Annotated in this window: 40 protein-coding genes and 1 pseudogene (1 of these 41 cut by a window edge); 17 read left to right on the top strand and 24 right to left on the bottom strand. The window is 75.3% G+C overall.

All coding sequences use genetic code 11. The features are described 5' to 3' along the window. Both GJV82_RS03710 and GJV82_RS03715 read left to right on the top strand, forming a co-directional pair. On the top strand, positions 1-599 hold the 3' portion of the coding sequence (locus GJV82_RS03710) for a histidine phosphatase family protein (RefSeq protein ID WP_155098285.1). Its footprint begins 76 nt before the window's first position; the window shows 599 of its 675 coding nt (coding positions 77-675); its start codon lies beyond the left edge, outside the window; its stop codon occupies positions 597-599. Between the two features lie 46 nt (positions 600-645). Next, positions 646-1,176, top strand: a complete 531-nt coding sequence (locus tag GJV82_RS03715; protein ID WP_034604879.1) for a GNAT family N-acetyltransferase — start codon at positions 646-648, stop codon at positions 1,174-1,176. A gap of 19 nt (positions 1,177-1,195) precedes the next feature. Here the strand turns inward: GJV82_RS03715 and GJV82_RS03720 are convergent, their stop codons facing one another. Further along, positions 1,196-1,666, bottom strand: a complete 471-nt coding sequence (locus GJV82_RS03720) for a DUF6194 family protein (RefSeq protein WP_155098286.1) — start codon at positions 1,664-1,666, stop codon at positions 1,196-1,198. Between the two features lie 41 nt (positions 1,667-1,707). Between GJV82_RS03720 and GJV82_RS20635 the strand changes: the two genes are divergently transcribed. Beyond that, a complete protein-coding gene (locus GJV82_RS20635; RefSeq protein WP_318657243.1) occupies positions 1,708-2,508 on the top strand; it encodes a MerR family transcriptional regulator in 801 nt (266 codons plus the stop codon). Here the strand turns inward: GJV82_RS20635 and GJV82_RS03730 are convergent. Then, positions 2,486-3,319, bottom strand: coding sequence for a VOC family protein (locus GJV82_RS03730; RefSeq protein ID WP_155098287.1), 834 nt, complete (start codon positions 3,317-3,319; stop codon positions 2,486-2,488). The genes GJV82_RS20635 and GJV82_RS03730 overlap by 23 nt on opposite strands. A 372-nt stretch (positions 3,320-3,691) precedes the next feature. Here GJV82_RS03730 and GJV82_RS03735 point away from each other — a divergent pair, with 372 nt between their 5' ends. Both GJV82_RS03735 and GJV82_RS03740 read left to right on the top strand, forming a co-directional pair. Then, positions 3,692-4,813, top strand: a complete 1,122-nt coding sequence (locus tag GJV82_RS03735) for an endonuclease/exonuclease/phosphatase family protein (RefSeq protein WP_225873070.1) — start codon at positions 3,692-3,694, stop codon at positions 4,811-4,813. Positions 4,814-5,102: 289 nt separating this feature from the next. Further along, complete coding sequence (locus tag GJV82_RS03740; protein ID WP_155098288.1) at positions 5,103-6,248, top strand: ScyD/ScyE family protein; 1,146 nt, start codon at positions 5,103-5,105, stop codon at positions 6,246-6,248. A 76-nt stretch (positions 6,249-6,324) separates the two neighbouring features. Here GJV82_RS03740 and GJV82_RS03745 read toward each other — a convergent pair whose 3' ends face one another. Both GJV82_RS03745 and GJV82_RS03750 read right to left on the bottom strand, forming a co-directional pair. Next, positions 6,325-6,864: a hypothetical protein gene (locus GJV82_RS03745; protein WP_155098289.1), complete on the bottom strand. Its 540-nt coding sequence runs from the start codon at positions 6,862-6,864 to the stop codon at positions 6,325-6,327. 18 nt (positions 6,865-6,882) lie between these two features. After that, positions 6,883-8,262, bottom strand: coding sequence for a pyridoxal phosphate-dependent decarboxylase family protein (locus GJV82_RS03750; RefSeq protein ID WP_155098290.1), 1,380 nt, complete (start codon positions 8,260-8,262; stop codon positions 6,883-6,885). 183 nt (positions 8,263-8,445) lie between these two features. Between GJV82_RS03750 and GJV82_RS03755 the strand changes: the two genes are divergently transcribed. Beyond that, positions 8,446-10,056 (top strand): asparaginase, encoded by a 1,611-nt coding sequence (locus tag GJV82_RS03755; RefSeq protein ID WP_318657244.1) that lies wholly within the window; start codon positions 8,446-8,448, stop codon positions 10,054-10,056. A 110-nt stretch (positions 10,057-10,166) separates the two neighbouring features. Here GJV82_RS03755 and GJV82_RS03760 read toward each other — a convergent pair whose 3' ends face one another. From GJV82_RS03760 to GJV82_RS03810, 11 genes are all read right to left on the bottom strand, one after another. Then, on the bottom strand, positions 10,167-12,662 hold the full coding sequence (locus GJV82_RS03760; protein ID WP_155098291.1) for an alpha/beta hydrolase-fold protein: 2,496 nt from the start codon (positions 12,660-12,662) through the stop codon (positions 10,167-10,169). A 61-nt stretch (positions 12,663-12,723) separates the two neighbouring features. Next, positions 12,724-13,587, bottom strand: coding sequence for an HpcH/HpaI aldolase/citrate lyase family protein (locus GJV82_RS03765; protein WP_318657245.1), 864 nt, complete (start codon positions 13,585-13,587; stop codon positions 12,724-12,726). After that, positions 13,584-14,804, bottom strand: a complete 1,221-nt coding sequence (locus GJV82_RS03770; protein ID WP_155098292.1) for a CaiB/BaiF CoA transferase family protein — start codon at positions 14,802-14,804, stop codon at positions 13,584-13,586. Before GJV82_RS03770 ends, GJV82_RS03765 begins: the two co-directional genes overlap by 4 nt. After that, positions 14,801-16,897 (bottom strand): SUMF1/EgtB/PvdO family nonheme iron enzyme, encoded by a 2,097-nt coding sequence (locus GJV82_RS03775; RefSeq protein ID WP_155098293.1) that lies wholly within the window; start codon positions 16,895-16,897, stop codon positions 14,801-14,803. The genes GJV82_RS03770 and GJV82_RS03775 overlap by 4 nt, the downstream gene beginning before the upstream one ends. A gap of 48 nt (positions 16,898-16,945) precedes the next feature. Beyond that, complete coding sequence (locus tag GJV82_RS03780; RefSeq protein WP_155098294.1) at positions 16,946-17,917, bottom strand: ribokinase; 972 nt, start codon at positions 17,915-17,917, stop codon at positions 16,946-16,948. Beyond that, positions 17,914-19,341: an ADP-ribosylglycohydrolase family protein gene (locus GJV82_RS03785; protein ID WP_318657246.1), complete on the bottom strand. Its 1,428-nt coding sequence runs from the start codon at positions 19,339-19,341 to the stop codon at positions 17,914-17,916. Before GJV82_RS03785 ends, GJV82_RS03780 begins: the two co-directional genes overlap by 4 nt. Next, a complete protein-coding gene (locus tag GJV82_RS03790) occupies positions 19,338-20,573 on the bottom strand; it encodes an ADP-ribosylglycohydrolase family protein (RefSeq protein WP_318657247.1) in 1,236 nt (411 codons plus the stop codon). Before GJV82_RS03790 ends, GJV82_RS03785 begins: the two co-directional genes overlap by 4 nt. Before the next feature lie 149 nt (positions 20,574-20,722). Further along, positions 20,723-22,009 carry an ABC transporter substrate-binding protein gene (locus GJV82_RS03795; protein ID WP_155098295.1) on the bottom strand — a complete coding sequence of 429 codons (1,287 nt, stop codon included), beginning with the start codon at positions 22,007-22,009 and terminating at the stop codon, positions 20,723-20,725. A gap of 69 nt (positions 22,010-22,078) precedes the next feature. Beyond that, positions 22,079-22,906 (bottom strand): carbohydrate ABC transporter permease, encoded by an 828-nt coding sequence (locus tag GJV82_RS03800; RefSeq protein WP_024841403.1) that lies wholly within the window; start codon positions 22,904-22,906, stop codon positions 22,079-22,081. 3 nt (positions 22,907-22,909) lie between these two features. Next, positions 22,910-23,872, bottom strand: a complete 963-nt coding sequence (locus tag GJV82_RS03805) for a carbohydrate ABC transporter permease (RefSeq protein ID WP_196217178.1) — start codon at positions 23,870-23,872, stop codon at positions 22,910-22,912. After that, complete coding sequence (locus tag GJV82_RS03810) at positions 23,869-24,945, bottom strand: LacI family DNA-binding transcriptional regulator (RefSeq protein ID WP_318657248.1); 1,077 nt, start codon at positions 24,943-24,945, stop codon at positions 23,869-23,871. Before GJV82_RS03810 ends, GJV82_RS03805 begins: the two co-directional genes overlap by 4 nt. Positions 24,946-25,230: 285 nt before the next feature. Between GJV82_RS03810 and GJV82_RS03815 the strand changes: the two genes are divergently transcribed. Then, positions 25,231-26,217 carry a glycoside hydrolase family 19 protein gene (locus GJV82_RS03815; protein ID WP_155098296.1) on the top strand — a complete coding sequence of 329 codons (987 nt, stop codon included), beginning with the start codon at positions 25,231-25,233 and terminating at the stop codon, positions 26,215-26,217. Between the two features lie 79 nt (positions 26,218-26,296). On the opposite strand, the gene GJV82_RS03820 is transcribed toward GJV82_RS03815, so the two are convergent. Beyond that, positions 26,297-27,019, bottom strand: coding sequence for a DUF305 domain-containing protein (locus tag GJV82_RS03820; RefSeq protein WP_155098297.1), 723 nt, complete (start codon positions 27,017-27,019; stop codon positions 26,297-26,299). Positions 27,020-27,193: 174 nt separating this feature from the next. On the opposite strand from GJV82_RS03820, the gene GJV82_RS03825 reads away from it, so the two are divergent. Beyond that, positions 27,194-28,936, top strand: coding sequence for a carbohydrate-binding protein (locus GJV82_RS03825; RefSeq protein WP_225873054.1), 1,743 nt, complete (start codon positions 27,194-27,196; stop codon positions 28,934-28,936). Between the two features lie 99 nt (positions 28,937-29,035). On the opposite strand, the gene GJV82_RS03830 is transcribed toward GJV82_RS03825, so the two are convergent. Next, complete coding sequence (locus GJV82_RS03830; RefSeq protein WP_155098299.1) at positions 29,036-29,623, bottom strand: NADPH-dependent FMN reductase; 588 nt, start codon at positions 29,621-29,623, stop codon at positions 29,036-29,038. A 98-nt stretch (positions 29,624-29,721) separates the two neighbouring features. On the opposite strand from GJV82_RS03830, the gene GJV82_RS03835 reads away from it, so the two are divergent. Then, positions 29,722-30,252, top strand: a complete 531-nt coding sequence (locus GJV82_RS03835) for a MarR family winged helix-turn-helix transcriptional regulator (protein ID WP_155098300.1) — start codon at positions 29,722-29,724, stop codon at positions 30,250-30,252. Beyond that, positions 30,249-30,686: a YchJ family protein gene (locus tag GJV82_RS03840; RefSeq protein ID WP_318657249.1), complete on the top strand. Its 438-nt coding sequence runs from the start codon at positions 30,249-30,251 to the stop codon at positions 30,684-30,686. The genes GJV82_RS03835 and GJV82_RS03840 overlap by 4 nt, the downstream gene beginning before the upstream one ends. Positions 30,687-30,695: 9 nt before the next feature. Here the strand turns inward: GJV82_RS03840 and GJV82_RS03845 are convergent, their stop codons facing one another. Next, complete coding sequence (locus GJV82_RS03845; protein ID WP_155098301.1) at positions 30,696-31,157, bottom strand: VanZ family protein; 462 nt, start codon at positions 31,155-31,157, stop codon at positions 30,696-30,698. Between the two features lie 118 nt (positions 31,158-31,275). Here GJV82_RS03845 and GJV82_RS03850 point away from each other — a divergent pair, with 118 nt between their 5' ends. Together GJV82_RS03850 and GJV82_RS03855 are read left to right on the top strand one after the other, a co-directional pair. Then, positions 31,276-32,262, top strand: a complete 987-nt coding sequence (locus tag GJV82_RS03850; protein ID WP_155098302.1) for a TIGR03885 family FMN-dependent LLM class oxidoreductase — start codon at positions 31,276-31,278, stop codon at positions 32,260-32,262. After that, on the top strand, positions 32,259-33,962 hold the full coding sequence (locus GJV82_RS03855) for an alpha-amylase family protein (RefSeq protein WP_155098303.1): 1,704 nt from the start codon (positions 32,259-32,261) through the stop codon (positions 33,960-33,962). The genes GJV82_RS03850 and GJV82_RS03855 overlap by 4 nt, the downstream gene beginning before the upstream one ends. Before the next feature lie 30 nt (positions 33,963-33,992). Here GJV82_RS03855 and GJV82_RS19360 read toward each other — a convergent pair whose 3' ends face one another. Continuing rightward, on the bottom strand, positions 33,993-34,256 hold the full coding sequence (locus GJV82_RS19360; protein WP_196217181.1) for a hypothetical protein: 264 nt from the start codon (positions 34,254-34,256) through the stop codon (positions 33,993-33,995). Between the two features lie 137 nt (positions 34,257-34,393). Between GJV82_RS19360 and GJV82_RS03860 the strand changes: the two genes are divergently transcribed. Then, positions 34,394-35,482, top strand: a complete 1,089-nt coding sequence (locus GJV82_RS03860; protein WP_318657250.1) for a threonine aldolase family protein — start codon at positions 34,394-34,396, stop codon at positions 35,480-35,482. Between the two features lie 18 nt (positions 35,483-35,500). After that, on the top strand, positions 35,501-35,995 hold the full coding sequence (locus tag GJV82_RS03865) for a nucleoside deaminase (RefSeq protein WP_155098304.1): 495 nt from the start codon (positions 35,501-35,503) through the stop codon (positions 35,993-35,995). Between the two features lie 42 nt (positions 35,996-36,037). Here GJV82_RS03865 and GJV82_RS03870 read toward each other — a convergent pair whose 3' ends face one another. Continuing rightward, positions 36,038-36,967 carry a hypothetical protein gene (locus GJV82_RS03870; RefSeq protein WP_155098305.1) on the bottom strand — a complete coding sequence of 310 codons (930 nt, stop codon included), beginning with the start codon at positions 36,965-36,967 and terminating at the stop codon, positions 36,038-36,040. 81 nt (positions 36,968-37,048) lie between these two features. Between GJV82_RS03870 and GJV82_RS03875 the strand changes: the two genes are divergently transcribed. Then, a complete protein-coding gene (locus GJV82_RS03875) occupies positions 37,049-37,477 on the top strand; it encodes an SRPBCC family protein (RefSeq protein ID WP_155098306.1) in 429 nt (142 codons plus the stop codon). 91 nt (positions 37,478-37,568) lie between these two features. Here GJV82_RS03875 and GJV82_RS03880 read toward each other — a convergent pair whose 3' ends face one another. Then, the gene (locus GJV82_RS03880; protein ID WP_155098307.1) at positions 37,569-41,738 is read right to left on the bottom strand and encodes a DUF5979 domain-containing protein; all 4,170 of its coding nucleotides are present in this window, start codon (positions 41,736-41,738) and stop codon (positions 37,569-37,571) included. Between the two features lie 149 nt (positions 41,739-41,887). Here GJV82_RS03880 and GJV82_RS03885 point away from each other — a divergent pair, with 149 nt between their 5' ends. Then, positions 41,888-43,102, top strand: coding sequence for a glycoside hydrolase family 3 N-terminal domain-containing protein (locus GJV82_RS03885; RefSeq protein WP_318657251.1), 1,215 nt, complete (start codon positions 41,888-41,890; stop codon positions 43,100-43,102). Positions 43,103-43,169: 67 nt separating this feature from the next. Then, positions 43,170-44,222: a LacI family DNA-binding transcriptional regulator gene (locus tag GJV82_RS03890; protein ID WP_155098309.1), complete on the top strand. Its 1,053-nt coding sequence runs from the start codon at positions 43,170-43,172 to the stop codon at positions 44,220-44,222. A gap of 10 nt (positions 44,223-44,232) precedes the next feature. Here GJV82_RS03890 and GJV82_RS03895 read toward each other — a convergent pair whose 3' ends face one another. The 3 genes and pseudogenes from GJV82_RS03895 to GJV82_RS19365 all read right to left on the bottom strand — a co-directional run. After that, on the bottom strand, positions 44,233-44,511 hold the full coding sequence (locus GJV82_RS03895; protein WP_024841291.1) for a hypothetical protein: 279 nt from the start codon (positions 44,509-44,511) through the stop codon (positions 44,233-44,235). A 23-nt stretch (positions 44,512-44,534) separates the two neighbouring features. Next, positions 44,535-45,851, bottom strand: a complete 1,317-nt coding sequence (locus tag GJV82_RS03900; RefSeq protein WP_155098310.1) for an inorganic phosphate transporter — start codon at positions 45,849-45,851, stop codon at positions 44,535-44,537. Positions 45,852-45,958: 107 nt separating this feature from the next. Then, positions 45,959-46,945 (bottom strand): annotated as a pseudogene (locus GJV82_RS19365) (hypothetical protein); the annotation flags it as partial.

Below are 46,945 nucleotides of genomic sequence, written 5' to 3' on the forward strand. Positions count from 1 at the left end.
ACTCGCCCCTCACGCGCACGGGGCGCGCGGGCGTGCGTGTCACGGCGCAGCACCTCGCGCGGCACGACCTCGCCGCCGCCTACTGCTCGCCGCAGGGCCGGGCCGTCCTCACGGCGATGGAGATCCTGCGGCACCACCCCGACCTGCCGCTCACGGTCGACCCCGACCTGCGCGAGCTGTCGTTCGGGTCGTTCGAGCGTCGCCCGGAGGCGGTCCTCGACGCGGTCGAGCCGTGGGCCGAGCTCGTGCCGCGCATGCTCGCCGGGACGCACCCCGGCGTCGGCGGCGGAGAGCGCGGCGCGGACTTCATGGCGCGCGTCCGCGCCGTGTCCGCACGGGTCGTCGCCGCGCACGACGACGCGTCCCGGCCGGGCGCCGCGTGCGACCGCCACGTGCTCGTGGTCGGTCACGGGCTCACGCTCGGCGCGTGGCTCGCGACGATCGACCCGTCGGGGCTCGTCGCGCTCCCGAACGCGTCGGTGTCGACGGTCGAGGTGACCGACGGCGTCGCGCGCGTCGTCGCGGCCGGCGTCGACGTCGCGGGGCACGGCCACGGCACCGCGCGCCCCGCCCCGGCGGGGGCCGCCGTCCCGGCGTGACGACGCAGCGGTGCGGCGACCGGCCGGCGTGCCGCACACTCGGGGCGTGACCGCAGCGACCCCGACACCCGACCACCCGTTCGTCGTCCGCGCGGGCGGCCCTGACGACGCGGACGCGCTCCTCGCGCTGTTCGACGAGCGCGTCGCGTGGCTCGCCGCACGCGGCTGGACCGGGCAGTGGGGCGCCGAGCCGTTCTCGACGAGCGGCCGGCGGGTCGAGCAGGTGCGGCGCTGGTGCGCGGAGAGCGAGGTCCGTGCGGCCGAGCGCGACGGCCGGGTGCAGGCGTTCGTCGTGCTGGGCGACCACCACGACTACGTGCCCGCGCCCGACGAGCCGGAGCTCTACGTCCAGGTGCTCGTCGCGGCGTCGGGGCCGGCGGCGCGGGGCGCGGGGGCCGTCCTCCTCGACGACGCCGCGCGCCTCGCCGCGGGGCGCGGCCTGGCGCGGCTGCGCGTCGACTGCTACGCGGGGAACGACGGCCGGCTGGTCGCCTACTACCGCGCGCAGGGCTTCGAGCCGACGGAGCCGTTCACCGTGCGGGACTGGCCGGGCCAGCTGCTCGTGCGCCGGGTCTGACGACGCCCGGCGCGGCCGGTCACGCCCCGGATCCGCCTGCGCGCCGCACGGTCCGCGCCCGTGCGTCGTCGTGCGCGGCGCGCAGCAGGTCGAGGACGACGCCGGTCGTGCGCTCGCCCGGGTTCACGACCGCCACCCAGCCGAGCGCGCCGTAGACGGGGTGCGGCACGACGACGTCGGCCTCCGCGACCTCCCCTGCCTCGCCGTCACGCGGGTCGGAGCCGACGAGCGCACGGAACCGCTCGCGTCCGACGTGCACGTTGACCCTCCAGCGGCCGTCCGGCCCGCCGAGGCGCGACGCCGTGTCGTCGGGGTAGTCCTTCGTGACGACCGTCCCGTACGGCTGCCCGTGCGGGATCTCGCCGTCCGGCGCGTAGTAGAAGAAGTGGTCGCCCCGTGCGACGTCGGGGAACGCGCTCCCGGGCCCGGGCGAGAGCACGAGGACGCCGTCGAACGACCGGACCGTGGCGAGGATCTGCTCCATACTCATGGTTCGAGTGTGTGCTTGAAGTGCTCGTGGAGGGTTCGGACGTGGGCGTGGGTCAGGAGCCGGTGACGGGAGCGGTGCGCGGGTCGCTCCGGACGTCCGACGTCGCGCGCGCGTCCGGCTGGTCCGTCCAGCAGGTGCGCGACCTCGAGGCCCTCGGGGTCCTGCCGCCCGCGCGCCGGTCCGCGAACGGCTACCGGGCCTTCGGCGACGAGCACGTGCTCGCGCTGCGCGCCTACCGGGGGCTCGCGGCCGCCGTCGGGCCGGTCGTCGCGCGCCGCGTCCTGCGCGACGCGCGCTCGTCGCCGCTCGACGAGGCGACCGCGCTCGTCTCCGCCCTCCACGTGACGCTCGCGCGCGAGCGCGACGAGGCGCTCGCGGCGCGGCGCGCGCTCCTCGCGATCCGCGCGGAGGGTGCGGCGACGGGCTCCGGCGACGCGACGCCGCGGTCGGTCCAGGACGACGGCGCGGTGCTGACGATCACGGAGCTCGCCGCGGCGCTCGGCGTGCGGGCGTCGACGCTGCGCTTCTGGGAGCGCGAGGGCCTCGTCGCGCCCGAGCGCGTGGCGACCCGGTCCGGCGCGGTGTCGGCGCGCCGGTACCCGCCCCCCGCCGTCCGCGAGGCCCGGGTCGTCGCCGCGCTGCGCAGCGCCGGGTACCGCGTCCCGGACGTGCGCCGCACGGTCGAGGCGCTGCGGCGGCTCGACGTCGCCGACCCGCTCGCCGCCCTCGACGCGCGCCTCGACGCGATCGCCGCACGCACCCTCGCGCTCCTGCGGGCGGGCGACGACGTCGCGCGTCTCCTGACCGGCGAGGCGGTGGTCAGAAACCCTCCGGCGGCGTGAACTGCGACAGCGTGAACGTCGCGCCCTGGGGGTCGCGGACCTCGGCGTCGTGCGTCCACTCCGTCACGGCCGTGGAGAGCACGACGCCGCCCGCCCGCTCGGCCGCCGCGGCGGAGGCGTCGCGGTCCGCGACGGCGAACGTCACGGTGTGGCGCGCCGGGCCCGGCTCCTCCAGCACGCCCGCGACGACGTCCCGGAACCCCGGCGGGGCCCCGGCCTGGAGCGTGTCGATCTCCGGGTTGACCGTGCGGGCCAGGTGGTCGCCGTACCCCTCGACGCGCGCCATGCCCGCGCCGAGGTCGGGGTCCACCTCCCACCCGAGCAGCGGGCCGTAGAAGTGCAGCGCCCGCGCGAGGTCGGGCGTGTGCAGCACGCTGAAGTTCCAGGTTCCCGGGTCGTTGGCGCGCTGCGCGCCGAGGCGCGTGCCGGGCTGCCACAGCCGGAACGTCGCGCCTTGCGGGTCGCGCACCGCCGCCATGCGCCCCGGCGGCCCGATCGTCGTCGGCTCGACGAGGACCTCGCCCCCGAGGTCCGGGACGCCGCGGGACGAGGCGTCCACGTCGTCGACCGCGACGTACGTGATCCACTCCGGCGCGCCCTGGCCGGACGCGACGGCCGCGACGTCCTGCCCCTCCAGGGACGCGACGACGTACCGCTCCCCCGCGCCGGGCGGCAGCTTCTCCTCGAAGTCCCACCCGAAGAGGGCGCCGTAGAACGCGAGGGCGGCATCGACGTCGGGCTGCTCGGTGTCCACCCAGCAGGGGACGCCGTGCGGGTAGGTGCGGACGGGTCGGGACGGCGTGGTGTCCATACCTCAGGCTCCCACCGGCCGCCCACGTCGGCAGGCCCGGTGGGCGTCCCGGGACCTTCCGTGCGCGGACGCACGTGCGTACGGTGGCCGGGAACCTCTCGACGCCCACCCGTCACCGACGACGAGGAGCCACCCGTGTCCACGAGACCTGCACCCCATTCCCTCCCCCGCGGCGCGCGGACCGTCCTGGTCCCTGCCCTGGCCGCGGCCCTCGCGCTGGGCGCCGGCGCCGCCGCGGCAGGCCCCGCCCTCGCGCACGGCGACGGTCCCGGCCACAGCCACGGGCCCGGCGGCGGTCCCGGCCACGGGCCCGGTCACGGCCACGGCCACGGGTCCGGTCACGGCCACGGGCCGGGACACGGTCACGGCACGCTGCGCGTCGCCACGTACAACGCGAGCCTCAACCGCGCTGCGGCGGGCGAGCTCGAGGCCGACCTGTCCACCCCCGACGACCCGCAGGCCGCGACGATCGCCGAGGTGCTCCAGCGCACGCGGCCCGACGTCGTGCTGCTCAACGAGTTCGACCACGTCCCCGACCACCGCGCCGTCGACCTGTTCCGCGACCACTACCTCGAGGTGCCCCAGGGCGGCGCGCAGCCGATCGACTACCCGTACGCCTACGTGGCGCCGTCGAACACGGGCGTGCCCAGCGGGTTCGACCTCAACGACGACGGCACGGTCGGCGGGGGTGACGACGCGTTCGGGTTCGGCGACTTCGAGGGCCAGTACGGCATGGTCGTGCTCTCGCGGTACCCGATCGACACGCGCGGCGTCCGCACGTTCCAGCACTTCCTGTGGAAGGACATGCCCGGCGCGCTCCTCCCCGACGACCCGGCGACCCCCGAGCCCGCGGACTGGTTCACGCCCGAGGAGCTCGAGGTCGTGCGGCTGTCGAGCAAGTCGCACTGGGACGTGCCGGTCCGCGTGGGCCGCCAGACCGTGCACGTGCTCGCGTCGCACCCGACGCCGCCCACGTTCGACGGCCCCGAGGACCGCAACGGTCGGCGCAACCACGACGAGATCCGGTTCTGGGCGGACTACGTCACCCCGGGCAAGGCGTCGCGCTACGTGTCCGACGACGCGGGCCGCCGCGGCGGGCTGCACCCGGGCGAGAGCTTCGTGGTCCTCGGCGACCAGAACGCCGACCCGCTCGACGGCGACTCCGTGGAGGCCGCGATCGACCAGCTCCTCGACCACCCGCGCGTCCAGGACCCCGCGCCCCGCTCGGCCGGCGCCGTCGAGGCCGCGGCGCTCCAGGGCGGCGCGAACGCGACCCACCGGGGCGACCCGGCGCTCGACACCGCCGACTTCGCGGACACCGCGCCGGGCAACCTGCGCGCCGACTACGTGCTGCCGTCGCGCGACCTGCGCGTGCGCGACGCCGGGGTGTTCTGGCCCGTCCAGGCGGACCCGCTGTCGCGGCTGACCGGCGTCTTCCCGTTCCCGAGCAGCGACCACCGACTCGTCTGGGTCGACCTCGCCGTGCGCGGCTGAGCCCCGCCGGCCGCCGCCCTCCACGGGGCGGCGGCCGGCCCACGTCGCTCGGGGCGACGGTCTCTTTACCGCCGCCCCGGTCGGGTGCACACTCGTCAGGTCTGTGCTCGCCGCCGACGCACAGCGCACTCCCGGTCGGCCCCGCCGACCGCACGGCACGCCTTGAGGACGCGCCACGTCGTCCGGCCCGACGACCACTCACCCACGTCCCCGGCACGACGCGCGCGCTGCCAGCAGCACGACGCCGCCACCCCTGCCGCGCCCGGGACCTGCCGGACCTGGAGCACCCATGAGAAGACTCCGCACCGCCCTGCCCGCGAGCGTCGCCGCCGCGGCCGCAGCCCTCGTCCTCGTCGCGAGCCCTGCCGTCGCGCACGGCGGCAAGCCGACCCCGCGCCCGCCGGTCGTCACCGACGTCGCGACCGGCCTCGTGACACCGCTCAGCCTCGCGGTCGGCCCGCACGGCACGACCTACGTGACCCAGAACTTCCCCGGCCTGCTCACGGCGGTCGGCCGGGACGGCACGCCGAGCGTGCTCTACGCGTCGCCCGACGGCGGCGAGGTCGGCGGCGTCTCCTACGCCGACCGCCGGATCACGTTCACCGAGACCCAGCTGGGCGAGGAGGGCCCCGTCGCGTCGCAGGTGTCCACGCTGCGCACGGACCGGTGGGGCAACCCCACGGGCGCACCGCGCGTCCTGGCCGACACGTTCGCCTACGAGCGCGCGAAGAACCCCGACGGGCGCACCACGTACGGCCTGCTGAGGACCGGCCGGGCGTGCCTCGCGCAGATCCCGGCCGGGCCGCTGCCCGCGCGCTACACCGGCATCGCCGACTCGCACCCGTACGCGACGACGACGGTCCGCGGCACGACCTACGTGGCCGACGCGGGCGCGAACGCGATCCTGTCGATCAGCGAGCGCGGGAAGATCCGCACGGTGGCCGTGCTGCCCCCGCAGCCGGCCGTCGTCACCGCCGAGTTCGCCGCGAGCCTCGGGTGGCCGGACTGCGCCGTCGGCCAGACGTACTGGTTCGAGGCCGTCCCCACGGACGTCGAGGTGGGCCCCCGGGGCGTGCTCTACGTGACGACGCTGCCCGGCGGCCCGGAGGACGACAGCCTCGGCGCGCGCGGCGCCGTCTACACGGTCGACCCGTGGAAGGGGAAGGTCCGCCAGGTCGCGTCCGGCTTCGTGGGCGCGACGAACCTCGCGGTGACGGACCAGGGCACGGTCTACGTGAGCGAGCTGTTGGGCGGCCGGATCTCCCAGGCCGGCAGGCGCGGCCCGAGCACCGTCGTCGAGGTCCCGCTCCCGGCGGGGCTCGAGTGGGACGGCAAGGGCCTGCTCGCGACGACGAACGTGCTGCCGGCGGACGACACGTCGCCGCCCGACGGTCACCTCGTGCGCGTCGACCTCGGGAAGCACCGCGGCCGCTGACACCTCGCGCGACCCGGGCGACCCGCAGCGCGCGGGCGCCCGGGCCGTGCCGCGCCGTCCCGCCGGTCGCTCGTGGTCAGCCGCTCCCGAGCACGAGGACCATGACCACGGCGCCGAGCGCGACCGCGACCCCGAAGGCCGCGGCGACGACCCCCACGACGACGCCCACGCGGGTCCCCGCCGAGGCGACGACGGTCATGCCCAGACCCTGGGCCGCCTCGGTGACGAGGCGCCGCCCGACGCTCGTGTCGTAGACGGCGGTCGTCCGTCGGCCGTCGGCGTCCGCGACGGCCGTGCGGTAGGTCGAGCGGATCGTCCCGCGCGCGACGGAGCGCACCCAGCCCTTCTGGGGCTCGACGAACCGCCCGTCGGCGTCGAGCGCCCAGCGCGTGTGCCAGACGACGTCGGTGAGCTCGACCCGCGCACCGTCGGGCAGGACGCGCACGAGGTGCGTGTCGAGCGTCGCGAGGCGGCGGCGCGAGAAGACGCTCCACCACGCCGCGTCGGGCCGGTCGAACCGCAGCTCGAACCCGTCGGGACGCTCGTCCACGATCCGGTAGGGCGTGCCCGCGGCGCGGGCGCGCACGGCGGCGGCGAGGTCCTCGGCGGTCGGCACCCCGCGAGTGTAGGGCCGTCAGGCCGGTGCGACCGCGCGCCGCAGCGCCTCGACGCTCACGTCCACGTCGGCGTCGGTCGTCGCCCACGAGCTCACGGAGACGCGCAGGACGGCGCGGTCGTGCCAGCGGGACCCGGACATCCACACGGTGCCGTCGGCGAGCACGCGGCGCACCACGTCCTGCGTGCGCGCGTCGTCGCCGAACGCCGCGCACACCTGGGTGAACACGACGTCGTGCAGCACCTCGGCGCCGTCGAGCGACCGCAGCGCGTCGGCGAACGCGGTCGCGTGCCGGCAGAACCCGTCCACGAGGTCCCTCACGCCCGAGCGCCCGAGCGCGCGCAGCACCGCCCACACGGCGAACGCGCGCCCGCGCCGCGACAGCTCGGGCACCTTGTCGAGCGGGTCGCCTGCGTCGCTCTGGATGAGGTAGTCGCCGTGCATGCCCATCGCGGCGCGCAGCGGTGCGGGGTCGGCGACGATCGCGAGCCCGCAGTCGTAGGGGACGTTGAGCGTCTTGTGGGCGTCCGTCGCCCACGAGTCCGCCGCCTCGTACCCGGCCACGAGGTGGCGGTGGGTGGGCGACGCGGCCGCGAAGAGCCCGAACGCGCCGTCGACGTGCACCCACGCGCCGTGCCGGTGGGCGATCTCGACCGCGGGGTCGAACGGGTCGAACGCGCCGGAGTGGACGTTGCCCGCCTGGAGCACGACGACGGTCGGCCCGCCCGGCGCGCCGTCGGGGGGATCGGCCAGCGCGTCCTCGAGCGCCGCGGCGGAGAGCCGACCCTGGTCGTCCGCGGCGACGATCTCGGGCGCACCGAGGCCGAGGTAGGACAGCGCGAGGTCGACCGACTCGTGCCGCTCGGCGCCCACGAGCACGCGGACGCGGGGCGCGCCGGTGAGGCCGTCGCGCCGCACGTCCCACCCCGCGCGTCGCAGCACCTCGCCGCGCGCGGCGGCGAGCGCCGTGAAGTTCGCGGTCGTCGCCCCCGTGACGAACCCGACCGCGCTCGACGCGGGCAACCCGAGGAGGTCGAGCAGCCACGCGCTCGCCACGTCCTCGACGGCCGTGTGCGCGGGGGTGAGGCCCCGCAGCGCGCAGTTCTGGTCCCACGCGCTCGTGAGCCAGTCGGCCGCGAGCGCCGCGGGGTGGCTGCCGCCGATGACCATGCCGAAGAAGCGGCCCGAGGGCATGGCGGTGAGGCCGGGCCCGCACGCGGTGGCGAGCAGGTCGACGACCTCGGGCGCCGGCGTCGGGGCGTCGGGCAGGTCGGTGCCGAGCGCGGCGACGACGTCCGCGACGCCGGTTCGCGGCGGGACGGGCCGTGTCGCGAGGGAGTCGAGCCACGCGGCGGCGTGCTCGTGCGCCCGCAGGAGGGCGGCGTCGCGATCGTCCATGACCGCTCCTGACCGGGCCGGACCGACGCCGGCCCCTCCCGCCAGGCTGGACCCGGCCCGGGCGCGGGTCAACCGCGGCGGCGATCCGGCACGCGCGTACTTCTTACGCCCAGGCAACGGCCAGGCAACACACGGTGCCTACCGTCGGGCGGGCCAGATGTTCCCCCGACGGAAGGCTTCCCCGTGAGAACGTTCACACTGACCCTGACCGGCCGCGCCGTCGCGGCCGTCGTCGCCCTCGTGCTCGCGCTCGCCGCTCTCGCCGCGGCTGTCGCGTACACCGTCGCCGACTCCCGCTCGACGGCCGCCGCGGCCCGCGCCGAGGGCGAGGCGCCGCCGGTGCTCGCGGCGGGCGCGACCAACCCGCTCGGCATCACGTCCGCGCGCTACGCGACCGCCACGGCGACCGCCGCGACCGGGAAGCCGAAGGTCGTCGTCGTCGCGACCGGCGGCACCATGGCCGGCAAGGCCACCGGCCGCGACACGTTCACGAGCTACCGCGCCGGCACGTACCTCATGGAGGACATGCTCGACACGCTGCGCCCGGAGCTCGACGCCGTCGCGGACGTCACCGCCGTCCAGTTCGGCAACGCGGGCTCGTCCGGCTACTCGATGGAGCAGTTCCACGCGCTCACGCTCGAGGTGGAGAAGCAGCTCGAGACGGCGGACGCCGTCGTGGTGACGACCGGCACCGACACGCAGGAGGAGTTCGCGTACTGGCTCGACCTCACGGTGCGCTCGCGCAAGCCCGTCGTGACGTCCGGGTCCATGCGTCCGTGGGGGGCGGGCGCCGGGCCGGACTCCGACCTCGTGTTCGGCACCGACGCGCCCGCGAACCTCTACAACGCGATCAAGGTGGCCGCGTCGCAGCAGACGTACTGCTTCGGCACCGTGCTCATGCTCAACGACGAGATCCAGGCGGCCCGCGAGGTCACCAAGACCAACTCCTACCGCACCGACACGTTCCAGACGCGCGAGTACGGCGTGCTCGGCTGGATCGACGGCAGCAACATCACGCTCGGCCGCGCCCCGGCGCGCGTCATGGCGTGCGACAGCGAGGAGTGGTTCACGCCGTTCGACCTCTCCCAGGTCGACCCGAAGGCGCTGCCCCGCGTCGAGATCCTCGTGTCCTACCAGCAGGCCGGCGGCGAGGCCGTGACGGCGTTCGCGAACGCGGGTGTCCAGGGCATCGTCACGGCGGGCACCGGCGCGGGCGGGATCTCGTCGGCCATGAGCCAGGCGCGTACCGCGGCGGTCCGCGAGGGCGTGTGGTTCGTCTCGACGACGCGCACCGGGTCGGGGTCGTCGTACGGCGGCGGGAACGGCATCATCGCGGGCGGCGACCTCACGGCCGTCAAGGCGCGGCTCCTGCTGCTGCTGTCGCGCGCCTTCACCGACGACTTCGCGACGGCGCAGGGCTGGTTCGCCACCTACGGCTCGCGGTCGTTCGACCAGTCCACCACGGCGGGCACGATCGGTGCCGAGCCGGGCTCGACCTCGGTGTCCTTCACCGCGACGGCGACGCCGGTCTGCAAGGCCGCGGGCAACAAGCTGTGGCTCACGGCGTCGGTGACGAACACGGACACCGTGCCGATCGACGTGCACGTGACGTCGTCGTCCGGCGAGCACACGTTCACCGCGGTCCCCGCGGGCGAGACGGCGGAGAAGACGTTCTCGGTGAAGGGCAAGACGCTCCCGGCGGGCGAGGTCGCGCTCGTCGCGACGAAGAACGTCGACGGCCGGACCGTCGAGACGGAGGCCGCCGCGGCCTACCCGGAGACGGCGTGCCGGTGACCTGACCCGCCGCCGCGCCGAACACGGGGTTGCTGTCGTTATCCGGGCGATCACGACAGCAACCCCGTGCTCGGCCGCGTGCAGGGTCGTTCTCGGCGGTGCGGCCGCCGTCAGCCGCAGGCGAGCGCGTCGTACGGGACGACGGCGGTGCGACCCTCGGCGGTCGCGGTCGCCTCGCCCGCGGGCACCTCGGCGGCCCGGACCGGGAACGCCTGGTAGGCGCTCGCGCCCGGCGCGACGCCCGTGACGACGCGCGTGCCGTACGGCGTCGCGAGCTCGACGTCGACGGGCGCGTCCGCGGTGCTCGTCGCGCGCACGGCGACGTAGGCGTTGCCCGCGAGGCACCGCGTCTCGGCGGTCACGGTCAGCGGCGGCTCGCCCGGACCGGAGGGCCCCGGCACGACGGCGTCCCACGGCACGCGCGCGACGAACACGTCCGCGGCGCCCGCGTTCGCCGTGCCGGCGGGCGCCCCGTAGGTCAGCCCGGTGAGCAGCGCCGCGCCCTCACGGCCGTCGGCGGCGGGCGCGGGGGCCGCGAACAGGTTCGCGTCGTCCCACTCGTCGGCGCCGTCGCGCTCGCGCGACCCGGTCTGCGTCGCCTCGCCCGGGGTCCCGTCGGCCGCGACGGGGACCGTCACGACGTCCACCCCGCCCACGGCCGAGCCCATCGCGCCGTACGTCGTCCCGACGACGAGCACGGCGTCGTCCGCGCCGAGCACGCCCGTGACGCCGCGGTCGTCGGTCGCCGTGCCGACCTGCGTCGTCCACAGGACCTCTCCCGTGGCGTCGAGGGCGCGCACGACGACGTCGTTGTCCCCGAGGGCGCCGCCCTCGCCGAGCGCACCGCGCGTGTGCCCGACGACGACGACCGACCCGTCCGACCGGACGACGAGGCCGCTGACCTGGTCGTTCTCGCCCGTCGCGACGGCGCGCAGCCACTCCTGCTCACCGTCCGCGTCGTACCGCGCGATCCAGCCGTCGTTCGCGCCCGCGTGCTCGACCCCGGGCATCCCGCCGCCCGACACCCCGCCCACGTACACCGCGCCGTCGGGCGACGCCGCGACCGCGAGCGCCTTGTCCTCGCCCGCGCCGCCGACCTGCCGCAGCCACAGCAGGTCGCCGTCGGCGGAGACCCGGCCGAGCAGCGCGTCCTTGTCCCCCGCGCTCGGGGTGTCGCCCACGGCGCCGCTCGTGTACCCGGCGACGTAGGCGCCGCCCGCGCCGTCGGGCGCGACGGCGTAGAAGCGGTCGGCGGCCTCGGGGTCGCCGGTCTGGAGCGTCCAGGCGCGCTCGCCGTCGGCGGTGACGGCCGCGACGAACCCGTCGTCGCGCGTCGTGCCCGCGTGGGCGCCGTCGAGGTCGCCCTTGGTGTACCCGGCGACGAGCACGCCGCCGTCGGCGCCCGGCACGACGCCGTACGCGCGGTCGTCCGCGGCCGTCGCGACCGCGTGCCGCCAGACCTCGGCGCCGTCGGCGTCGCGCCGCACGACGACCGTGTCGAGCCCGCCCGCGGGCTCGTACCCGTCCCACGCACCGGCGAGGCTCAGCGCGACGGCGGTGCCGCCGTCGGGCAGGGCCGCGACCCCGCCCGCGCGGTCGTCGCCCGCGGAGCCGACCAGCGCGGCGTCCCACGGCGCGGCGGGCTCGGTGCGCAGGCGCGCCGAGACGTCGACGATCCCCTCGCGGAACGCGGGCCGCCAGACCTCCCAGTCGTGGCCGCCGTCGAGCACGCGCAGCTCGGCCGTCACGCCTGGGACGCGGCGCGCCTGGTTGTAGAGGCGCGCGGACTCGAAGTCGAGGTCGTGCGTGGCGTCGGCCGGGTCGGGGTTGGCCCACTCGTCGTCGCCGACGGCGACGAACAGGTGCACCGGGAGCGCCGGGTCGAGCGCCGCAAGCGCCGCCGGGTAGGCCAGCTCCGTGTACCGGTCGGCGTCGAAGAGCGCGGTGCCGACGCCGTAGGCGCCGTAGTCGCGGGCCGAGGAGTCCGCGGGCGGCTGCGGCACGTAGACGGCGGGGCTCAGCACGATGCCCGCGGAGAACGTGTCCTGGTGCGCGAGCGTGAACCGCAGCGCGCCCGCGCCGCCCATGGAGTAGCCCCCGACGGCACGCGCCTCGCGGTCCTCGACCGTGCGGTACGTCGCGTCGACGTGCTCGACGAGGTCGCGCGTGAACGCGGTCTCGACGGCGGTCCCGGCACCGGCGCCCGTCGCGTCCCCGGTGTAGAGCGAGTCCGTGTACCAGGAGCCGCGGTCGTTCCACGGCGCGTCGGGCATGACGACGACTATCGGCTGGATCTCGCCCGCCCCGATGAGCTCGTCGAGATCGCCCGTGACCTGCTGCCACGCGGCCTGCGTGTCGCCGCGACCGTGCAGCAGGTAGAGCGTCGGGTACTCCTGCTCGGCGCCGTCGTAGCCGGGCGGCAGGTAGACCGTGTAGTCGATCGGTCCGGCCGCGGAGTCCGCGACCCGCCCCGCCTCGACCGTGCCCTGCTCCGCGGCGGTCGCGGGCAGCGCGAGCGCCGCCCCGCCGATCGTCGCGCTCACCGCGAGCGCCGTGAGCGCCGCCGTCGTGCGGGGCCGCCGGTGCGGCCGTCGTGCTGCGTCCATCGTGTCTCCTCGTCGAGATCGGGTGGTCGGTCTCCCGCCGAGCACGGTCGTGCTCGGCGGGTCACCCCGCCGGGCGGCGCGCGGCGAGCGCGAGCACGGTGCGCGCGCGCTCGACCATCGCGACGTCGAGGAACGTGCCGTCCGCCAGCGCGACGACGCCCGTGCCCGACGCCGCGGCGTCACCCACGCGCTCGACGACCTCGCGCGCGCGTGCCTCCTCGTCCGGCGTCGGGAGGAACGCGTCGCGGATCGTGTCGAGCTGTCCCGGGTGGATCGCGGTGCGGCCGCAGAAGCCGAGCGCGCGACCGGCGCGGCACGACGCCGCGAGCCCGTCGAGGTCGCGCACGTGCGTGTACGCGGACATCGCGGGCGACGGCAGTCCCGCCGCCCGCGCCGCGACGACGACGCGGCTGCGCGCCCACGCGAGCCCGGCCTCGTCGTCGACCCGTAGGTCGGAGCGCAGGTCGGCCTCGCCGAGCCCGAGCGACGCGACCTGCGGCGACGCCGTCGCGAGCTCGAACGCGCGCTCGACGCCGAGCGCCGACTCGACGAGCAGGTGCAGCGCCCGCCCGGGGAGCGCGGCGGCGAGCGCGCGCACGTCGTCGGCCGACTCGACCTTCGGCACGCGCGCACCGACCGCGAGCGGCAGGCCCGCGAGCGCCCCGACGTCGTCGGCGTGCCACGGCGTCGCGGGGTGGTTGACCCGCACCTGGACCCCGCGGGCGGCGGCCGCGTCGTCGAGCAGCTCGACGACGTATCCCCGCGCCTCGTCCTTGCGCGCCGGCGCGACGGCGTCCTCGAGGTCCACGAGCACGACGTCGGCCGCCGACCCGAGCGCCTTCGCCACCCGGTCCGGCCGGTCCGCGGGCACGTACAGCAGCGTCAGCGGCGGCGCGGCGCCCGGCCGGTCGCCCGGGCCCGTCACACCGCCCCCTCGGCCCGGAGCTCCGCGACGCGCTCGGGCGTGAACCCGAGCTCGCCGAGCACGGCGTCGGTGTCGGCGCCGTGGGGGCGGCCGGTGAAGCGGATGACGCCGTCGTTGTCGGAGAGCCGGAACAGCGGGCCCTGCATGAGCATCGGCCCGAGGTCGGGGTCCTCGATCTCGTGGATCGTGCCGAGCGCGCGGAACTGCGGGTCGTCGACGATGTCGTGCGCGTCGTAGATCGGCGCGACGGCGGCCTGCGCCTCCTCGAACGCGGCGACGACCTCGTCGCGCGTGCGCTGCGCGATCCAGCCGCCGACGGCCTCGTCGAGCAGGTCGGCGTGCTGCGCGCGCTCGACGCCGCTGGCGAACCACGGCTCGTCGACGATCTCGGGGCGCCCGACGAGGCGCATGACGCGCTCGGCGATGGACTGCGCCGACGTCGACACCGCGACCCACTGCCCGTCGCGCGTGCGATAGGTGTTGCGGGGCGCGTTGTTCGCGGACCGGTTGCCGGTGCGCGGCTGCACGGTGCGGAGCTGGTCCCAGCGCGTGATCTGCGGCCCGAGCATCGCGAGGATGGGCTCGATGATCGCCGTGTCGACGACCTGCCCGTGCCCGGTGCGCTCGCGCGTGGACAGCGCGACCATGACGGCGAACGCGGTCGCGAGCGACGCGACACCGTCGGCGAGCCCGAACGGCGGGAGGGTCGGCGGGCCGTCGGGCTCGCCGGTCATCGCGGCGAACCCGCTCATCGCCTCGGCGAGCGTCCCGAACCCGGGGCGGGTGCGGTACGGCCCCACCTGCCCGAACCCGCTGACGCGCGCGAGCACGAGCCGCGGGTTGCGCGCGGACAGCTCGTCGTAGCCGAGTCCCCAGCGCTCGAGCGTGCCCGGCCGGAAGTTCTCGATGACGACGTCGGCCTCGGCGACGAGCGCGAGGAACACCTCGCGGCCGCCGTCGCTGCCGAGGTTCGCGGTGACGGTGCGCTTGTTGCGCCCGAGCGTCTTCCACCACAGGTTGACGCCGTCCTTCGCGGCGCCGTGGGTGCGCGACGGGTCGGGCTTCGTGGGGTGCTCGACCTTGACGACGTCGGCGCCCAGGTCGCCGAGGTGCATCGCGGCCATGGGGCCGGCGAACAGCGTCGACGCGTCGATCACGCGCAGACCGGCGAGCGCGCCGGCGGCGGGGTCGCGCGAGACGCGGGGTGCGTCGGTCATGCCGTCACCTCCTCCGTGAGCAGGTCCCACGCGCAGCGGAACCCCACGGTCGCGCCGCGCGCGAGCCCCAGGCCGGGAACGAGGAGCTTGACCGCGTAGTCGGGGGCGTGTCGTCCGCCCTCGACGTACCAGTCGGAGCCCTCGGCGCGGTAGTCGCTGCCGCCCTTGAGCATGACGAACCGCGTGCGACCGTCGGAGTGCTCGGACGCCGTCCAGCTCCACACGGCGGGCTCGCCGCGCGTCCAGCCGGGCTGCCCGGCGGCGAGCTGCCACTCGTCCTCGGTGGGCAGGCGCCCGCCGCGCCACGCGCAGTACGCGCGCGCGTCGTCGAGGTCGACGAACGTCACGGGCTCGTCCTCGGTGCCGGGTGCGGGACGCCCGTCGACCCAGTGAGCGAGGAAGCGGTGCGCGACGGCGGGCGCGTACCCGGTCGCGGCGACGAACTCCGCGAACTGCGCGTTCGTCACGTCGGCCCCGACCGCGACCGGCGCGGCGAGCTCGCCGTCGCGCTGGAGGGTCCGTGCGTCGTGCAGGCGCGGCGGGAGCGGCTTCCACTCGTCCACGTACGGCGCGCCCTGGTACATGCCGGTTTCGCGCGCGCGGTACCGGACGGTCAGCACGTACGGCCCGGCGGGCACGACGACGGCGCCCGGCTCGGGCGCGCCCGTTACCTCCTCGGCCCCGCCCTGCCCGACGTCGGCGCCCCGCCCGGCCGGGTCCGTCACCCCGGTCGACCTGGAGGGAGAGGCGGACGCGTCGAGGCGGCGCGCGAGCCGGTGCGGGAACCGTGCGTCGGGGTCGTGGGGCACGGACGTGTCGAGCGAGGCGACCACGTCGCGCAGGTGCGGCAGCCACGCGGGCTCGTCGGCGCCGTCGGCCACGTGCAGCGCTGCGGCGATCCCCCGACCGGGCACGCGCACGTCCGCGCCGGCCGCGCCGGCTGCACCGCCCGCGCCAGCCGCGTCGTCCCCGCCGCGCGCGAGCAGCGGGCCCGCGTAGTCGGCGTCGCCCCGGTTGACGAGCGTCCACAGCGTCACGCCGTCGAGCTCCCAGCGCGACGCGTACACCCCCGCAGCCTCGGCCTCGGGCGCGAGCTCGGCGAGCGGCGTCCACGCGCCGTCGAGCAGCAGCGGCCGGGCCGCGCGCTGGACCGTGACCAGGCGCTTCACGGTCGCGGCGTCGCGCGGCGACCAGCCGACCCACACGCCGAACACGACCTCCCACACCATGACGCCCACGCCGTTGAGCCACGCGGACTGGAGCTCCTCGGAGTGGTCGCGGTGCCAGCGGCGCACGTGGTGCTGCATGTGCCGGCGCTCGTACCAGTGCGCGCGCAGCACGCCGGGCACGGGCGAGTCGGCGAAGAACTGCGCCCACGACGACGAGTGGTCCTCGATGCGCTCGACCGGGAGCTTCGACTCGCCCTCCAGGACGATGCCCGGGCGCGCGGCCTCGAGCCGCGCGACGAGCTCCGGCTCGGCCTTCTTCAGGGTGTCGAGGAAGACGCCGTCGGCGCCGAGGTCCCGCACGAGCGCGGCGAGCTCGGTGAGGTCGTCGTCGCCGCGGCGCGTGCCGACGTCCCACGGGTTGTAGTCGACGAACACGTGCAGGCCCGCGTCGTGGAAGGTCCGCACGAGGTCGACGATCCCCGGGACGTCGCGGTAGAAGTCCCACTGGTTGCGGTCGTCGATCCCGATGACGGGGTACGCGTGCCACAGCACGACGGCGTCGAGGCCGCCGAACCGCTCGCGCGCGTCCGCGAGGAACCGCTCGGGCGTGAACCGGTGCTCGGCGAACGAGTACAGCAGCTCGTCCCACAGCCAGACCTGCGCGACCGTCGAGCACCCCGCGGCCCACGCCGCGTCCGGGCGGTCGTACGCCGCGCCCGTGTACCCGTGGCGACGGCGCGCGTCGTCGCGCCACGCGGCGAGGCGCTCGCGCCAGGCCGGGCGGTCGGCGGGGTCGGCCGGGCCGACGAAGATCTTCGCCTCGTCGAGCGCGAGGGACTGCTCGGGCGTGAGCGGCCCGTCGAGCGCGACGTCGGTGGGCCGGTCGATGGGCCGCGGGACGAGCGGGTCGAACGTGTAGGTCATGGTGCCTTTCCCTCGGCGGGCGGGGCCCGCGCTCGGTCGTGCGGGTGGTCAGGCGCGGGGCGCCGGGTGCGCGGTCCGCTGTGCGAGGGCGACGACGTCGGCGGCGTCGGGCACCGCGTCCTGTGCCCCGGGCCGGGTCACCGCGAGCGCGCCCGCCGCGGCGGCGAGGCACGCGGCGTCCGGGAGGTCCGCGCCGCGCGCGAGCGCCGCGGCGAGCACGCCGCAGAACGTGTCGCCCGCGCCGGTCGTGTCGACGGCCTCGACCGGGGTCGCGGGGACGGTCGTGAGCTGCGGGCCGTCGGCACGACGCTCCGCCACGAGGCAGCCCTCTCGTCCGAGCGTCACGACGACGGCCGGCACGCGCTCCAGCAGCAGCGCCGCGAGCGTGCTCGGGTCGGCGTCACCCGTCGCGCCGGCCAGGTCCGCCGCCTCGTGCTCGTTGACGACGAGCACGTCGATCGCGTCCCAGACGTCGCGCGGCAGGTCGCGCGACGGCGCCGCGTTGAGCACCATGAGCGCCCCGGGACGGCGCGCTGCCGCGGCCGCGCGGACGACGTCGAGCGGGATCTCGAGCTGGGCGAGCACGACGTCCGCCGCCGCGATCCGCTCGGCCTGGGCCGCGCCCACGCTCACGTGCGAGTTGGCCCCGGGCGCGACGACGATCGCGTTCTCGCCGTCGGGCGAGACGGTGATGAGCGCGGTCCCGGTCGGGACGTCGACGCGCTCGACGAGGTCGGTCCGCACCCCCGCGCCGTCGAGCGACGCGAGCAGGAGGTCGGCGGCGTCGTCGTGCCCGAGGGCGCCGACGAACGTCGTCCCGGCACCGCCCGCGCGCGCCGCGCCGACGGCCTGGTTCGCGCCCTTGCCGCCGGGGTTGCGGCGCAGGTCGCCGCCGAGGATCGTCTCGCCGCCGCCGGGGTGCCGGGGCACGTCGACGACGAGGTCGACGTTCGCGGACCCCACGACGACGACCTGGCCCGTGCGCGGCACCGTGCCGCTCTGCGTCCCGTCCGTGCTCATGCGCGCGCCTCCGCTCCCTGCACCGTTCCCTGTGCGGCTCCCCCGGCGACCGTCGCGAGCGCGACCGTCCGCGCCGCGAGGTCCACGATCCTCTGCTCGCCGCCGGGCAGCGACGTGGCGATCCGGCCGTCCAGGGGGCCGGTCCAGCGTGCACCGATGCCGTCGACGCCCCGCAGCGCACCCACCACGCCGCCGACCGTCGCCCCCGCCGAGTCGGTGTCCCAGCCCGCGGTGACGGCGATCGCGACGCTCGCGCCGAAGTCGCCGCGCCCGTCCGGCCCGCGACCCGCGGTGAGCGCGTACGCGATCACCGCGGCGTTGTTGAGCACGTGCACCCAGTGCAGGTCGCCGTACGCGGCGTGCAGGGCGTCGAGCCCCGCGCGCACGCCCGCCTCCGACGCGTCGCCGTCGCGGCCCGCGTCGCGGCCGAGCCGGATCGCGGCCGCCAGGCGGCTGCCCGGCGGCACGACGGCGTCCGCCGCGTCGAGCACCTCGTCCACCGTCTCGCAGACCATCGCGGCCGACGCGAGCGCAGCGGCCCACATCGCGCCGTACACGCCGTTGCGCGTGTGGCTCAGCCGCGCGTCCGTCCACGCGAGCCGCGCCGCCTCGCGCACGTCGCCGGGCGAGACCCAGCCGAGCACGTCGGTGCGGATGAGGGCGCCGATCCACTCCCGGAACGGGTTGTGGTGCGTCGCGGTCTCGGGCACGGGCCGCGCGTCGAGGACGTTGCGGTACGCGGCGCGCTCGGCCGTGAACACGCGGCCCGCGGGCAGCGCGTCGAGCCAGAGCTGCGCGACGTCGTCCGTCGTGAAGCCGCGCCCGTGCTTCTCCAGCAGGGCGAGCGCGAGGATCGGGTAGTTGAGGTCGTCGTCCTCGGGCATCCCGTCGATGTTCTCCTCGAGCGACGTCGGCGCGCTGCGCTTGTTCCACGGCCAGCGCGCGGCGACGTCGTCGGGCAGCCCGACGGCCGTGAACCAGCGGTCGAGCGGCCACCGGCCCGTCGCGCGCAGGATCTCCTCGATGCCCGCGCGCGGGATCTTCTCCACGGGCTTGCCGAGCAGGCAGCCCGCCGCGCGGCCCGTCCACGCGCCGAGCACGCGGTCGCCGTACGCGGGACCGGACGCGGGCAGTGCGGGCGCGGCGGGGAGCGTCGCGAGGATCGCGTCCCAGTCGTCGGGCTCGTGCGGCGCGGGCGCGGCGGGCAGCGCGTCGAGCTCGACGAGCAGGTCGCGCGCGAGCGCACGCAGCGCCGGGGTCGCGGGAACCGGGCCGGCGCCGCTCACCGCGGGGACGGGGTCGCCCCCCGCGACGGCCCACCGCTCGCGCACGTCCGCGAGCGCCGCCGCGTCCTTGCCCTCGGCCGCCGCCTGGACGAGCTCGTGCGCGAGCAGGTCCTCGGGCTGGGCCCACGTGAGCCTCACGCCGGGTCCCCCGCCCGCGCGGCCCGCGCCGCGCCGTCGGTCGAGGCACCGTCGACCGCGGCCTCGTCGACCGTGGCCGAGCCGAGCTCGGCGAGCCCGCGCAGGCGGGCCGTCGCGCGCTCGCGGTCGGCGCGCAGGATGTCGGCTGCGGCGGACGCCATGAGGCGCCCGGTCTCGCGGATGTCCATGCGGCTCGCCTCCTCGATCGCGTCGAGCCACTCGTCCGGCACGACGGCCGTCCCCCCGAGCCCGGCGCACACCGCGCCGGCCATGACGGCGATGGAGTCGGCGTCGCGGCCGTAGTTCACGGCGCCGAGCACCGCGCCGCGGAAGTCGCCGCGGTGCCCGAGCACGAACCCGAGCGCGGCGGGCAGCTCCTCGATCGACTTGGTGCGCGACGGGCGGCGCGCGTCCATCGACATCTGCCGGTACGCGGGCCCGACGGAGTCGAACGGCGCGACCGTGTCGCGGACGAGCCGCGCGAGCGCGCGCTCCTCGTCGTCGGTCGTGGGTGCCGTCGTCCAGCCGTCGAACGCCTCGACGACGGCGTGCAGCGCGGCCGCGGTGCCGTCGTGGGCGACGTCGAGCGCCGCGTGCACGACGTCGTCGACCGTCGCCCCGGGCGCGACGGATGCGGCGACCATGGCCGCGAACACGCCCGCGGCCTCCCGGCCGTAGCTCGACTGGTGCGCGCCGGTGAGGTCGATCGCCTCGGCGTACGCGCCGCGCGGGTCGCCCGCGTTCGCGAGGCCCACGGGCGCGACGTACATCGCGGCGCCGCAGTTCACGACGTTCCCGACGCCGGCCTCGCGCGGGTCGACGTGCCCGTAGTGCAGGCGCGCGACGATCCACTTCTCGGCGAGGAACACGCGCTGCAGCAGCAGCGCGGTCGACTCGAGCTCGGGGATCCAGCGTGGCTCGCCGATCATGAGCGGCACGAGGTCCTCGGCCATCGCGTACGCGTCGAGGTGGTCGCGGCGCTTCGCGTACACCTCGACGAGCGCGCGCGTCATGAGGGTGTCGTCCGTGACGTGCCCGTCACCCTTGTGGTAGGGCGCGATCGGACGCGCGTCCTGCCAGTTCGGGTACCAGGGCCCCACGATCCCGGTGACGCGCCCGCCGTGGCGCTCCTCGATCTGCTCGGGGGTCCAGCCCTCGGTGGCGCCCCCCAGCGCGTCCCCCACCGCCGCTCCGGTGATCACGGCCACCGCTCGGTCGTCCAGCCAGGTCACGGTCCACTCCCTGTCGATCTCTCTCGGCGCTCTCGCGCCCGGTGCGACCCGCGCGGGCCGCGCTTCGGGGCCGGGGCGGTCGCGTGCGCGGCCGCCCCGGCCGCTGCTGCTCGGTGCTCGTCGCGGTGTCGCGGCGGGCGCCCGAGCCGCTACTTCGTGATCTCGTCCCAGCCCGCCTCGAGCTCGCTCGCGAGCTGGTCGGCGTCGATCTCCTGGGCGAGGAACTTCTGGTACGCGGGCGTCGCGACCGTGTCCTTCCACTGCGCGTACGCGTCGACGAACAGGTACGGCGCCGACGTGAGGTACTGCCCGGACGAGAGGATCGTCGACCAGCCGTTCTCGTCGCCGAGGGAGGAGGCCATGGCCTCCTGCGCCGACGTCGTCGCCGGGATGAGCGCGTCCGCCTCGTTGAGCGCGGCGAGGTTGTCGGTGTCCGTGAAGAAGTCGATGAACTCCGCGGCCTCCTCGACGTGCTCGGAGTCGATGTTCACCGAGAGCGTCTGCGGGTTGGCGGCCTGCTCGGCGCCGTCGGGGCCCTCGAGCGGCGGCAGCACGACCCAGTCGAAGCCCTCGGGCGCGTCGTTCGCGATGTTCGCCGCCTGGTACGAGCCCTGGATCGTCATGGCGACCTGGCCCGCGTAGAAGGACGCGAGCGTCTCGGAGCCGGACTGCGTGAGCGTCACCGGGAGCACGGTGTTGTCGGTGTGCGCCATCGTGTCGACGAGCTCGGGCAGGGCCATCTCGCCCTCGCCGATGGTGATGCTCGCGTCGGCGCCCGTGCCCTCGAAGTACTCGCCGCCGAAGCCGGGGGCCATCGCCATGAACGCGGCCGTCGGGCTCGCAAGGCCCCAGCCGAGGCCGTACGCGCCGTCCTTCGTCGTGGCCTGCGCGATCTCGCGCAGCTCGTCCCACGTCATGGTCTCGCCCGTGGGGATCTCCACGCCGGCGTCCTCGAGCATCGTCTTGTTGGCGAACACCATGTAGGACTGCAGCTCGGTCGGGTACGCGATGACCTGGTCGTCGACCGTCACGGAGTCGAGGATGCCCTCGGGGATGTCGGAGCGCTTCTCGTCCGACATGTACCCGGACAGGTCCGCGAGGTAGCCGTCCACGGCGAACGGCACGATGCTCGCCGCCTCGTAGTGGATGATGTCCGGCGCGGCGCCGCCGTTGAACTGCGTGATGAGCTTGTCGTAGATCCCGTCCCAGCCCGCGGGCACGATCTCGACCTGGACGTCGGGGTTCGCCTCGTTCCAGTCGGCGACGATCTTCTCGGTCGCCTCGATCGCGGCGGGCTGGTCCGAGAGGGACTGGAACGTCAAGGTCACCGGGCCGCCGTCGGCGCCGTCGTCCCCGCTGCCGCCGCCGGAGCAGGACGCGACGAGCAGGGTCGTGATCGTGAGGCATGCGGCGATGGACGCACCACGAGTCTTCATGGTTCTACCTTTCGGGTGGGGTGGGGTCGACAGAGCCTGAGGGCGGGACCGGGTGGGTGGGGGTCACGGTCAGCCCTTCACCGCGCCGGACAGCAGGCCGCCGGTGAGCTTCTTCTGCATGAGGGAGAAGAAGACGATGCTGGGGATGGCTGCGAGCACGGAGCCCGCGGCGAGCGGGCCGAGCGCCACCTTGCCCTCGCCGCCGATGAACATCTTCAGCGTGATGGGCAGCGTGTAGTTCTCGGGCGACTGGAGCAGCACGAGCGCGAAGAAGAACTCGTTCCACGAGGACACGAAGCTGAACATCGCCGTCGCCACGATGCCCGGCATGAGCAGCGGGAAGACGATGGTGCGCAGCACCGTGAACCGGTTCGCGCCGTCCATCGACCCCGCCTCCTCGAGGTCGACGGGGATGGCGGCCACGTAGCCCTGCATCATCCACAGCGCGAACGGCAGCGTGTACGTGGTGTGGACGAGCGTGAGCCCGACGAGGGAGTCGGTGAGCCCGATGGTCCGCAGGATGAGGAACAGCGGCAGGATGATGAGGATCACCGGGAACACCTGGCTCACGAGGATCCAGCCGACGCCCGCGGCGCGGATCTTGCCCCGCAGCCGGGCCAGCACGTACGACGCGGGCAGCGCGATGACGATGACGAGCGCGGTCGAGACGAGCGCGACGACGGCGCTGTTCCACGCCGAGCGCACGAGACCCTGCCGTGCGAGCGCCTGGGAGTAGTTGTCCCAGTGCACGTCCTGCGGGATGAGGCTCACCGTGAGCGAGTTGAGCTCGCCCGACGACTTGAGCGACGCCGAGATCAGCCAGAGCAGCGGGAAGCCGAGGAAGACGATGTAGAAGGCCAGGGCCACGTACTGGGCCGGGCGGACGAGTGCGCGCACGGGTCAGCTCTCCTTCTCGGAGCGGAACTGCGACCGCAGGTAGATCGCGAGCAGGAGGACGACGACGATCACGAGCACCACGCCCATCGCGGCGGCGTAGCCGATGTTCCGGTTCTTGAACGCCTCGAGGTACGTGAACAGCATCGGCAGCATCGTCCGGCCGCCCGGCCCGCCCTCGGTGAGCACGTAGACCAGCGAGAACGAGTTGAAGTTCCAGATGAAGTTCAGCGACGTGATCGACGTGATGATCGGTCGCAGGCTCGGGAGCGTCACCGCGGTGAACCGCCGCCACGCGCCCGCGCCGTCCATCGCCGCCGCCTCGTGCAGCTCGCCCGGGATCTGCTGGAGCCCCGCGAGGAGCGTCACCGTGGTCTGCGGCATGCCGACCCACACCCCCACGACGATCACCGCGGGCAGCGCGGTCGAGAAGTCCGCGAGCCAGTTGACGTCGTCCGGGAGCCCGAGCGCGCCGAGGAACGCGTTGAGCGGCCCGGCGTTGGGCGAGTAGATCATCTGCCACATGATCGCCACGACGACGGGCGGCATCGCCCACGGGATGAGCGCGAGGACGCGCGTGAGCCCCTGGAGCCGCAGGCCCGAGTTGAGCAGGAGCGCGAGGCCCATCGCCGCGACGAGCTGGAGCAGCGTCACCGAGACGGCCCAGACCATGCCGATCCGGAACGAGTCCCAGAAGAACGAGTTGTCCGCGAGGCGCACGAAGTTGTCGACGCCCACGAACTGGTAGTCCGGGTGTCGCACGAGCCGCGCGTCGGTGAACGCGAGCGCGACGCCCATGACGAGCGGCGCGACGCTGAGCACGAGGATCGGCAGCAGCGACGGCATGACGAGCGCGATCGCCTCGCGCCGCTTGGCGCGGGCCATGCCGCCGGTCCGGCGCGGCGACCCGCGGTCGGGGCGGCGCGCTGCCGCGGCGTGCGGGTCGCCCGCGAGGGTCGGGGTGCTCATCGGTGCCCACCTCCCGTGCCGTCGTCCGGGGTGCCGGCCGAGACGCCGTCGCCCGCGGCGGGGTCGGTCGACTCGCGCACGACGAGGCGAGGCCCGACGGCCAGGTGCCGGCCCGGCTGCGCGTCGCCGTCGACGAGGTCGACCACGAGCTGCGCCGCGGCGCGCCCGCGCTCGGTCGAGCCGAGCGACACGCTCGTGAGGCTCGGCTGGAACACGCGGCCGATCTCGGTGTCGTCCATCCCGGTGACCGCGACGTCCTGCGGGACGGCGAGCCCGCGCTCGCGGACGGCCCGGACGGCGCCGATCGCGAGCAGGTCGTTCGCCGCGACGATCGCGTCCGGTCGGGCGTCGCCGTCGGCCGCGTCGAGCAGGGCGCGCGTCGCGGCGAGGCCCGCGGCCACGGTGAAGTCGGCCGCGACGACGGCGTCCGCCCGCTCGCCCGTGAACCCTTTGGTGCGCGTCGCGGCGTCGAAGCCGCGCTGGCGCGCCTCACCGGGCGTCGTGTCGAGCGGACCGTTGAGGAACGTGAGGCGGCGACGGCCGAGGCCGAGCAGGTGCTGCACCGCCTCGCCGATGCCGCCCGCGGAGTCGGTCGAGACGGAGTCGATGCCGCGGTCGGCGAGGCTGCGGCCGATGACCACGACGGGCACGGTCGCCTGCCGGATCTCCTCGACGAGCGCGTCGTCCGTGCGCAGCGGGCTGAGGATCATCGCGTCGACGAACCCGCTCGACAGGCTGCGCACGAGCTCGGCCGTGGACGTCGTCGTGTCCCCCGTGGTCATGACGACGACGCGGTAGCCGTGGGGCGCGAGGACCTCGTGGATCGCGGTCATCATCTCGACGTAGACGGGGTTGCCGATGTCCGCGACCGCGAACGCGACCTGGAAGGTCTTCTTCAGGCGCAGGGACCGCCCGATCGCGTCGGGGCTGTAGCCGAGCTCGGTCGCGGCCGCGCGCACGCGCTCGACCATCGCCGGGCTCGCGCCCGTCCCGTGCAGCGCGCGGGACGTCGAGGCCAGGGAGACCCCGGCCCGCTGTGCCACCTGGATCAGCGTGGCGCGTGATGACGTCACTGTCGTCCACCTCGTCGTCGAAGTCCTCGGTCTGGAAACGTTTCCAGATTTCCGGCGTCGTTCCGCCTGGAAACGTTTCCGGGTTGGCGCCACTCTCGCACCCGTCGCCCGGTGCGTCAACCCCGCACGCCGCGACCGACGTCGTCGGGCGCGGACCGGCCTGACGTCGCGCCTCGACCGGACCGCGCGCTCCCACGCCTACGGGGTTCCGCGTACGGGGGTTGTCCACGCGGGGGCGCCGCGCCCAGGCTCGACGCGACCCGACCCTCGACGAAAGGTGCACCGATGCACACCCGAGCCCCGGCGCCCTCCCCCGCGGCGCCCGCCGTGGCCCTGCGGCCCGCGTCCCGCCCGGCCGCCCTGCTCCTGGCCGTTCTGCTCGCGCTTGTGGGAGCGCTCTCCTGGACGGTGGCCGGTCCCGCCCGCCAGGCGCACGCCGCGACGTGCGCGCCGGCGTGGAGCGCGAGCGCCGTCTACCTCGGCGGCGCCGTCGTCTCGCACGGCGGCCAGAACTGGCAGGCCGGCTGGTGGACGCAGGGCGAGACGCCCGGCACCACCGGCGAGTGGGGCGTGTGGCGCTCCCAGGGCGCGTGCGGCGGCGGCACGACCGACCCGGGCGAGCCGGGCGGGCCGGGCGACCCCGGCACCCCGACCGGCTTCGTCGTCTCCGAGGCGCAGTTCAACCAGATGTTCCCGAACCGGAACCCCTTCTACACGTACCAGGGCCTCGTCGACGCGCTGTCCGCGTACCCGGGCTTCGCGACGACGGGCGGCACCGAGGTCGCCAAGCGCGAGGCTGCCGCGTTCCTCGCGAACGTCAACCACGAGACGGGCGGCCTGGTCTACGTCAAGGAGATCAACACCGCGAACTACCCGCACTACTGCGACCCCTCCCAGCCGTACGGCTGCCCCGCGGGTCAGAGCGCGTACTACGGCAAGGGACCGGTCCAGCTGAGCTGGAACTACAACTACAAGGCGGCCGGGGACGCGCTCGGCATCGACCTGCTCAACAACCCGTACCTCGTCGAGCAGGACTCGGCGGTCGCGTGGAAGACGGGGCTGTGGTTCTGGAACACGCAGTCCGGCGCGGGCACGATGTCCGGCCACCAGGCGATCGTCTCCGGCGCGGGCTTCGGCGAGTCGATCCGCTCGATCAACGGCTCGATCGAGTGCAACGGCGGCAACCCCGCCCAGGTCCAGTCGCGCGTGACCGCGTTCCAGCAGTTCGCGCAGATCCTCGGCACGACGACGGGCGCGAACCTGTACTGCTGACCGCCCGAGCGCACGGCTGTGGCCCGTCCCCGGCGGGGGCGGGCCACGGCTCTGCGCCCGCCGGGAGCGGGCTCGCGCGTCAGAGCGCGTCGAGGAGGTCGCGCATGCGCTCGATCTCGCCGCCCTGCCCCGCCCCCGTCTCGGCGGCGATCTCGTTCGCGGCGAGGTCCTGGCCCTCGACGAGCACCACGTCGACCATCGCGAGCGCGCCCTCGTGGTGCTGGATCATCCCCTCGAGGAAGAGGCGGTCGAACTCCGCGCCGCGCGCCGCCTCGAGCGCGTCGAGCTGCTCGGCGGAGAGCACCCCGGCTACGCCGTCGCCGTGATCGTGGTCCGCGCCGTGGGGCGCGCGCGGGCCCGTCCCGCCGGCGCCCTCGACGCCCTCCGGCACGGCGAGGTCGCGCGCCTGGAGCCACGACGCGAGCGCGTGGACCTCCGGCCCCTGCGCGGCGGTGACGCGCTCGGCGAACGCGCGCACGGCGTCCGACTCCGCGCGCTCGGGCGCGAGCGCCGCGATCTCGAGCGCCTGGAGGTGGTGCTCGATCATGCCCGTCACGAACGCGACGTCGGCGCGGTTCCAGGTGTCCCCCTCGGGCGACGCCTCGTAGTCCTCCGGGGCGACGGTCGTCGCGTCCTCGCCCGGTCGCCCGGGCTGCACGACGACGCTGGACGGCGTCGAGGTCGGGGCCGGGTCCGCGGTGCACGCCGCGGCGCCGAGCGAGACGGCGAGCGCGACGACGCCGCAGGTCAGGGCGCGGGCGGCGGCCCGCCGGGTTGCGTTACGACGAGGAAAACTCTGCACCCGCTCCGTTCCCTCCGTGTAAAAAGTCTCCGGAATCCGCCCGGTTTGGGTGGTACAGATCACACCTCCCGGTCAGAATTCGCAGAACACTACCAAGGAGGTGTTTCCCCCGTGCATCGAACGACGCACCGGAAGTCACACCGGCAACGACGCCGGGTCCTGCTCGCCTCGTCCGTGGCCGTCACCCTCTCCGCCGGTTCGCTCGCGCTCGCCACGGCGGCGTCCGCCGAGCCGTCCGACGGCTCTCCCGAGGCGGTGGCCGCGCTCACCGAGCAGGCCGCCGGCTCGCTCCCGGACCTCCCCGCCCAGCGCCTCGCCCCGCTCGCCCAGGCCACCGACGTCCTGGCGCCCGGCGAGGTCGCGGGCAGCCCGAACCTCACCCACGTCGCCAACATCCCGAAGAACGGCGAGTTCGCCCCCGAGGGCCAGTACAGCAGCGACCTCGCGTTCCAGGGCCGCTACGCCTTCGCCGGCAACTACGGCGGGTTCACGGTGTACGACGTCGCGAACCCGACCGCCCCGCAGCAGGTCGCCCAGGTCGTCTGCCCGGGCTCGCAGAACGACATCTCCGTCTACGGGGACCTCCTGGTCCTCAGCACCGACTCGTCGCGCAGCAACGACTCGTGCGACAACGTCGCCCAGAGCGCGGCGATCAAGGAGTCGTGGGAGGGCATCAAGGTCTTCGACATCTCCGAGCCGACGTCGCCGCAGTACGTGGCGTCGGTCGAGACGCAGTGCGGCTCGCACACGCACTCGCTCGCGCCGTCGAAGGACGGCGAGGAGCTGTTCGTCTACGTGTCGTCGTACAGCCCGAACGCGGCCTTCCCCGACTGCCAGCCGCCGCACGACCTCATCTCGGTCGTGCAGATCCCGCTCGACGACCCGGCGTCGGCCGCTCTCGTCTCGACGCCCGTCCTCTTCCCGGACGGCGGCAACCCGGGCGGCAACGGCTCGAGCACGACGTCGGGCTGCCACGACATCACGACCTACCCGTCGAAGGACCTCGCGGCGGGCGCGTGCATGGGCGACGGCATCCTCATGGACATCTCCGACCGCGCGCACCCGGTGGTCACCGAGGTCGTGCGCGACACGACGAACTTCGCGTTCTGGCACTCGGCGACGTTCAACAACGCGGGCACCAAGGTCGTCTTCACCGACGAGCTCGGCGGCGGCGGCGCGCCCACGTGCAACGCGGCGACCGGGCCGGAGAAGGGCGCCGACGCGATCTACGACATCGTGGACGGCGAGCTCGTGTTCAAGAGCTACTACAAGATCGACCGCGAGCAGGCCGCGACGGAGAACTGCGTCGCGCACAACGGCTCGCTCGTCCCCGTCCCGGGCCGCGACATCATGGTCCAGGCCTGGTACCAGGGCGGCATCTCCGTGTGGGACTTCACGGACTCGGCCAACCCGGTCGAGATCGCGTGGTTCGACCGCGGCCCGCTGTCCTCCGAGCGGCTGATCCTCGGCGGCTCGTGGTCGGCGTACTGGTACAACGGCGCGATCATCTCGAACGACATCCAGCAGGGTCTCGACGTCCTGCTGCTCGACGACCCGCTCACGAACGCGGCGCGGTCGGTCGTCGCGGACGAGCTCAACCCGCAGGCCCAGCCGACGTACGACGAGCCGGCGGCCTGGTCGAAGGGTGCGACCTACCAGGGCGGGGAGACGGTCACGTACGCGGGCTCCGTGTGGCGTGCGCAGTGGTGGACCCGGGGCCAGACGCCCGGTGACCCGTGGGGCCCGTGGGAGGAGATCGCGGGGGTCGACTCGAACGGCGTCGGGGCGTGGAAGCCGAGCCGCGTGTACGTCCAGGGCGACACCGTGACCCACGAGGGCACGACGTACACCGCGAAGTGGTGGACGCGGAACCAGGAGCCCGGCGACCGCTGGGGTCCGTGGGGACCGCAGGACTGACGCGCCCCCGCCCGGGACCTGCGCCCGGGTGAGGCACGGCACGACGGCGCCCGCTCACCTCCCGGTGGGCGGGCGCCGTCGTGCGCGGACTCCGCGGCGTCAGGCGGCGCTGACGGCCCTCGCCGCGCGCACGGTCGCGAGCGCGCCGCTCCACGCGACGACCTCGTCGAGGGTCGCGTCGAGGTCGCGCGCGTGCCGCTCGCGCGGCGCGAGCGTGCGGAACTCCTCGAAGTCGTCGTAGAGCGACAGCCCGACGGCGGTGCGCACGTCGGCGAGGCGCAGCTCGCCCGCGACGAGCCGCAGCTGCTCGACGGCGCGCGCGCCGCCCTGCGCGCCGTAGCCGACGAAGCCCACGGCCTTGTCGGTCCACTCGTGGTAGAGCCAGTCCATCGCGTTCTTCAGCACGGCGGGCGGCGCGTGGTTGTACTCGGGGGTCACGACGACGTAGCCGTCGTAGCCGTCGATCACGCGCGACCACTCCCACACGAGCGGGTTCTGGTACTGCTGCATCCGGGGCGGGAGCGCCTCGTCGAGGTGCGGCAGGGGGTGGTCGGCGAGGTCGACGAGCTCGAACGTCGCGTCGGTGCGCCGCGACGCGCGGTCGAGCACCCAGCGCGCGACCCCCTCGCCGTTGCGCCCGGTGCGCGTGCTCCCGACGAGGATCGCGATGCGCAGGGTCGAGGACATGGTTCCTCCAGAAAGAGTGACGTGTCACCAAAGTTGGTGATGCGTCACCCTAACTCGTGCTCGGTGATGTGTCACCTACCGCGGCTAGGATCGTCCCCATGACGGGCCACCCGATCCTCGACGACGCCGAGCGCGCGGCGTGGGACGCCTACGTCGCGATGCGCACAGCGCTGGACCGGGCCCTGGCCGCCGGGCTCCGGGACGACGCCGACCTCTCCGAGGCCGAGTTCGAGGCCCTGTTGGCGCTGCACTCCGCGCGCGACCGCACGCTGCGCACCGGCGAGCTCGCCGCCGCGCTGTGCTGGGAGCGCAGCCGCGTCTCGCACCTCGTGCGCCGCATGGGCGAGCGCGGCCTCGTCGAGCGCGGCGAGTGCGTCGACGACGCGCGCGGCACCTGGATCGGGCTCACCAACCCGGGCCGCCGCGCGCTCCTGCGCGCGGTCCGCGGGCACACCGCGCTCCTGCGCGAGCTGGTGTTCGAGCCCCTCGGCCCCGACGGCCTCGCCCGGCTGGAGTCGGTCTCGCGCACGATCCAGGGGGCGGTCGAGCGCTCGCCCGGGACGTCCGCCGAGGGCCGGGAGCCGGACCACGGGGCCGGCGGGCCGGGCCGCGCCCGGGAGGCGTCGTGACCGGCCCGCTGCCCGACGACGCGCGCTGCCCCTGCCTGTCCGGCGACGCGTACGGCGCGTGCTGCGGCCGGTACCACGCCGGGATGCGCACCGGCGCGGACGGCGCGGCGCCCGGCCCGGGGGCGCCGACCGCCGAGGCGCTCATGCGCTCGCGCTACAGCGCCTTCGCCGTGGGTGACGCCGCGTACCTGCGCGCGACGTGGCACGCGTCGACCCGTCCGGCGGACCTCGACCTCGACGACGACCTCGAGTGGCGCCGGCTCGACGTGCTGCGGACCGAGGCGGGCGGCCCGTTCGACGCCGCGGGCGTGGTCGAGTTCGTCGCGCACCACCGCTCGCGCACCGACCGCACCGACCGCGGACGGCTCCACGAGGTGAGCCGGTTCGTGCGCGAGGGCGACCGCTGGTACTACGTCGACGGCGACGTGGGCTGAGACCGCCGGTCACGCGACGCCGGCGACCACGCGGCGGCGCGCCGACGCGGCGACGACCGCGAGCGCGACGAGCGCCGCGCCGAGGAACGCGCCCGCGGTGTTCATGACGACGTCCTGGACGGTCGGGACGCGGCCCGGCAGCAGGTGCTGCGTGAGCTCGATCGCGACCGAGAGCGCGCACCCCGCGAGGGTCACGAGCGCCGCGGTCCGCCACGGCCCGGGCGCGACCCCGCGTCGTCGGGCACCCGCGCCGCGCGCGAGCGGCACGCCGAGCAGGCCGAACGGGCCGAACATGACGACGTTCGCGAGCGCCTCGAGGACGGGCAGCGTGATCGGGATCCCGAGGCCCTGCAGGAAGCCGAGCGTCGCGGTCGCCCAGCCGGGGGCGTCGGTCGACTGCGGCGACGGCCACAGGGTCACGACGAGGACCGCGGCGAGGTAGGCGGCGAACGTCCAGGTCAGCAGGCGCACCACGCCAGCGTAGGGGCCCCGCACCCGGATCCGGGAGCCGCCCCGGACCGCCCACCGACCCTCCACCGTTCCCCCTCCTCCGCGCGCGTGGTCGACGAAGCCTCGGTTCACTGGCGAGATGGTCTCCCTCGGCTTCCACGCGTCCCACGAGCAGATCCCCCCGGGCCCGCTCCTCCGCGCCGCACGGCGGGCCGAGGAGGTGGGGTTCGACGTCGCGATGTGCTCCGACCACCTCGCGCCGTGGAGCGTGCGGCAGGGCGAGTCGGGGCACTCGTGGTCGTGGCTCGGCGCGGCGCTCGCCACGACCGGCCTGCCGTTCGGCGTCGTGACGGCCCCGGGCCAGCGCTACCACCCGGCGGTCGTCGCGCAGGCGGTCGCGACGCTCGGGTCGATGTTCCCCGGCCGGTTCTGGGCCGCGCTCGGCTCGGGCGAGGCGATGAACGAGCACGTCACGGGCGACCGGTGGCCCACGAAGGCCGAGCGCGACGAGCGGCTGCGCGAGTGCGTCGACGTGATCCGCGCGCTCCTCGCCGGCGAGGGGGTCACGCACCACGGGCACGTCACCGTGGACCGGGCCCGGGTCTGGTCGCTGCCCGACGTCGTCCCGCGCCTCGTCGGCCCGGCGGTCACCCCGGCGACGGCGCGCCGCCACGCGGACTGGGCGGACGGCCTCGTGACGGTGAACCAGCCGGTCGAGGCGCTGCGCCGCGTCGTCGGCGAGTACCGCGACGCGGGCGGGCGCGGACCGCTCGCGCTCCAGGTGCATGTCGCGTGGGGCGACGACGACGAGGCCGCGTTCGCCGTCGCGCACGACCAGTGGCGCTCCAACCTGCTGCCACCCAGCGTGAGCTGGCACCTGGAGACGCCCGAGCAGTTCGACGCCGTCGCGGACCTCGTGCGCCCGGAGGAGGTGCGCGGGACGGTCCTCGTCGAGCACGACGCGCAGCGGTTCGCCGACCGCGTCGCCGAGCTCGCGGCGTGCGGGTTCGACGAGGTGTACCTGCACCACGTGGGGCAGCAGCAGGACGCGTTCCTCGACGCCGCGGGCGAGACGCTCCTGCCGCTCCTGCGGTCGGCCACCACGACCGGCGGGGGTGCGGCATGAGGATCAGCGACACCGGCGACCTGTGGTGGAAGAACGCGGTGATCTACTGCCTCGACGTCGAGACGTTCATGGACTGGGACGACGACGGGATCGGCGACTTCGCGGGGCTCGTGCAGCGCCTCGACCACCTGGCCGACCTCGGGGTCACGTGCCTGTGGCTCATGCCGTTCTACCCGACCGCGGACCGCGACGACGGCTACGACATCACCGACTTCCTCAGCGTCGACCCGCGGCTCGGCGACGTGGGCGACCTCGTCGAGCTGATCAGGACCGCGAACGACCGCGGCATCCGCGTCATCGCGGACCTCGTCGTGAACCACACGTCGGACCGGCACCCGTGGTTCACGGCGTCGCGGTCGAGCACGGACGACCCGTACCGCGACTTCTACGTGTGGCGCGCCGACGAGCCGCCGCCGACGAAGGACGAGGTGATCTTCCCCGACCAGGAGGGCGGCATCTGGACGAAGGACGACCGCACCGGCGAGTGGTACCGGCACCGGTTCTACCGCCACATGCCGGACCTCAACACGGCGAACCCGCTGGTCCGGGACGCGATCGCGAAGTCGATGGGCTACTGGGTCCAGCTCGGCCTGTCGGGGTTCCGCGTCGACGCCGTCCCGTTCTTCCTCGGCGACGCGGCGGCGAACCCGTCGGACGAGATCGAGGACCCGCACGACTTCCTGCGCGCGCTGCGCTCGTTCCTCTCGCGCCGCACGGGCGACTCGATCCTCATGGGCGAGGTCAACCTGCCGTTCGCCGAGCAGCGCCTGTACTTCGGCGACGACGGGGAGGGCGACGGGAGCGAGTCCGGCCCGTCGAGCTCCGAGCTCACGCTGCAGTTCGACTTCAACGGCATGCAGGCGATGTACCTGTCCCTCGCGCGGCACGACGCCGGGCCTCTCGCCGCGTCGCTCGAGGAGCGGCCCCCGATCCCGCACGACGCGCAGTGGGCGACGTTCGTGCGCAACCACGACGAGCTCACGCTCGACAAGCTGTCCGAGGACGAGCGCCAGGAGGTGTTCGCCGCGTTCGGGCCCGAGGAGGACATGCAGCTCTACGGCCGCGGTCTACGGCGCCGCCTCCCGCCGATGCTCGGGGGCGACCCGCGGCACGTGCGGATGGTGTACTCGCTGCTCTTCGCGCTCCCGGGCACCCCGGTGCTCTTCTACGGCGAGGAGATCGGCATGGGCGAGAACCTCGCGGCCGACGGCCGCCTCGCCGTGCGGACCCCGATGCAGTGGACGTCGGGGCCGAACGGCGGGTTCTCGCGCGCGCCCGCGCGCCGCCTGTCCGGGCCGGTCCCCGGGGACGGCTACGCGCCCGAGCACGTCAACGTCGCGGACCAGCGGCGCGACCCCGACTCGCTGCTCACGTTCGTGCGCCTGCTCGCGCACCGCTACCGCGAGTGCCCCGAGCTCGGGTGGGGCGACGTCGACGTGCTCGACCAGCCCGAGGCGTCCGTCCTCGCGCTGCGCAGCACGTGGCAGGAGGCGTCGATGGTCACGCTCCACAACCTGTCGCCGGACCCGGTCGTGGTCCCGCTCGCGCTCGGCGAGCTGCCCGAGGGTGCGCGCCTCGTCGACCTGCTCGACGCGGACGACGTCGAGCCGGACCCCGACGGGAAGGCCGAGGTCCGGCTCGACGGCTACGGCTACCGGTGGCTGCGCGTCACGCACCCGGGGTCGCGTCGGCTCCTGTGAGCCGCACGCGCCCGGGCCGCGCGGAGCGCGTCAGTCGTCGTGGCTGGGCTCGTCCGGACCGACCGGGCGCCCCGGCGACGAGGGCCAGTCGGGCGGCGAGTCGGGGACCGGATCGGACGGGCGCGGCTCGTCCGGCACCGGGTCCGCGTGGCTCGGGTCGCGCGGCGGCTCCGACGGGTCCGCGGGCGGCCCCGGCGACTTGGGCGGCTCGACCGTCGGCTCGGCCGGTCGCGCCGGCTCGACCGGTCCGCCCGGGTCGGTCGGCCGGTCGGGGTCGTGGGAGCTCGTGGTCATGGCTGCACCTCCGTGCCGCTCGGGACGCTGCTCGGGGCACCGGCTGCGTCTCCTCCGACGCTAGGCACGGCCCGGCCCGCTCGCCCGTCGCGGGCCCCGCCGCGGGCTCGTCCGGGCGCGCGTCCTACCCTGGGGCCGTGACCTCGTTCGCCTCGGACAACTACTCCCCCGCCCACCCCGACGTCCTCGCCGCGCTCGCGGCGGCGAGCGCCGGGCACGCGATCTCCTACGGCGAGGACCCGTGGACCTCCCGCCTGCAGGACGCGGTGCGGGAGCGGTTCGGCGCGGACGCGACCGCCTGGCCGGTGCTCACGGGGACGGGGGCGAACGTCGTCGCGCTCATGGCGATGCTGCCCCGGTGGGGCGCCGTCGTCGCGTCCGAGCACGCGCACCTCAACACCGACGAGAACGGCGCGCCCGAGCGGGTCGGCGGCGTCAAGGTCCTCGCGGTCCCCGCGCCCGACGGGAAGATCGGCCCCGACGCCGTCGAGCGGTTCGCGGGCGACCTCGGCGACCCGCACCGCGCCCAGCCGCTCGTCGTCTCGCTCACGCAGTCGACCGAGCTCGGCACGCTCTACACGCCCGCGGAGATCCGGGAGGTCGCGGACGCCGCGCACGCGCACGGGATGCGCGTGCACCTCGACGGGTCGCGCCTCGCGAACGCCGCCGCGGCGCTCGACGTGCCGCTGCGCGCGCTGACGTCGGACGCGGGCGTGGACGTCCTGTCGTTCGGCGGGACCAAGAACGGTCTCGCGCTCGGCGAGGCCGTGATCGTGCTCGACCCCTCGGCCGTCGACGGCGTGGAGTTCGTGCGCAAGGCGACGATGCAGCTCGCGTCGAAGATGCGCTACGTCTCCGCGCAGCTCCTCGCGCTGTTCGAACCCGTGGGCGACGCCGTCGCGGAGGTCGACGACGCCGCGCACGTCGACGAGCTGTGGCTGCGCAACGCGCGGCACGCCAACGCGATGGCCGCGCGGCTGCGCGCCGGGCTCGCCGACGCCCCCGGCCTCGCGCTCACCCAGCCCACGCTCGTCAACGCGGTGTTCGCAACGCTCCCGCGCGCCGCCGTCGCGCGCCTGCGCGAGCGCCACCGCTTCTACGACTGGGGGCCGGGCGAGACGCCCGAGCGCGTCGAGGTGCGCTGGATGTGCGCGTGGGACACGACGCCCGAGGACGTGGACGGGTTCGTCGCGGACGTGCACCGCATCCTCGCGGTCGGGCCCTGACCGGGCGAGGATGGCGGCATGACTCCCGTGACGCCACCCACCCCTGACGACCTCGTGCACCTGCGCCGCTGCGTCGAGCTCGCCCGTGAGGCGCTCGACGACGGCGACGAGCCGTTCGGCTCCGTCCTCGTCGACGCCGACGGGGTCGTGCGGTTCGAGGACCGCAACCGCGTGCAGGGCGGTGACGCGACCCGCCACCCCGAATTCGAGATCGCCCGCTGGGCCGCCGCGCACCTCACCCCCGAGGAGCGCCGCGGCGCCATCGTCTACACGTCGGGCGAGCACTGCGCGATGTGCAGCGCCGCGCACGCGTGGGTCGGCCTCGGCCCGATCGTCTACGCCGCGAGCACGACGCAGCTGCTCGGCTGGCTCGAGGAGTGGGGCGTGGCGCCCGGGCCCGTGCGCCCGCTCGCGGTCGGCGAGGTCGCGCCCGGCGTCGCCGTGCGCGGCCCCGCGTACGAGCTCGAGGTCGAGGTCCGGGCCCTGCACGCGCGCCTGCACGGCGTCGCCTGACCGCCGCGCTGCCACCCGGGCGTGCGTGACGACGGCCTCGCGTCAGGCGTCGAGCGCGTCCGCGACGGTGCGCGCGACCTCGGGCACCGCGAGGTAGCCGGCGGGCCGGCCGTCGTCGAGCACGACGGCCGCCGCGTGGTGGCCGGGGGCGGTGTTCGCGACGACGAGCTCCTCGACCGGCGGCGCCGGCGGCTGGAGCGGGAACGCGTCCGGGCCGAGACCGTGCAGCGCGAGCGCGTCGCGCCGGTCCCGGACGGCGACCCAGCGCCGCACCGGCGCCGGGACGCGCAGCGGGGCGCGCGCCGCGAGCACGTCGCGGATCGCGCGGACGGCGAGCGGCGACCCGAGCGTGAGCAGCAGGGGCACGTCCCACCGCCCCGCGGCCGGGTGCTCGCGGAGCACCCCGTAGGCGACGACCGACCCGAGCGAGTGCGCGACGACGACGGCCGGCCCGTCGGTCGCCAGCGCGGCGGCGAGCGCGTCGTCCAGCACGGTGCGCACGTCCGGGTCGTGCAGGTACGCCCAGACGTCGCGGGCGAGCAGCACGACGACGGCGGCGCTGAGCCCGGGCACGGAACGGTCGAGCGCGGACAGCAGCAGGTTGACCCACGCGGCTCCGCCGCCCAGGCCCGAGCCCTCCGCGCGGACGGGCACGTCGGCCCCGGCCGCGCGCAGCACCTCCTCGGCGACGTCCGCGACGAACGCGAGCTCGTCGTCGGGCAGCACGGGTCCGGCCCCTCCGGCGGGGTCGTCGGCGGCGTGGACCGTGACCGGGGGTGGTGCCGCGTCGCCCGCGACGAGGCCGGCGAGCGCGTCGCCGTAGAACACGAACGACGTGTCCTCGTCGCGCAGGCGCAGGTCGGACCCGGCGGCCGCGAGGCCCGCGTCCAACGCGGTGACCCAGGTGCGGTCGAGCTGCTCGGCGTCGAGCCCCTGGTTGTCGCGGCCGTGGACGAGCACGAGTCGGGTCACCCGCCGAACCTACCGGCTGCCGGACCCGCCCGGAGGGTCTAGCGTCGGCCCCAGACCAGCACGCAGCACGGAGGTACGCACATGTCCGACCCCACTCTCACCGAGCACAGCACGTCCGTCGAGGTCCACGTCGGCCGGCCGCCGCAGGTCGTGTGGGCCGAGCTGATGCACCCGAGCGCCCGCTGGATGCTGGGCATGAACGTCGAGAGCGACTTCGTCCCGGGGAGCGCCATCACGTTCGAGGGCCACTACATGGGGCGCGAGTTCGCGGACTGGGGCACGGTCGTCGCCGTCGACCGCCCGCGCCTGCTGCACTTCACGCACTTCTCCCCGACGATGGGCCTGCCGGACGTGCCGGAGAGCTATCACGACATCGCGATCACGCTCGAGCCCGACGACTCCGGCACGCGCGTGCGCGTCGACGAGCGCAACATCGAGTCGGCCGAGCGCGCGGAGCGCGCCCGTGCCCTGTGGACGAAGGCGCTCGGGACGCTCGCCGGCCGCGACTGAGCGGTCCCCGCACGACGACGGGCCGGTCACCTCCGCGCGGAGGTGACCGGCCCGTCGCCGTGCGGCCGGAGGGACCCGGCCGACCGGCGCGTCAGGCGCTGCGGCGGCGCCTCGTCACCACGAGCAGCGCGGCTCCGCCCACGACGAGCAGCGCGCCGAGGCCCGCGAACAGGGCCGTGCTCGCGCCCGTCGTCGCGAGCCCGCCGCCGGCGGACGTCGCCGTGTTGGTCAGCGTCACGCCGACCGACCCGCCGCCGACCACGGTCACCGTGGTGACCTTCTCGCCGTCGACCGTGAAGTACGGCGTGCCCCAGTCGACACCCGCGACCGCCGGGAGGTCGACCTCGCGCAGCGTCACGACCGTGCCGTGCGGCAGGCCCTGCGGCCCGTCGACGACGGTCCCGTCGGCGCGCAGCGCGAGCGTGCCCGTGACGGCCTGGTCGCCGACCGTGTACTCGTACGCGACGGTGAACGTCGTGTCCGCGGGGACCGTGCCCTTCGCCTCGCCCGTGACGACCTTGTGGACGGAGAACCCGCCCGCGGCGACGTCGGCCGTGTTCGTCAGCGTGACGAGCGTGTTCTCGCCGTCGCCGACGGTCACGGACTGCGGGCTGAACTCCGCGGCGCCCCACGCCACGCCCGGCACGGTGGGCCGGACGGTCTCGGCGAACGTCACGACCGTCCCGACCGCAAGGTTCTGCGGGCCGTCGACGACGGTCCCGTCCGCGGTGACGACGAGCGTCCCCGTGGTCGGCACGCCCTCGAGCTCGTAGGAGTACTCGACCGTGAACTGCGCGTCACCCGGGACGGAGGCCGCGGCGCCGCCGACGACGTCCTTGGCGACCGAGAAGCCGCCGGTCCGGCCGTCCTGCGCGGTGTTCGTCAGGGTGACGAGCACGTTCTCGCCGTCGGCGACGGTGACGCTCTCCGGGCTGAAGACCGGGGCGCCCCACACGACGCCCGGCACGTCCGGCAGGTTCGTCTCCGTGAAGGTGACGACCGTGCCGACCGGGAGGTTCTGCGGGCCGTCGACGACGGTGCCGTCCACGAGGACCGTGAGCGTCCCCGTGACCGGGGTGCCGTCGAGGTCGTACGCGTACTCGACGGTGAACGCGGTGTCGGCGGGGACGAGCGACGCTCCCTCGCCCGTGAGCGCCTTCGCGACGGAGAACCCGCCCGCGGGTGCCGTGGTCGCGTCGTTGGTCACGACGACCTCGGCGGTCTCGCTGGTCGACGTGAGGGTGATCGAGGCGGGCTCGAACGTGGGGGTGCCCCACACGACGCCGTCGACGTCGGGCAGCGTGGTCTCGGCGAACGTCACGACCGTGCCGAGCGGCAGGCTCACGCCCGCGTCGACCGCACCACCGCCGGCGGCGACGACGACCTCACCGGTCGTGGGCCCCTCGTACGACGTGCCCTCGGGGAGCTGCGCCGTCCACGTGACCGCGAACTCGGTGCCGTCGGGGACGAGCCCCGCGGCCTCGCCCGCGACCTGCTTCTCGACGGAGAAGGTGCCGAAGAGCTCGGTCGCGGTGTTCGTCACCGTGACGGTGACGACCTGGCCGTCGGCGACGGTCACGGTCTCGGGGTCGAACGCCGGGGCGCCCCACACGACGCCGTCGAACTCGGGGATCTCCGGCTCGGCGAACGTGACGACCGTGCCGACCGGCAGGTCCAGCGGGCCCACGGCCACGGTGCCGTCCGTGAGCAGCGCGAACGTGCCGCTCGTCTCGCCGCCGTAGACGATCTCGTCCGGGACCTCGGCGGTCCACTCCACCGTGAACTCCGTGCCGGCCGGGACGCGGCCCGCGCCGGTGCCCTCGACGACCTTCACGGCCTGGAAGCCGCCGACCTGCAGCGTCGCGGTGTTCGTCACGACGACCTCGGCGTTCACGTCGTCCGCCACGGTGACCGACTCGGGGCTGATCTGCGGCGCGCCCCAGATGACGCCGGGGAGGGTCGGCAGGTCGACCTCGGTGAACGTCACGACCGTGCCGACCGGCAGGTTCTGCGGACCGTCCACCGGCGTGCCGTCCGCCAGGACCGTCAGCGAGCCCGTGACCGTCGTGCCGTCGAGCTCGTAGGAGTAGCCGACCGTGAACTCCGTGTCGGCGGGCACCGACGCGGCACCCGTGCCCTCGAGCGCCTTGGACACCTGGAAGCCGCCCGCGGGCGCGTCCGTCGCGGTGTTCGTCAGGGTCACCAGGGCGTTCTCGCCGTCACCCACCGTCACGCTCGACGGGGAGAACGACGGCGCGCCCCACACGACGCCCTCGACCTCGGGCAGCTGCACCTCGGTGAACGTCACGACCGTGCCCACCGGCAGGTTCTGCGGACCGTCCACCGGCGTGCCGTCCGCCAGGACCGTCAGCGATCCCGTGACCGTCGTGCCGTCGAGCTCGTAGGAGTACTCGACCGTGAACTGCGCGTCGTCCGGGACCAGGCCGGACGCCTCGCCCTCGACCGACTTCGCGACCGAGAAGCCGCCGACCTGCTGCACGGCGGCGTTGGTCACCGTGACGAGCGTGTTCGTCCCGTCGCCGACCGTCACGCTCGACGGGTCGAGCACGGGCGTGCCCCAGGAGATGCCGGGCACCTCGGGGAAGACGGTCTCCTCGAACGTCACGACCGTGCCGACCGGGAGGTCCTGCGGGCCGTCGGCGACGGTCCCGTCCGCGAGGACGGTGACCGTCCCCGTGGTCGCGCCGTCGTAGACGACGCCGTCGGGCACCTGCGCGGTCCACGCGACGGTGAACGACGCGTCACCCGGGACGGCTCCGGCCCCGGAGCCCTGCACGGCCTTGCTCAGCGAGAACCCGCCGACGGCGAGCGTCGCGGTGTTGGTCAGGGTGACGGCGGTCGTCGAGCCCGCGCCGATCGTGATCTCGGCCGACGGGTCGAACGCGGGCGTGCCCCACGCGATGCCCGGCAGCTCCGGGAGCGTCGGCTCGGCGAGCGTGACGACGGTGCCCTCGGGCAGGTCGGACGGCCCGTCCACCACGGTGCCGTCGGCGAGCAGCGTCAGGGTGCCGCTGGTCTCGCCCTCGTACACGACGCCGTCGGGGATCTGCGCGGACCACGTGACCGTGAACTCGGTGCCGGCCGGGACGGAGGCCGCGCCGGTGCCGTCGACGAGCTTCGCGACGGAGAAGCCGCCCTCGCTGCCCGCGATGCAGTCGAACGGCCCCGGGCCGATCCACGGGTAGTTGTGCTGCTCGTTGCCGGAGCCGGCCGTCGTCAGGTCGTTGCCGACGTACACGCGGCCGTTCGTGCTCGACGTGATCGTCGAGCTCGCGGCCGGGGCGAGGATCGACCCGATGAACTGGCCGCTCCCGGTGATGTCGACCTGATCGGCGTCGACGAAGTTCCACAGGATGCGCGACGCGGCCTCGCCGAGCGCGGCGCTCGAGAGGTCGTCCGCACGCACGCCGTTGTAGTCGACGTAGTTCGCGGACACCGCGACCGGGCCGCCGACGACGTTGATCACGACGGGCGCGTCGGCCGGGATCCCGGCGAAGAAGAACTCGGACGCGCCGTCGAGGTCCGCGGCGTCGATCGTGAACGCCTGCAGCGTGACGTTCGACGGGTCGGTGCTCGTGAAGGTCACGCGCCCGCCGTCGCGCGTCGCCGTCCCGGTGGCGGTCGCCGTGCCGAGCGACGCCGACGTCTCGGTGATGACGTCCTGGAAGTCGGCGAACGGCGACATCGCGGCGGCCTGGCCCATGCCGGTGGTCACGGGCGCGCCCTCGGTCTCGGGCTGGCCCGCGGGTGCCGTCAGGGCTCCGCCCACCTGCACCGCGCCGCCGGGCGTGAGGCCCGCGCCGACCTGGACGGTGTTCGTCCCGACGATCGTCAGGTCGCCGCCCACGGCGAGCATGAGCGCGCCGGGGTCGGGCGTGATCTGCGAGCCGACGCCGACCGTCCCGACGTTGAACAGGCCGTCCGGGTCCTTGTCGAACGTCGCGTCGCCGCGCACGAGCAGCACGCCCTCGGACTCGGCGGCGCTGCCCGTCGCGAGGTAGTTGCCCCCCGCGTACACGGCCACGTTGTTGTCGGTGAACTTCGGCGGCAGGTTCCCGATGCCCGGCATCTCGCCGGGGGCGGGGCACTGCCCGGGGACCGCGGACGCGGGCGCGGCGGAGGGGCCGGCGACCACGACGAGCGCACCGGACAGCGCCAGCGCGGCCGCGGTGGCCGCGGCGAGCAGCCGACGCGGTCCGCGTGGCCTCGCGGAGGTGAAGGGGGACGAACTGCGGGTCATGGGTGCTCCAGGTGGACGTTCGCCGAGGAGGGGGACCCCGGCCTCGCTTCCACCGGTGAGACGTCGATCGCCTCCCGCCATGACCGCGCTTCCGTGTGGCGTGCGTCACTCTCTCACCGCATGGGTAGGTTAGACCGCTGGAGGTATCCGTGACCCCTCGTGCACGCACCGTCTGGATCGTCGTCGCCCTCGTCAGCGCGCTCGCCGCCGTCGCGGCGGTCGCCTGGTATCTCACCCGCCCCGCACCCGCGCCGTCCCCGACCCCGTCCGGCGCGCCGACCGTCGCGCCGGACCCGTCGCCGACGCCCACGCCGCCGACGCCGTCCACGCCGCCCGAGGACCCGCTCGCGGGGTGGTCGCTCGAGCAGAAGGTCGGCCAGCTCTTCATGGTCGGCGTCGACGTGAGCGCCCCGCAGCAGACGAGCTACGACGCGGTGTCACGCCTGCACGTCGGCAACGTGTTCCTCGCCGGTCGCTCCCAGGAGGGCACCGGGCCGACGGCGGACCTCGTCGCGGGCTTCACCGCGCTCGTCTCCCCGGAGACGACGAACGGCACGCCGCTGTTCGTCGCGACCGACCAGGAGGGCGGGTACGTCCAGGTGCTGCGCGGGCCCGGGTTCTCCCAGATCCCCACGGCCCTCGACCAGACCGGGCTCGCCCCGTCCGCGCTCCAGGCCGACGCGACGACGTGGGGCGCCGAGCTCGCGGCCGCGGGCGTCAACCTCAACCTCGCGCCCGTGATGGACCTCGTGCCCGAGGCCACGGCCGCGCAGAACCCGCCGATCGGGTACTTCCAGCGCAGCTACGGGTTCACGCCCGACGCCGTCACGTCGCACGCGAACGCGTTCAGCGCCGGCATGGAGGCCTCGGGCGTGGACGTGACGATCAAGCACTTCCCGGGCCTCGGGCGCGTCGCCGAGAACACCGACACCGACGCGGGCGTCACGGACGACGTGACCACGCGCGACGACCCGTCCGTGGCGGTCTTCGCCTCGGGGATCGAGGCGGGCGCCGCGTTCGTCATGACGTCGACCGCGGTCTACACGCAGATCGACCCGTCGCTCCCGGCGGCCTTCTCGCCCGTCGTCGTCGACGGGATGCTCCGCGAGGACCTCGGGTTCGACGGCGTCGTCATCACCGACGACGTGTCCGCGGCGCAGCAGGTGCAGGCCTGGTCGCCCGCCGAGCGTGCCGTCCTCACGATCGAGGCGGGCGGCGACATGGTCCTCGCCTCCGCGGACCCGGGAGTCGTCGAGCCGATGGTGGCGGCCGTCGTCGAGCGCGCGAGCACGGACCCGGCGTTCGCCGCGAAGGTCGACGCGGCGGTGCAGCGCGTGCTCGCCGCGAAGGAGCGGCTGCGCTGAGACGCGCCCCGCGGGGGTGTCCGCTGGTCCCGCACCGGCCGGGGGCCCGGGCGGTATAACTGACGCCATGACAGCCCGTCAGCCCGCACCCCGCCCGACGCTCGAGGCCGTCGCGGCCGTCGCGGGCGTGTCCCGAGCCACCGTCTCACGCGTGATCAACGGCGTGCCGACCGTGGACCCGGCGATCGTCGAGGTCGTCGAGAAGGCGATCGACGAGACGGGCTACGTCCCCAACCTCGCCGCGCGCACGCTCGTCACGCGCCGCACGGGGTCGGTCGCGCTCGTCGTCTCGGAGCCCACCGAGCACGGCTCGTCGAGCCCGTTCCTCGAGCGGCTGTTCACCGACCCGTACATCGGCCGCGTGACCGCCGGGGCCCAGCAGGTGCTGCGCCCGCGCGACATCCACCTCGCGATCCTGCCCGCCGACCCGCCCGCGCACGACCAGGTGGTGCGCTACGTGCGCCAGGGGCACGTCGACGGGGTCCTGCTCGTCACGTCGAGCGCGGGTGACCCCCTGCCCGCACGGTTCGCCGCGCTCGCGACCCCGGTCGTGCTCTCGACGCACATCGACGGCGCGGACGAGGCGGCGGGCGTGAGCTGGGTCGACCTCGACCAGGCCGCGGGCGGCCGGCTCGCCGCCGAGCGCCTCGTGAGCACCGGGCGCACGCGCCTCGCGACCGTCGCCGGGCCCACGGACGTCCCGTTCGCGCGGGCCCGGCTCGACGGGTTCCTCGCGGCCGTGCGCGAGGCGGGGCTCGCGGAGCCCCTCGTCGTCGAGGGCGACTTCACGCGCGCGAGCGGCGAGACGGCGGCGAGCGAGCTGCTCGCGGCCCGGCCCGACGTGGACGGCGTCTTCGCGGCGAGCGACCTCATGGCCGACGGCGCGTCCACGGCGCTGCAGGCCGCGGGCCGCCGCGTGCCCGAGGACGTCGCGCTCGTGGGCTTCGACGACTCGACGGTCGCGCCGCAGTCGCACCCGCCGCTCACGACGGTGCGTCAGCCGGTCGAGGAGATGGCGGCCGAGATGGCCCGGCTCCTGCTCGCCGTGATCGACGACCCGGCGACGGAGCCGCGCTCGGTCGTCTTCGACCCGAGCCTCGTGGTGCGCCGCTCGGCCTGAGCGGGCCGGGTCAGTGGCCCCCGCCCGCGACGAAGGCGATGCCCCCGGCGATGGCGAGGACGACGACGGCGAAGCACACCGCAGCGCCGACCTGACGGGGCCGGGTCGCGCGCTCGACGCGCACGGTCCGGCCGTCGGACGTGAAGCGGCCGTCCGGGGTGCCGACCTCGACGGGGACGGCACGTCCCGCGGCGAGCCGGACCCCGAGCGCGAACAGCGCGGGCAGGCCCGCGCCGACGACGAGGCCGGCGACGACGACCTTGAGCAGCGAGTCGATCTCGACGAACACGGTTCTCTCCTGTCGCGGTCGGGTCAGACGCCCGCGCGCTGGCGCGAGGCGGGGGTGGACGGTGCGGGCGTCGCCGGCGGGGCGGCGGTCGCGGGGATCTCGGGGGCGGCGGTCGCGGGGGTCTCGGGGGCGGCGAACGGGTCGGCGACGTCGAGGCGGCGCCCGAGCGCGGCCTCGCGCGCCTCGACGACCTCGGTCTCCAGCCCGGCGTCGACCGCGCCCTCCTCCCAGGCGTCGTTGACGTTGGTGTGGTCCACGGGCTTGCGGCGCGACGCGACCCAGATGGCGACGGACGTCGCGACGAGGACCGCGAAGACCACGACGGTCCCGGCGACGCCCCCGATCCCGTGCTGGATGCCGTAGCACGCGGCCCCGACGAGGCCGGCCGCCGGGAGCGTGAGGCCCCACGCGGCGAGCATGCGGCCCGCGACGCCCCAGCGGACCTTGGCGCCGGGCATGCCGACGCCCGAGCCGAGGATCGAGCCGGTGGCGACGTGCGTCGTCGACAGCGAGTAGCCGAAGAAGCCGGACATGAGGATGACGGCCGCGGACGACGTCTCGGCGGCCATGCCCTGGCGCGTGTCGATCTCGACGAGGCCCTTGCCGAGGGTGCGGATGATGCGCCAGCCGCCGAGGTACGTGCCGAGGGCCATGAAGAACGCGCACGACAGGATGACCCAGAACGGCACGCCCGAGTCGGCGGGCACCGCGCCCGCCGCGATGAGCGCGAGCAGGATGATGCCCATCGACTTCTGCGCGTCGTTCGTGCCGTGGGCGAGCGAGACGAGCGACGCGGAGCCGACCTGGCCCCAGCGGAACGCGCGCGTCGACACGTCCTCGGGGACGTCGCGCGTGAGGCGCGCGACGGCCCACGTGCCCGCGCTCGCGACGCCGACCGCGATGAGCGGGGCGAGCAGGGCGGGGATGAGCACCTTGGCCGCGACGCCGCTCCAGATGACGCCCTGCGAGCCGACGGCCGCGAGCACCGAGCCCACGACGCCGCCGACGAGCGCGTGCGACGAGCTCGACGGGATGCCGAGCAGCCACGTCAGCAGGTTCCAGGTGATGCCACCCACGAGGCCCGCGAGGACGACCTCGAGGGTGATGACGTTCGCGTCGACCAGTCCCTTCGCGATGGTCGCCGCGACGGCCAGGGAGAGGAACGCCCCGACCATGTTGAGGACCGCGGAGAGGGCGACGGCGGTCTTGGGCTTGAGGGCCTTGGTGGCGATGGACGTGGCCATCGCGTTGCCCGTGTCGTGGAAGCCGTTGGTGAAGTCGAAGGCCAGTGCGGTCACGACGACGAGCACCAGCAGGAGCGTCTCGGTCACGTCCTCCATGGTGGGGTCAGGGCCGGGCCCGGCTCGACCATCCTGTGGATTCTTCCGCCACTGTTCACCGACAGTTCATCCGGCGTTCGAAGCCCTGTTCGAACGCCGGACGAGGGTCAGGCGGGCGTCCGCGCGCCGACGTCGGCGAGCGCCTCGTCGAGGTCGGAGACCACGGTCGCGACGGCCTCGCGCTGGGTCCGCGCGCGGTCCGCCTCGGCCGCGACGTCGCGGCGCGCCGCGGCGAGGTCGGCGTCGAACTGCTCGGCGCGCTGCTGCGCCTGCATGCGCTGGTCGCGGCCCCGCTGCTCGCCCGCGAACCACTGCCACGCGGCGACGACGCCCGCGACGACGGTCACGACGAACCACGCCGGACCGGCCACGATCCCGAGCACGAGCGCGACGACGGCGGCGGCCCCCGCCGCGCCGACGACGCCCCACGACGGCCCCTCCACGGGCCGCGCGAGGAGCTCGGCACGCGCGGTCGCGGCGGGCGCGGTGGCGTCGTCCGTCGGCGTGACCGTCACGGTGCGCCCCCCGAGGCGCAGCGCGCGGGACGGCGCCGGGGCCGCCGCGAGCTGCGCGGCGCGCGCGTGGCTCGCGTCGCGCAGGTCGTCGGCGACCAGCGGGGCGACGAACGCGGCGCGGCCCGGGTCGGTGCCCCGCGCGTCGGCCACGAGGAGGTCGACGAGCGTCCCCGCGGACGCGTCCCAGGCCGGGCCGTCGTCCTCCGGCGCGCGCCCGACGCGCTCGCCGAGCACCTCGGCCCGCTGGAGGAGGTCACGCTCGACGGGCGCCCCCTCGTCCACGAGCGACCCGACGACGCGCAGCAGCGCCTCGCCGGGCGCCTCGGCGTCCTCGTCGCCCCCGGGGGCGGCGGTCGCGCCGGACGCGGGCCCCGCCGCGCCGAGCAGGAGCGGCCGGGGCTCGGCGGCCGGCGCGACGATCTCACCGTCCGCGACGGCACGCGACCACGCCGCCCAGGACCGCAGGAGTGGCAGGGCGTCCGGCGCGGCGGCCCGACGGCGGCCGCGTGCGTCGTCCGCGGGCGTGCCCCAGTCCGCGCCGCCGCCGGGCAGCGCGGGCGCGGCCTCCAGGAGGCGCGT

Origin of the sequence: Cellulosimicrobium composti (assembly GCF_009711085.1) — a bacterium.
In the GTDB taxonomy this organism is placed as follows: Bacteria; Actinomycetota; Actinomycetes; order Actinomycetales; family Cellulomonadaceae; genus Cellulosimicrobium; species Cellulosimicrobium composti.

Excerpts from the sequence above, each read along its gene's own strand:
- GJV82_RS03720 (WP_155098286.1), bottom strand. The coding sequence starts at position 1,666 with ATGAGTATGGAGCAGATCCTCGCCACGGTCCGGTCGTTCGACGGCGTC.
- GJV82_RS03730 (WP_155098287.1), bottom strand. The coding sequence starts at position 3,319 with ATGGACACCACGCCGTCCCGACCCGTCCGCACCTACCCGCACGGCGTC.
- GJV82_RS03740 (WP_155098288.1), top strand. The coding sequence starts at position 5,103 with ATGAGAAGACTCCGCACCGCCCTGCCCGCGAGCGTCGCCGCCGCGGCC.
- GJV82_RS03750 (WP_155098290.1), bottom strand. The coding sequence starts at position 8,262 with ATGGACGATCGCGACGCCGCCCTCCTGCGGGCGCACGAGCACGCCGCC.
- GJV82_RS03760 (WP_155098291.1), bottom strand. The coding sequence starts at position 12,662 with ATGGACGCAGCACGACGGCCGCACCGGCGGCCCCGCACGACGGCGGCG.
- GJV82_RS03770 (WP_155098292.1), bottom strand. The coding sequence starts at position 14,804 with ATGACCGACGCACCCCGCGTCTCGCGCGACCCCGCCGCCGGCGCGCTC.
- GJV82_RS03775 (WP_155098293.1), bottom strand. The coding sequence starts at position 16,897 with ATGACCTACACGTTCGACCCGCTCGTCCCGCGGCCCATCGACCGGCCC.
- GJV82_RS03780 (WP_155098294.1), bottom strand. The coding sequence starts at position 17,917 with ATGAGCACGGACGGGACGCAGAGCGGCACGGTGCCGCGCACGGGCCAG.
- GJV82_RS03795 (WP_155098295.1), bottom strand. The coding sequence starts at position 22,009 with ATGAAGACTCGTGGTGCGTCCATCGCCGCATGCCTCACGATCACGACC.
- GJV82_RS03805 (WP_196217178.1), bottom strand. The coding sequence starts at position 23,872 with ATGAGCACCCCGACCCTCGCGGGCGACCCGCACGCCGCGGCAGCGCGC.
- GJV82_RS03815 (WP_155098296.1), top strand. The coding sequence starts at position 25,231 with ATGCACACCCGAGCCCCGGCGCCCTCCCCCGCGGCGCCCGCCGTGGCC.
- GJV82_RS03830 (WP_155098299.1), bottom strand. The coding sequence starts at position 29,623 with ATGTCCTCGACCCTGCGCATCGCGATCCTCGTCGGGAGCACGCGCACC.
- GJV82_RS03835 (WP_155098300.1), top strand. The coding sequence starts at position 29,722 with ATGACGGGCCACCCGATCCTCGACGACGCCGAGCGCGCGGCGTGGGAC.
- GJV82_RS03850 (WP_155098302.1), top strand. The coding sequence starts at position 31,276 with ATGGTCTCCCTCGGCTTCCACGCGTCCCACGAGCAGATCCCCCCGGGC.
- GJV82_RS03855 (WP_155098303.1), top strand. The coding sequence starts at position 32,259 with ATGAGGATCAGCGACACCGGCGACCTGTGGTGGAAGAACGCGGTGATC.
- GJV82_RS19360 (WP_196217181.1), bottom strand. The coding sequence starts at position 34,256 with ATGACCACGAGCTCCCACGACCCCGACCGGCCGACCGACCCGGGCGGA.
- GJV82_RS03865 (WP_155098304.1), top strand. The coding sequence starts at position 35,501 with ATGACTCCCGTGACGCCACCCACCCCTGACGACCTCGTGCACCTGCGC.
- GJV82_RS03875 (WP_155098306.1), top strand. The coding sequence starts at position 37,049 with ATGTCCGACCCCACTCTCACCGAGCACAGCACGTCCGTCGAGGTCCAC.
- GJV82_RS03880 (WP_155098307.1), bottom strand. The coding sequence starts at position 41,738 with ATGACCCGCAGTTCGTCCCCCTTCACCTCCGCGAGGCCACGCGGACCG.
- GJV82_RS03890 (WP_155098309.1), top strand. The coding sequence starts at position 43,170 with ATGACAGCCCGTCAGCCCGCACCCCGCCCGACGCTCGAGGCCGTCGCG.
- GJV82_RS03900 (WP_155098310.1), bottom strand. The coding sequence starts at position 45,851 with ATGGAGGACGTGACCGAGACGCTCCTGCTGGTGCTCGTCGTCGTGACC.